We start from the raw sequence: 56150 nt of genomic DNA, 5'->3' as shown, positions 1-56150 counted from the left end.
GCTCGGCGCGCCCGACCTCGACTCGGGCCATGGCCTGCGGACCCTGAGCAGCGACTCCGTGGCGTACAACCCGTACGGCTACCACATCGGTTCCATCTGGCCGCACGACACCGCGATCGCGGTGCACGGCCTGGTCAGGGCCGGATTCCCGGCAACGGCCGCGTCCCTGTCCGCGGGTCTGCTGACCGCTTCCGGCGCCTTCGACGCCCGGTTGCCCGAGTTGTTCGCGGGCCATGGTGCGGCGACGGACGTGCTGCCCTCGCCCTATCCGGCGTCCTGCCGCCCGCAGGCATGGGCGGCGGCCTCGTCCGTGCTGGTCCTCCAGTCGGTGCTGGGACTCGTTGCCGACGTGCCGGGCGGCACGCTCACGGTCGCGCCCGCCTTCGCCGAGGCGTACCGGCCGTTGCGGGTGGAGGGGCTCGAAGTCGCGGGCGGGCGGCTCGGCATCCGCGTCGACGCCGACGGCACGGCGCACGTCGACGCGCCCGAGGGCCTGGAGGTGAGGCGGGGACACCCGAGCCCGCGTTGACGTCAGGTCGCGGCGTCCCGTTGCGGCGCGGCGCCGGGCGTGCCCGGGTCGGCGGGGCGGGGGAGTGCGCGTCGGCGCGGGCGGTTCAGCGCGTCGTGCGCGTGGACCCGCCCGCCCGGCGCAGCGCCTGACGGGCCGACCAGAGGACGGAGATGAGCGGCACCGCCACCACGGCACCCAGCACCCCCGCCGTGATGGCGCCGCCGATCACCGCGACCGCGACCACGACGGGGTGCAGACGGACCGCCCAGCTCATCACGATCGGATGCAGCAGATGGCCCTCGATCTGCCCGATGACCACGATCAGCGCGATGACGACGACCGCCACGACCGGACCCTTCGCCGCCAGGGCCACCACGGCGGCGATCGCGAGCGCGATCGGCGAGCCGATCAGCGGGACGAACGCGGCGAAGAACTCCAGCAGCGCCAGCGGAACCGCCAGCGGCACCCCGAGCGCGAACAGGGCCAGCCCGACGAGCACGGCGTTGGTCGCCGCCACCAGGACGATGCCGTGGGTGTAGCCGGTGAATGTCCGCCAGGCCGCCCGGCCCGCGATCTCCACCCGGTCCCGGGCCGTCTCCGGGAGTTGTGCGCAGAACCAGTCCCAGTGCCGGTCCCCCGAGTGGATGAAGAAGACCGAGCAGAACAAGGCGAGCGCGAACACCGTCACCACCTCGACCAGTCGCCCCACCCCGCTGAGGGCCGTACTGATGACGACGGAGCGATGGCGGGAGAGGTACGCGCCGATCCGGGACTGGAGATCGTCGAGCACATGCGGGTCCAGCCGGAACGGTGCCGCTTCCAGCCAGCGCTTGATCCGCCCGAGTCCGTCGCCGAACTCCCGCTCCAGCCCCGCGCTTTCCCCCGCCACCGCCTCGCCGACGAGACTGAGCACACCGAGGGCCAGGGCGATGCTGCCGAGCACGGCCAGGGCGACGGCCAGCGACCGGGGCAGCGGACGGGCGAGGAGGTCCGCGACGGGCCGCAGCATCGCGGTGCCGACCAGGCCGAGGAAGACGGCCACCGCCACCTCGTGGAACCGTCCCAGGACGGAGAAGACCGCGTACACGACGGCCCCCACGACGAGGATGCGCCAGGCGTACGCGGCGCACGCCCGCAGCGTGGGGTTCACCCGTGGCTCGCGCCGGCCGCCACGGGGCGGCGCGGGACGTGCGCGCGCGATCCGGGACGCGGGGCCGGGCGATCCGCGCCGCGCCCGGCGGGGGGCGGCACGAAGACGCGTCCGGCGTGCTCCGGGCTGGCCGCCGGAGGCCGTGCTGTCGGGCTGCGGATGCGATGACCTGGGCATTCCCCTGCTGGTACCAGCAGGGACGACGTCGTTCGGGGCTCCCGGGGCGACATGCGCGGGAAGTCACCCTACGGGCGGAGCCCTGGGCGCGCCCAGGGGCTCGCGCCGGGAGGGGGCGAGGGCGTCCGGGCCGGTGGCCGGGGGAGGGCGTCGGGCCACCGACGTTCCACGTCACCCCGACGTGGTGTCCGGCGCATACTGGAGTGAGATGCGTGATTGGAGGACTCCATGATCGTCCTTGGTGTCATTCTGCTGATCCTCGGCCTGGTGACGGGCATCTCGATTCTGTGGACCATCGGCATCGTGCTGGCCGTGATCGGACTCGTCCTCTGGGTCCTGGGCGCCGTGGGGCATGCCGTGGGCGGGCGGCGGCACTACTGGTAGGACCCGGTCCGCTCCCAGTAGCATCGCGCCCTGACCCCGCTGTCGTCGCCCGCCGTGGAGCGGACGACGGCGGCACGCTGCCAGGGAGACCGTGATGCTGAGGGTGTTTGACGACCTGTCCACGCCGCTGGTGGCCGACGCGTGCCTCCGTACCGGAGTCCCGCTGCGTGCCGCACCGGCGGGCATCGGTGCGGTGACGCCGGGGCACCGCATCGCGGGCCGGGCCCTGCCGGCGCGGCACCACGGCAGTGTGGACGTCTTCCTGGAGGCGTTCGGTGCGGCGGAACGGGGCGATGTGCTGGTCGTCGACAACGGCGGCCGGACGGACGAGGCGTGCGTCGGCGACCTGACGGTCCTTGAGGCCGAGGCGGCCGAGGTGGCGGCCCTGGTGGTGTGGGGACTGCACCGGGACACCCCGGAACTGGCGCGGATCGGCGTCCCCGTGTTCAGCTACGGCAGCCATCCCTGCGGCCCGGTCCGGCTGGACGAGCGGGAGCCGGGGGCCCTCACCACGGCCCGGTTCGGCCCGCACACGGTGAGCCGTGAGGACATCGTCCTGGGCGACGAGGACGGGGTGCTGTTCGTCCCGGCCGCGAGCGCCGATGAAGTGCTGTCGGCCGCCCGCGCGATCCGGCGCACCGAACGAGACCAGGCGGTCAGGATCAGGGCGGGCGAGACGCTGCGCCGGCAGACCTCCTTCGAGGACTACCTGGCCCGGCGGTCGGCCGACCCTTCGTACACCTTCCGTCAGCACCTTCGCCGGATCGGCGGCGCCGTCGAGGAGTGACCCCCGGACCGGTCGGGGGCCGGTCCGTCCGGGGTGCGGGGGACCGGCCCGCCCCGAGCCGGCGACCGCCCCGGCACGGCCCGGGACCCGGTTCCGGGCGCGGGCGCGGAGAGCCGCAGCGGGCCTCCCGCCGGGCGTCCGCAGCGGATTCACACGGCGCGTTCGACGAGGAACGGGAGCAGCGTGAGGATCTCGTCGAGCGCGCCCGGTGCCAGGGGAACGCTCTTCAGGCTGCGGCGCGCGCCCTCCAGGTGCCGGTGGGCCTCGGCCAGCGTCGCCTCCCGACCGCCGGCCTCCTCGACGAGACCGGCGGCCCGCCGTGCGGCCCGGGCGTCGAGCGGGTCCCCGGTGCCCAGGAGAACCGCCAGACGCCCGGCGGCCGGACGGTCCGACGCGAGGGCGGCGAGGACGGGGTACGTCTTCTTCAGCCGGCGCAGGTCGCTGTGGACGGGCTTGCCCGTGACCTCCGGATCACCCCAGATGCCGAGAAGGTCGTCCACGGCCTGGAACGCGACCCCGAGGTGCCGTCCGGCGTCGGCGAGGGCGTCGACGGTCGCGGACGGCGCACCCGCGAGGACACCGCCCACCCCCGCCGCGCAACCGAGCAGCGCACCGGTCTTGTGCTCGGCCATCCACCGGTACTCCCGCGGTCGCACCGCCCCCGGCCCGTTCCAGGGCCGGGACTCGAAGAGCAGGTCCTCGGCCTGGCCGCGTACCAGGTCGGCCAGCGTCGCGGCGAGATGCCGCACCGCTGCCGCGCCGTGCGGGCCGGGAGCCTCGGCCAGCGTCCGTACGGCCAGCGCGAACAGCGCGTCCCCCGCGAGGATCGCCGGTCCCGTCCCGTATGCCTTCCAGACAGTGGCGCGCCGTCTGCGGGTCTCGTCGCCGTCCATGATGTCGTCGTGGAGGAGCGAGAAGACATGGATCAGTTCGACGGCGACCGCACCGACCACGGCCTCCTCCGCGGGCGCGCCCGCGGCCTCGGCGGCGAGCAGGGCGAGGGCCTGACGGACCCCCTTGCCCTGCGAACCCGGCGGTGGGCCGCCGTCCACCGTGTCCCAGCCGAAGGAGTAGGCGGCCATCTCCGCGTGCCACGGGTGCAGTTGGCGCACGGCACGTGCGAGCGCCGGGCGGACCAGGTCGCGGCAGCGGCCGAGGATCTGCGGCGCGGTGGGCCCGCGCGTCACGGACGGAGAGGTCATCGTCGCCCGCTCTCCTCGTCCGCGTCACCGGCCGGTGCCACACCGAGTTCGGCGAACGCCTTGTCCACCATCTCGCGGGCGTTGAGCAGGCCGATCCGGTCCAGGGTGCGGCGCAGTTCGGTCAGGTCGGCGACGGTCTCGGCCGGGGCGCGGCCGAGCCGGGCGAGCGACTTGACCAGTCCCAGCCGGGCCAGGGCCTCGCCCCGGGGTTCGGTCATGGCACGGAACTCGTCGAGCGCCTGCGCATAGCCCCGGCGCGCCTCCTCGTAACGGCGGGCACGGAAGAGGACGTTGGCGCGCATCTTGTGGTTGTACGCCAGGGCGCTGGACAACTTCATCTCGCGGCACGTGAGTTCGGCTTCCGAGAGCAGGGCCAGGGCACGCTCCGGATCGTCCCGCAGGGAAATGATGTCGGCCATGCCGCGTAGGGCCCAGGCCCGGCCCCGCCGGTCGTCCGCGGCCCCGGCCAGTTCGGCCGCCTCCTCGAACATGGCCAGCGCGCTGTCCAGCGAACCGGTGTTGCGGTGGATCTGGGCGATGCCCTCCAGGGCCCAGACCGTGTGGCGTGCCTCGCCCCGGGCGCGCGCCTCGGCCAGCAACTGTTCGTGCAGGGCCGCGACGGTCCGGTAGTCGCCCTGTATCCGCCCCGTCTCCGCGAGACCGGCGAGGGAGTACCCGCGCGCGACGATGTCCCCACCGCGTTCGCCCATGTCGGCCGCGAGCTCCAACAGGCGGAAGGCGAGCCGGAGTTCACCACGCTGCCGGGCGAGCGTCCCGCCGCTCCACAGCGCCCATGCCATCGCCCCCTGGTCGCCCGCCGAACGGGCCGCCCGGTAACTGGCCTTCCACGCCCGGTCCGCCTCCTCGACGTCTCCGAGCCGGCGGTGCGCCTCGGCCACCGCGAGCCCGCAGCGCGCCACCTCCTGCTGCGACCCGGTGAGCTCGGCCTCCCTCAAGTGCCGTAGTCCTTCCGCGAGTACGTCCGTGAGTGAGGAGTTCACCGACATCTTGGTGAGGGCGCCCTGGTACTCGGGTGCCAGTGCCTTGCTGTGCATGGAAGCCTTTCGCGCTCGTCCGGGACGTGGGCAGTGACTCTATGCACATCATGTATACACTCGGTGCATAGTTGACTGGTGGTCGCACCCGGGCACTCGTGGGGGTTTCGGACAGGGTGTCTCTTGCGGCGAACCGCCTTGCTGTTGATCAAGACGGTGGGACGGTGCCCGAGGTTGCTCCGGGACCAACGGAAGTCGAACACCGGCCGATTCGCGCCGAGGGCCGGGAGTTGGGACATCGCTTCGGGCGGGCGGTTCGGTCCGGAGATCCGGGTTTCCGGGCCCCGATGGCCGGTTCGGGACGGATCCCGCTGTCCGGGCCCGGGACACGCGGCCGTGCCGCGACGGGGCCCGGCCCCGGCATCCGAGGTGGCGGCGCCGGCGGCGAACCGGCGGGCGCGGGCCCGGCCCGGCCGTACGTCAGCGGTCGAGCGGCCTGCCCCAGGAGGCGGGGGCGGCGGAGGCGAGGTCGGCCCCGCGCACCGGGCGACGCTCGTCGTGCCAGACGGCGGTCAGTGGCACGTCGAACGGGAACTCGATGTCCGTACCGTCCTCGAACGAGACGACCACGTGGGTGTCCGGACCCGACGGGTGGTTGTCCACCCACTGCACGTGTTCCACCGTGGGCGTCAGGACCCCGTCCGGATCGACCAGCCGGTAGCCCTCGTCCACCTCCTGGGACTGCACGGGCATCAGCGCCGGCTGCTCCCTCGCCGCTTGCTCGTTGCGGAAATACGTCGCCATCCGGCCAAAAGTACCGGACCCCGGGCACCGCGACGGGCCGCGGATGCGAGTGATTCGCACGACCGGGTGGTCCTCGGCGAACGGCTCGCGCGAAGGGCCCCGGCCTCGTGCGCACGGGGCAAGGGGTGGGGGCCGAACGGCCGCCGGACAGCACCGTCGACGCGCCGCCGCCCGCGGGCGGAACCGTCCTTCGGCCCTCGCGCGGGGGCCGAGGCCGTCGCCCTGGCACGAGGGCCGTCGTCCCGGCCGCCACCCGCGTACGGGGCCGTACGGACCCCGCGACCCCCTACGGCCCCCGGCCCCCCGTACGGCTCCGTCCGGTGGCGCTCGCGAGGCGCCACCGGCACGTTCTGGCTAAGCTCGTCGGGGGGCCGGACCACTGACCGACGGAGGCTCCCATGACGACGGCGATCGAACTGCGCGATGTGGCCCCCCGCCTCGCCACCGGCGCGTTCCTCCTGAACTCCGGCCTGGGCAAGTTGAAGGCGGACGAGGAGACCGTCCGTACCGTGCACGACATGGCCTGCGCCGCCTACCCGTTCCTGCGGAGGATCGACCCCGGGCGATTCACCCGGATGCTCGCCTGGTCGGAGGTCGCGATCGGCGGCGCACTGGTCTCCCCGGTCGTGCCGACGCGACTGGCCGGACTGGCGCTGACCGGGTTCTCCGGAGGGCTGCTCGGCCTCTACCTCCGGCTGCCCGGAATGCGGGAACCCGGCAGCCTGCGGCCCACGCAGAACGGCATTCCGCTGGCCAAGGACACCTGGATGCTGGGCATCGGGCTCGGACTCCTCGGCGCGGGCGCCCGCCGGACGGCCCCCCGCCGGACGGCCCCCCGCCGCTCCAGGTGCCGCCGGCGCCGGTGCCGGGGCTGACGGTCAGCGGGATCCGGGGCGGGCACCCGCGGAACGTGCCCGGGGCGGGGCGATGTCGGGAGCGGGGGTCGGGAGGGGGGCCGGGCCGAGCCGCCACACCCTCGCGGGCGGGACATTGGCCCACACCGTGCGGCCCGCGACCGTCCCGCGCAGCCGGTATCCGGCCAGCACGGTCTCGACCGCCCGGTGCCGGGCGGCTTCCGCGGCGCTCGCGACGAGTCTGCGGGCCGGGGCGGTGCCGAGGTAGGCGAAGTACGTCAACGCCCCCTGAGGGCGCAGCATTTCCAGGTAGCGGTCCATCACGGAGGCGACCGTGTCCGGGGCGAAGTTGGTGAACGGCAGGCCGGAGACGATCACATCGTAGGACCTGCCGGTGTCCAGCTGCTCGACGCGTGTCTCGTGCACGACGGACCGGACGCCGTGCTGGTCCCGGTCCGGGCCCTCGTCGCCGCGGCGGTCGGGGCGGTTCGCGTCCGGCCGCGCCACCCGGCGCGTGTCGCCGGACCGCCCCGCCCCGTGGACGACTTCGCGCAGCAGGGCCGCGAAACGCGGGTTCGTCTCCACCACGTCCAGTGAACTTCCGGGCGCGAGCAGCGGCAGCAGGAAGCGGGTGACGGGCCCGGTGCCGGCCCCCACCTCCAGCACGTCCAGGGGCTGTCCGGCCCGCTCGGCCACCGGTGCGCAGAGGGCGGCGGCGAGGCGGCGGCTGCTGGGCGCCAGCGCGCCGGTGGTGCGGAAGGCGCGTACGGCCTCGGCGGCGAACAGCCGGGTGTCGGTGAAGCGGGGCCATGAAGTCATGACCGCGACGCTAGAAGTGCCGGGGCGGCCCGCAATCGGCCGTTGCGCCGGGGCGCACCCGTACGAAAGTCCTCCATGAGGCGTACCGGACCCCCACCCGAGCAGGGGGTGGGATGCGACCCGAGGCCGATGGGGCCGGGGCCCCGGACTGCCTACGATCGGCCGGTGGAGCGCGAATACCCTCATCGAGGCCCGGCGTGGACGGAGTGGGCGCTGTGCGGCGTGGTGCTGCTGCTGGTGGCGCAGGGGCTGGCCATGGCCCGCCTCCACGCCCCGCCGTCGTACACGGCGCAGGCGGCGGCCGTTCTCGCCGCGCTGGTCCTGCCGCTGCGCTGGCGCCGTCCGCTGCCGGTGCTCGGTGTCGCGGGGGTGGCACTGGTCGCGCAGGGCGCGTACGAACCCATGACGGTGATGGTCTTTCACCTGGCGGCCCAGGGCCGGATGCGTGCCGCGGTGGCGGCCGGGGCGGTGGCGGGAGCGCTGCCGTGGCTCTGCGGTACACCGCTGAGCGGCGGGGTCACCCCGACCTACGGGGCCGGGCTGCTGTTCACGCTGGCGCTGACGGCGGGGCTGTGGTGGCACAGCCGCCGGAGGCTGATCGACTCGCTGAGCGAACAGGTCGAACTCCGCGTCCAGCAGGCCCGGGCGGCGGAGCGGGCCCGGATCGCGGCCGAGATGCACGACGTCCTGGCCCATCGGCTGAGCCTGCTCGCCCTGCACACGGGGGTGCTGGCCCTGCGGACGGATACCCTGCCGCCGCAGGTCGGCGAGCGGATCGCCCTCCTGCGTGCCACCTCGACCCAGGCACTCGCCGACCTGCGGGACGTGCTGGGCGTGCTGCGCGCGCAGGAGGGCGCGGGCGACGGCCCCGGCGGCGGGGCGGTCTGCGCGCCGGCGATCCGTGATCTGTCGGACCTGCTCGACGAGGTGCGCGCCGGCGGCCAGGAGGTGACGGCGGACGTGACCGGGGACCCGGACACCGCCCCCGCCACCCACCTGCTGGCGGTGCACCGTCTCGTCCAGGAGGGGCTCACCAACGCCCGTAAACACGCCCCGGGCGCGGCCGTCCGGCTGACGGTGCACTACGGCGCCCCCGCCACCGAGGTGGAGCTGGTCAACGCGGCCGGGGACGCCTTTGCGCCCCGCCCCGACGGGGCGGCGGGCCGGGGCTTCGGCCTGGTCGGACTGGCCGAACGGGTGGCCGGGCTGCACGGCCGGCTCGACCACGGTCCGGGGCCGGACGGCGGGTGGCGGCTCATCGCCCGGCTGCCGGTCCGGGGCACGGGCACGGAGCGGGACGGGGCGGGGAACACCGGGGGCCCGGCGCCGCGACGGGCCGCCCCGTTCCGGAGCGAGGCCGGGCGGTGACCGCGATGCCCATCAGGACGATGGTGGTGGACGACGACGCGCTGGTCCGGCTGGCACTCACCGATCTGCTGGCGACCGACCCCGGCATCGAGGTCGTCGCCCAGGCTGCCGACGGCCTCCAGGCGGTGGCGCAGGCCACCGCACACCGCGTGGACGTCGCCCTCATGGACGTACGCATGCCGAGGCTGGACGGCATCGAGACGATCGCGCGGCTGCGCCGACTGCCCCACGCGCCGCGCGTCATCACCCTGACCACCTTCGACCTGGACGCGTACGTGTACGAGTCGCTGGCGGCGGGGGCCGACGGCTTTCTGCTCAAGGACGTCGATCCGGCGGAGATCCTGCGGGCCGTGCACGTCGTGGCGGCGGGATCGGCCCTGCTGCACCCGGCGGCGGCCCGGCGGCTGATCGATCGCTTCCAGCACACCGCCCGCCCGGGGACCGGAGCGGAACGGGAACGAGTGGACCGGCTGACGCCGCGTGAGCGAGAGGTGCTGGTGCTGCTGGCCGAGGGGGCCACGAACGCGGAGATCGCAGGACGGTTGGGCATGAGCGAGAGCACCGTGAAAGCCCATGTCAGCCGCATCCTGACTACGCTGGGAGTGGGAAACCGCGTCCGTGCGGCGCTGGCCGCCCGGGACGCCGGGCTGACACAGGACGCTCCGTGTCGAACTTGGTGACGGTGAGTGATGGCCTGGGGTGCGGTGTCCCGGGAAACCTGGTTCCGTGGCGGAGGCGGCTCCCCCCACAGGTCCAAGGAGTGATCATGAGCGAGTCGGACGAATACCGTGGCCGGTTGAAGGAGTTGCGCGCCAAGGCGAAGGACCTCGAAGAGGCCGCCGAGCGCACCACCGATCCCGAGGAACGCCGACGCCTGAAGGACGAGGCCCGCCGGATCGAGGCGGAGAGCGAGCAAGTCAGCGGCATGGCGAGCGGGGACATCTACCCCATGGAGTGACGGCCTCTCCCCAGGGGCCGACGGCCCCGTCGAACCCCGTGGCACGACCGCTCCCACGCTCATGGCGTGACGGCCCGCGCCGCTGTCCGACGGCGGGGCGGGCGTACCACCGCGCGGCTCCCGAGCACCACCGCTCGGGGCCGCGCGGTTCCGTGCGACGGGCCGGGGAACCGGTGCGGGAGCCGGGCGCCGCCGGGAATCCGCGCGGGAGCCCGGCGTTGTACAAGGACGTGAACCCCGTGATCGCGGCCACCCGCTTCTCCGTGCTCGACCGCTCCCGCATGCGTGAGGGCCACGACGGCCCGGAGGCGCTCCGCGACTCCGTGGGCCTGGCCCAGGAGGCCGAGGCGCTCGGCTACCACCGGTTCTGGGTGTCCGAACACCACGGCGTGCCGGGTGTCGCCGGTTCGGCGCCGACGGTGCTGGCGGCGGCCGTCGCGTCGGCGACGTCCACCATCCGGGTCGGAACGGGCGGAGTGATGCTCCCCAACCACCGGCCGCTCGTGGTGGCCGAGCAGTTCGGGGTGCTGGAGTCGCTCTTCCCCGGCCGGATCGACATGGGTCTCGGGCGCTCGGTGGGCTTCACGGACGGCATCCGCAGGGCGCTGGGCCGGGACAGGAGGGCGGCGGAGGGCTTCGCCGGGCAGCTCGACGAACTCCTCGGCTGGCTGGACGGCACGCAGACCGTCCACCCGGGGGTGCACGCCCGTCCCGCCGAGGGCCTGCGCATCCCCGCGTTCGTACTGGCCACCGGCGAGGGGGCCGGTGTGGCCGCGGCGGCCGGACTGCCGCTGGTCGTCGGGGACCTCCGTGACCGGGAGAAGCTGCTCCGGGCCGTCGAGCGCTACCGCCGGGAGTTCCGTCCCTCGGCCCGGGCCGTCGAACCCTACGTCGTGGTGTCGGGCACGATCGCGCTCGCGGGCAGCGCGGAGGAGGCCCGGCGCCTGCTGATGCCGGAGGCGTGGTCCCTGGCGTACTCCCGCACCCACGGCGTGTTCCCGCCGCTCGCCCCTGCCGGGCGGGTCGAGGCCCTGGCCATGACGGAGAAGGAACGCGACCTCTACGAGAAGGGGCTGCGCGGTCATGTCCAGGGGACGGAGGACCAGGTGGCCGCCGCCCTCGAAGCGGTCATCGGGGAGACCGGAGCGGACGAGGTGCTGGTCACCACCAGTACCTACGACCGCGGGGCGTTGGTGGACTCGTTGCGCCGACTGTCCCGGGTCGCGGGGCTGACGGCCGGCCGGGCCGCGCGAGCCGGCGCATCACGGCCCTGATCGCCGGGCGGGAACGCCCGCGCCCCGCGCGAACACCGAGCACGTCACCGCGCGCCGGGCGGGGCGTCGGCGCCCCGCCCGGCCGCGTGTCGATCGCGGGGCCTGCGCGGAGCAGCGGCCATGGTGAGGGCATGAACAGCGCTGACCTTTTGACGGACGCGTTCGGCCGCGTCCAGGAGACCGTGCACGCGGCGGTCGAGGGCGCGTCGCGCGCCGATCTCCATGCCCGGCTCGACGACGGGGCGAACACGATCGCCTGGCTCGTCTGGCACCTCACCCGTGTCCAGGACGACCACATCTCCGACGCCTCCGGTACCGAGCAGATCTGGTTCACCCAGGACTGGGCCTCCCGCTTCGACCTGCCCTTCGAGCAGTCCGCCACCGGATACGGGCACAGTGCCTCGGAGGTGGCCGCCGTACGCGTGGCCTCGCCCGACCTGCTGCTCGGCTACCACGACGCCGTGCACGAACGAACCCTGGAGTTCGTGCGCGGACTCGACGGCAGGGCGCTGAACCGCGTCGTCGACGAGGCGTGGTCGCCACCGGTCACCCTCGGGGTCCGATTGATCAGCGTCATCTCGGACGACCTGCAGCACGCGGGACAGGCGGATTTCATCCGGGGCTCGCTGGCCCGGCGCTGACGCCGTCGCCGAAACGGCCCGCCGGGACGCCCGCGGCGTGTCCGGCCTCCTTGCGACTCCCCGGTACCGAGGCGGTGGAAACACCGTGCGTCACGGCGCCGGGGAGCGGGGGTTTCACACCTTGAGGCCGACGCCGCTCACCGCGTGGCCCTGCAGTTCGTCCATCCCGCCCCGGGCGGGATCCGGGCGCCAGGCCGACGTCCTCACCACGCCCGGCTCCACCAATCGCAGGCCGTGGAAGAAGTCGGCGATCCGCTCGGGGCTGCGCAGGTGGTACGAACTCGCCGAGTTCGCGTTGTACGAGGAGACGGCCTGGTTCAGCGAGTCGCTCGTGTTCGTGCCGTCGCTGAGGGCCAGATAGCTTCCCGAGGGGAGCGCCGACAGCAGCCGCTCGACCAGCGTCCACGGGTCGTCCTCGTCGGGCAGTTGCCCCATGATCCCCAGCATGGTCAGCCCGACCGGCTTGGTGAAGTCCAGTGTCCCGCCGGCCTCGGCGAGGATCGTGTCGACATCCCTGACATCTGCGTCGATGTACGCGCACGCGCCCTCGGGGGTGCTGGTGAGCAGGGCGCGCGCATGGGCCAGGACGAGCGGGTCGTTGTCGACGTACACGATCCTGGACTCGGGGGCCACCCGCTGGGCCACCTCGTGCGTGTTGTCGGCCGTCGGCAGGCCCGTGCCGATGTCGAGGAACTGGCGTATGCCGGCCTCCGCGGTCAGGAAGTGCACCGCGCGGGCGAGGAAGGCTCGTTGGAGGCGGGCGATGGCGGCGAAGTCCGGGAACGCCTGCAGGATCATGTCGCCCATCCGATGGTCGACGGCGTAGTTGTCCTTGCCGCCCAGAAGGTAGTTCCACACGCGGGCGGAATGGGGCCGGTCCGTCTGGATCCGGTCGGCCGGAGGCTGCGGTGAGGTACTCATGGCCAGATCTTCACATATGCCATACGGACGTTCCCCAGCTGGTGCGGGATCTTCGCGGAGACCGGTGAATCGCCCCGGGGCACGGGTGTTTTCACCGGAGGCAGCCCCTGACGGCCCATCAAATCCGTTTGTGGGGCCGCCACGCCCGATCACGCGGTTTTGCGCGAGGAGGGGCCGAGCGGCCCGTGTTCGGGGCTCAGCCGTCCATGCCCAGCCGCTTCGCGAGGGCGGGCGGAACCGGATAGATCCGTTCCGGCGGCAGCAGCCGCTGGGCCTGCGACGCCCGCCCGCTCTGCTTCGCCGCCGCGGCTTTGCGCGCCTGGGCGGTGATGTCGGTGAGGCCGACGACCCAGTCATCGGCGAGGGTACGGATCAGCCCGCGTCCGACGCCGACCTGGATGCTGTAGTGATTGAGCGCGGCACCCCGCAACGAGCGTTCCGGATCCCACTGCACGTGGACGGGGGCTTGTGCCACGGCTGCCGGATCGGCCGTCGTCAGTACCGCCGAGGACAGCGCCTCCTCCCATCCGGAACGGGTGATCCGTACCGCGAGGATCCGTTCCTGCCCCGATTTCCGGGCCCAGTTGCTGCGGTGCATGAGCCACAGGAACGAGGGCTTGATCCACGTCATCCGGTGGAACGAGAACGGCGGCACGAAGCGCCCGGCCCGCAGGCAGGGATCGGCGATCGCGGGTGAATACGCCTGGTAGACCACGATCGTGCGGGCGTCGTACTGGGCGCGTATCTCGTACCGGGGGGTCACCGGCGCATCCTGCCCGGACGTCGCGACCACTCGCAACGGGTTACGACCTCGTCCACGATTGTCAGCGGCGTCGCGGCGTCTGGGACCTCCGCCTCCGGCGTTGTCGTCAGTTGCCGACGCTCCTTCCCCGAGCTCTCAGCTGCTTTCGAGCAGGGGAGACCCCATCCGACTCCCTCCTCCGCCTTGGTTTCGAAGGCTCCAGACGCCGCTCCTTCCTCCACTGCCAATCGTGGACGAGGTCGTTATTCCCGGCCCGCGCGGGCCGGTTCGAGCCCCGGGGCCCGAGCCGCCCCCCTGGCCCCGCGTTCGTCTTCGTCGCGGCGCACCATCGATGAGGCGGTTTTTCGTGCGGTGCGACCACTCGCGGCCGACGCACCGCTGCCTACTGTTCCCTCACTCGGCGGCGGGGTGCCGCTTCTTCGGAGGTGACCATGGTCAGCGCCACAGGCACAGACACGAGAAGCAGAAGGACGCGCGAGACCCGGCCCGCGGCCGCGACGGTCACGGTGCTCGGCCTGCTCGCCACCGCGGCCGCGTGCGGTGGTCCGGCCTCCGGGGGCGGCGGTTCCTCGGTGGTGTTCGCGGTCGCCGCCGACCCCGGCACCCTCAGCCCCACCACGGCGCTGGCCACCACCGCACTGTCGATGAACACCTTCGCGTACGACAGGCTCGTGCACGTCGCCGCCGACGGCACGGTGGTCCCCGGCGTCGCCGAGAAGTGGTCCGCCACGGCCACCTCCGCACGGTTCACCATCCGTCCCGGCGTGAGCTGCGAGGACGGATCGCCGCTCACCGCGGACGACGTGGCCGCCGAGTACAACCACATCGCCGACCCGAAGAACCAGTCGCCGATGCTGGGCCTGTCCGTTCCCGTCACCGCCGCGGCGAAGGCCGACAGGGCGAAGCGGACCGTCACCGTCACCACGACGAAACCCGCCCCGTTCATCGTCGAGATGGCCCGGATGCTGCCGCTGCTGTGCCGCAAGAGCCTGGCCGCACCAGCCGCACTGGCCAGGGCGACCAACGCCAGCGGACCGTACCGGCTGACCGAGGCAGTCCCCGGCGATCACTACACGTACGTCAGACGGGACGGGTACACGTGGGGGCCCCGCGGGTCCACCGGGAAGGACCTCCCCGGCCAGGTCGTGTTCAAGGTGGTCCCCAACGAGTCCACCGCCGCCAACCTCCTGATGTCCGGTCAGATCCACGGGGCCGTGATCAACGGCGCCGACCAGGACCGGCTGGACGCCACGAAGGTGAGGAACCGGAGCTTCGAGGCGCTGTTCGGACAGTTGCTGTTCAACCAGGCCGCCGGCCGTCCGGGCGCCGACCCGGCCGTGCGCAGGGCCCTGGTCTCGGTACTGGACCTGAAGGAGCTCAGGAACGTCGCCACCGGAGGCAAGGGCGCGCCCGCCACCGCCATCGGCGAAACCGTGCCCACGCCCTGCACCGGCGACACCGTCACCGGGAACCTGCCCGCCCACGACCCCGAGCGGGCCGCCGCCAGGCTCACCGCGGCGGGCTGGACGAAGGACGGCGGCACCTGGACCAAGGCCGGAAAGCCGCTCACCGTCGGGCTCAGCTACCCGACCAACCAGGGGCCGCAGGTCGCCTCGGCCGTCGAACTCGCCGTCCAGCGGTGGACGTCCTTCGGGGTGAGGGCGACGGCGAAGCCCATCGGCTCCTCCAGCATCATCGGTACCCTGGCCGGCGGAGACTGGGACCTGGCCTGGGCCCCCATCGGAGTCACTCTCCCGGACCAGCTCACCCAGTTCTACGACGGGCCCCCGCCCCCGAAGGGCAACAACTTCGGCTCCCTCACCAACCCCGACTACCACCGGCTCGCCGCCCTGGCGGCGGCCAGGCCCGGCGCCGACGGCTGCGCCCTGTGGGAAGCGGCCGAAGCCGCCCTCGTCAAGAACGCCGACATCGTCCCGTTCGTCGCCCGGCCGGTCCGCTACTACGCCAAGGGCATCACCTTCGAGGTCGACGGCAGCGGGGTCGTTCCCAGCACCCTGCGACAGGGCGACGGCCGATGACCGCGCTCACCTCGAACCCGCTCGGCGCGACGGCCCGCGGCCCCTGGGCCGGATTCGTCCTGCGCCGCACCCGGCGACTCGTGGTGTCACTGGCCGCGCTGGTCACCGCGGCGTTCGCGGTGATCCACCTGATCCCCGGCGATCCGGTCCGGGCGGCCCTCGGCCCCACCGCCGACCCGGCGCTCATCGAGGCCCGCAGGCACTCGCTCGGCCTGGACGAGTCCCTGCCGAAACAGTTCGGCCACTTCGTCGGACATCTCTTCCAGGGCCGGCTCGGCGACTCGATCGGCGCCCAGATGCCCGTCTCCGAGATCGTCGCGGGCCGGCTCCCGGCGACGCTGCAGATCGCCGTGCCCGCCTTCGCGCTGATCCTGCTGATCGCCGTCCCGGTCGGGATGACGGCCGCGGTGCTGACCAAGGACGGCCGCCGACGACGGGGCGAGCTCGCTTTCACCGGCATCACCGGTCTTCTGGGCGCCGTACCCGAATTCCTGCTGGCCGTCGGCCTGATCGCCGCGTTCGCCGTGATGTGGCCGCTCTTCCGGTGGCCTCCCGCGCCGGCCTGGACTCCTACGTGCTGCCGATACTGGCGCTCGCCGTCGTCCCGGCGGCGACCCTGTCGCGCATCGTCCGGGTGGAGACCCTGCGGGTGCTCGGGGAGGACTACATGCGGACCGCCCGCCGACGCCCCCGCCCGCACCACCGGCCGAGAATCGGAGACGGCGCCATGAGCTCGCTCGAACTGCGCGGCATCACCGTGCGCTACGGCCGCTCCACCGCGGTGGAGGCCGTCGACCTGCTGGTGCCGGACGGATCGGTGACCGGACTCGTCGGCGGGTCCGGATCGGGCAAATCGACCCTCGGAAAGGCCGTCGTGGGCCTGGCACCGGTCCGGTCGGGCAGGGTCCTGGTCGACGGGAACGACGTCGTGCACCGCCGCGGGCGCGCCCCGGTGCAACTGGTGTTCCAGAACCCGTACGCCTCGCTCGACCCGCGCATGACCATCGGCGCCTCCGTCGCCGAGGCACTGCCCCGCACCGAACGGCCGCGCGGCACTCCGGCCCGCACCCGCCGTGCCGCACGCGACGCGGAGGTGGCCCGCTGCCTGGAACTCGTCGGCATCGACCCGGCGCGGGCCGCACTGACCCCGGACGCGCTCTCCGGCGGCCAGCGCCAGCGGGTGGCCCTGGCCAGGGCGCTCGCCGCCCGGCCCGGCGTGCTGATCGCGGACGAGATCACCTCGGCCCTCGACGTGTCCGTCCAGGGCGCGGTGCTCAACCTGCTGCGCGGCCTCCAGCGCGAACTGGGCTTCGCGATGTTCTTCATCTCCCACGACCTCGCGGTCGTGCGCCACCTGTCCGACCAGGTCGCCGTGATGGACGGCGGGCGCCTCGTCGAACGCGGCCCCGCCGAGCGGGTGCTGGAAGACCCCGAACACCCCACGACCCGCGACCTCATCTCCTGCGTACCGACCCTTGCCCTCGCCGAGGAGGCGCCATGACCCGGCCACTGACCATCGACGACCTGTACCGCTTCGAGATCCCCGGCGATCCCGCGCTGTCCCCCGACGGCAGCCGCGTCGTCTACACCCTGACCACCCAGGACGCCGCGAACGACCGCGTCGTCCGGTCCCTGTGGGAGGTGCGCACGGACGGCGGCCCGGCCCGGCGGCTCACCCACGGCCCCGCGGACACCGCGCCGCGCTGGTCCCCGGACGGGACGACACTGGCGTTCCTGCGCGAGGGACGGCTCCACCTGCTGCCCATTGACGGAGGAGAGGCCACGCCGCTCACCGCACCCGACCGGTGCCCGGCCGGAGCGGGCACCCCGGTATGGAGCCCCGACGGATCACGGATCGCTTTCTCGGCCCCCGCCACCCGGCGCGAGGACACCGCGCCCGTCGTCGTCGACGCCCTCGGCTGGAAGGCGGACGGTGCCGGCCTGATCGGATCGGTCCGGACCCGGCTGTTCGTGGTGGACGTGGTGTCGGGCGAGGTCGAACCGGTGACGGACGCCGACCGCAACGCCGGCACCCCCGCCTGGTCGCCCGACGGCACCCGACTCGCCTATCCGGCGCAGAGCGGGCCGGACTCCGCCGCGCTCGGCCCCTCGGCCGCCCATGTCGTGGAGATCGGCGCGGGCGGTGGCGAACCCCGCCGCATCGGCCCGGCCGGTGGCCTCGCCGGACCGGTGGAGTGGTACCCCGACGGGTCCGCGCTGCTCGTCGTCGGCCGTGACACGTTCGCCGTCGGCCACGCACGGCTGCTGCGGCAGCCCCTGGACGGGTCGGCCCCGGTGCCGGTCGACGGCGACCTCGACCGCAACGTCATGGGCGGCGGCCCCGGATACCCCGGAGCCCGGCCGCAGTTCCACCAGGACGCGATCCTGTTCTGCGCCCGCGACCGGGGCGCCACCCGCCTGTACCGGGCGGGCGCGGACGGGATCAGCGCCTCCCCGCTCCCGGCCGGAACCGGGATCGGCGGCTGCTCCCTCGCGCCGAAGGCCGGGCGGGCCGCCGTGGTGGCCACCGACGCGTCGAGCTTCGCCGAGATCGTCCTGCTCGACCTGGACGCCTGGGAGCACGGAGAACCCGGCGCCCGGCCCGTACGACTCACCGACCACATGGCGCGCGCACTGCCCGACATCGCCCTCCACCCGGTCACCGAACGCGAGTTCACCATCGCGGACGGCGCCGTGGTGCACGGCATGATCACCCGTGCCGTGACGACGCCCGCCGGCGGCCCGCTGCTGGTGGACGTGCACGGCGGCCCGCACAACGCCTGGGCGCCGCACTCCGACCCGGTCCACCTCTACCACCAGGAACTGGCCTCGCGGGGCTGGACGATCCTGACGCTGAACGTGCGCGGCAGCGACGGCTACGGCGAGGACTTCTACACCGCCGCGGTCGGCGCCTGGGGCGAGACGGACGAACAGGACGTCCTGCAACCTGTCGCCGCCCTCGTCGACGAGGGCCTCGTCGACCCGGATCGGATCGCGCTCACCGGCTACAGCTACGGCGGATACCTCACCTGCTGGCTCTCCGCCCGCAGCGACCTGTTCGCCGCCGTCGTGCCGGGCGGCGTCCTGGTCGACCTGAGGAGCATGGCCGGCACCTCGGAGGAAGGACACCTGATCGCCGGCCACGAGATCGGCGACCCGCAACGGATGACGGAGCTCTCGCCGCTCAGCCACGCCGACGCGGTGCGCGCCCCCACCCTGATCCTGCACGGCGCGGCCGACGACACCTGCCCGGCAGGCCAGGCCGAGCAATGGTTCCACGCGCTGCGCACCCGGGACGTCCCGGTCCGGATGGTCCTGTACCCCGGCGGGTCGCATCTGTTCCTCCTGGACGGCCGGCCCTCTCACCGGGAGGACTACTCCCGTCGGCTGGTCGAATGGGTCACCACGCACGCCGACCGCTGACCGCGCACGACAACGCCGCCACCCCCGACCGCCCCACCCGACCGGAATCGGAGCCGAACATGACCGACACCACGGACACCGCCGACACCACCACCGACCTGTCCGCCCACTGGACCGTCCGCCTCGCCGAACTGGCCGCGCGGCACTCCGTCCCCGGCGCGAGCCTGGGCATCCTGCACCGCGGCGAACTGGTCGCCGAGGCCGCCGTCGGCCTGGCCAACACCGAGGCCGGGATCGGGGCGACCACCGACACGCTGTTCCAGATCGGCTCGATCTCCAAGGTGTGGACCACCACCGTGGCCATGTCCCTGGTCGACGAGGGACTGCTCGAACTGGACGCCCCGCTCGTCTCCGTCCTCCCCGAGCTGCGGCTCGCCGACGAGGAGCTGACCCAGGGGGTGACGGTGCGTCATCTCATGACCCACACCAGTGGAATCGACGGCGACCTCTTCACCGACACCGGCCGGGGCGACGACTGCCTGGAGAAGTTCGCCGCCCTGCTGGCCGAGACCGCTCCCAATCACCCCCTCGGCGCCACCATGTCGTATTGCAACGCCGGTTTCACCCTGCTCGGCCGGGTGCTGGAAGTCGTCACCGGTGTGCAGTGGGACCGGCTCATGCGTGAACGCCTGTACAGTCCGCTCGGCCTGACGCACACCGTGACCCTGCCGGAGGACGTGCTGCGCTTCCGCGCCGCCATCGGACACCTGGGCGACCCTCCCGCCCAGGCCCCGCGGTGGGGACTGATGCGCTCGGCGGGACCGGCCGGGCTGATCTGCTCGACGCCGCGCGAGGTGCTGAAGTTCGCCCGGCTGCACAGGGACAACGGCGTCACCGAGGACGGCACCAGGATCCTCTCGGCCGAGAGCGTCGCCGCCATGCAGACCCCGCAGGTCGAGCTCCCCGACCCGTACGTCCTGGCCCACTCCTGGGGTCTCGGCTGGTTCCTCGACACCTGGGACGGCCACCGGGTCCACGGACACGACGGCGGGACCATCGGGCAGAGCGCCTTCCTCCGGGTGCTCCCCGAGGCCGACCTGGCGATCTGCCTGCTCACCAACGGCGGTGACACCGGAAGCCTCTACCGCGACGTGTTCGCCGAGATCGCGCGCGACCTCGCCGGTGTCACGATGCGCCCCGGGATCGAGCCGGCCGCGGGACCGGTGGCGGTGGACCCCGCCGACTACGTGGGCGTGTACGAGCGGCTCTCCAGCAGGCTGGAGATCGTGGAACGGGACGGCGGCCTGGTCATGTGCGACCGGATCACCGGACCGCTGGCCGAACTCGTCGACGAGACGGAGCGCGAGTACGAGCTGCGCCCGGTCGAGCCGGGCCTCTTCGTGGTGCGGCGGCCCGGGCTCAAGACGTGGTTCCCGGTCGTGTTCTACGCCCTCGCCGACGGCACCCGCTACATCCACCACGGCGCCCGCGCCACGCCCAAGGTGGGCTGACATGACCGCGATCGCCACCGCACTGGAGGCGCTGGAGTCCGGGCTGCCGGACCTGCTGGCCGACATCGGCGCACTGGTCCGCACCGAGTCGCCCAGCGCGGACGTGTCCGCCGTCACCGACTGCGCCCGGGCCGTCGCCGCTCTCGGCACCCGGCTCACCGCGACCCCGCCCGAGTGGCTGGACGGCTCGGGGCGGCCCGCCCTGCGCTGGCGCTTCGGCTCCGGCGACCGGGTGCTGCTGCTCGGCCACTTCGACACGGTCTGGCCGGTGGGCTCCCTGGCCCGGCACCCCTTCGAGGTGGCGGGCGGGCGGCTGACCGGCCCCGGCTGCTTCGACATGAAGGCGGGCGTGGCGCAGCTGTTCCACGCCCTGTCCGTCCTCGACGACCTGGACGGAGTGTCGGTGCTGCTCACCGGCGACGAGGAGATCGGCGCCCCCACCTCCCGCGCCCTGATCGAGGCCGAGGCGCGCCGTACCCGGGCCGTGCTCGTCCTGGAGGCGAGCGAGCAGGGCGCGCTGAAGACGGCGCGCAAGGGCGTGTCCAGCTACGAACTGGGCATCGCCGGACGCGCCGCGCACGCCGGTCTGGAACCCCACCGGGGCGTCAACACCACCATCGAACTCGCCCACCAGGTCCTCGCGTTGTCCGCGCTCGCCGACCCGGCGACCGGCACCACCGTGACACCGACCGTCGCCACCTCGGGCACCACCCGCAACACCGTGCCCGACGCGGCCCGGCTGCTGGTCGACGTACGCGTCGCGACGGCCGCCGAGCAGGACCGGGTCGACCGAGCCGTCCACGCCCTCGCACCGGCGCTCGCGGGCGCCGCGCTCACCTTGTCCGGCGGTCCCGACCGGCCCCCGCTGCAACCGAGCTCGTCGGCGGAGCTGTTCGAACGCGCCGGGGCGCACTACGCGGAGCTGGGGCTCGGCCCGCTGCGCGGGGTCGCTGTCGGAGGCGCCTCGGACGGCAACATCACCGCCGGTGCGGGCGCGCCCACGCTGGACGGCCTGGGCGCCGTGGGCGGCGGGGCGCATGCCGACGACGAACACGTCCTCGTCGCCGAACTCCCCCGCCGCGCCGCCCTGGTGTCCTCACTGGTGGCCTCGCTCCTGCGCGAGCCGCCGGGCGCCCCGGACCGGGTGGGACCGTGAGCGGGACCCGGGCGGCCGAGGCGGCCGCCGCAGCCGGCCTGGCCGCACGGCGGGCCGGCGTGACCCTCTCCGAACTGCACGGGCTCGACGAGATGCGGGAGGCCTGCCGGGTACTCGACCGGGTCTGGCGGCCGGTGCCCGGAAAACCGCTGATCACCCCGGAACTGCTCCGGGTCTTCGCCCACTCCGGCAGCTATGTCGTCGGCGTCCACCGCGACGGCCGCATGATCGGGTTCTGCCTCGGCTTCCTGGCCACCGCCGGACTGCACTCGCACATCGCCGGGGTGGACGGCGCCGCCCGGGGCCGCAACATCGGCTTCGCCGTCAAACTCCACCAACGGGCCTGGGCCCTGGCCCGCGGCATCACCACGATCACCTGGACCTTCGATCCGTTGATCAGCCGCAACGCCTATTTCAACCTGTCCAAACTGGGTGCCGCGCCCAGCGAGTACCTCGCCGACTTCTACGGGGCGATGCAGGACGAGGTGAACGCCGGGACCGAGACGGACCGACTGATGGTCCACTGGGAACTGGCCGGCGACCGCGCCGTGGCCGCCGCCGCCGGCGCCTCCCACCGCGTCACCGCCGACGACACGGGCGAGCACGTGGTCGTCGGCCTGGACGCCGAACCCGACGGCCGTCCCGCCGTCGGGCGCCTGGACGGCGGCACCGTCCTGGCCCGGATCCCCACCGAGGCCGAGGAGCTGCGCCGCACCGCCCCGTCGCTGGCCCGCGAGTGGCGGTACGCGCTGCGCGAGGTGCTCGGCGGCCTGATGGCCCAGGGACACTCCGTCACCGGATTCACCCGGGACGGCTGGTACGTGATCGACAGACGTCAGGAGAAGCAGGGATGAAGCTCGTCGGTGTGGAACTGCGCCGGATCGCGATGCCGCTGGTTGCACCGTTCCGGACCTCGTTCGCCACCATGGACACCCGGGAGATCCTGCTGGTCAGGATCGAGACCGAGCACCACGAGGGTTACGGCGAATGCGTCACGATGGCAGATCCGCTCTACTCCTCGGAATACACGGCGGGCGCGGCGGACGTGCTGCGCGGTCATCTCGTGCCGGCGCTCGCCGCCCTGCCGGACCTCGACCCCTGGGCCGTCGCCCCGGCACTGGCCCCGTTCAAGGGCCACCGGATGGCCAAGTCCGCGCTGGAGACCGCGGTGCTGGACGCCTGGCTGCGGGCCCACGGCCTGTCCATGGGCCAGTGGCTGGGCGCGACCGCGGACCGGGTGCCCGCCGGGGTGTCGGTCGGGATCATGGACTCGATCCCCGCCCTGCTCGACGCCGTCGACGGCTACCTGGCCGAGGGCTATCTCCGGATCAAGCTGAAGATCGAACCCGGCTGGGACGTGGAGCCCGTGCGCGCGGTCCGGGAACGCTTCGGCGACGACGTGCTCCTCCAGGTGGATGCCAACACCGCGTACACGCTCGCCGACGCCGGGCAACTGGCCCGGCTCGACCCGTACGGACTGCTGCTCATCGAACAGCCCCTGGACGAGGAGGACGTACGCGGCCACGCCACCCTCGCCGCCCGGGTGCGCACCCCCATCTGTCTGGACGAGTCCATCGTGTCCGCCCGCTCGGCGGCCGACGCCATCGCCATGGGCGCCTGTTCGGTCGTCAACATCAAGCCGGGTCGGGTCGGCGGCTACCTGGAGGCCCGGCGGATCCACGACGTGTGCGCCGCGCACGGTGTCCCGGTGTGGTGCGGCGGCATGCTGGAGACCGGCCTGGGGCGGGCCGCCAACGTCGCCCTCGCCGCTCTGCCCGGCTTCACCCTGCCCGGCGACACCTCCGCCTCCGACCGGTACTACCGCACCGACATCACCGAACCGTTCGTACTGAGGGACGGCCGTCTCGACGTGCCCCGCGCACCCGGGCTCGGCCTCTCCCCGATCCCCGAGCGGCTGGCCGAGGTGACCGAATCGACGGAATGGATCAGCCGATGACCGCCCCGCGACCCGGCCCCCGCCGGGCGCCCCGCTGCCCCGGACTCCGCCGGGGCGCCGTGACCGGCGGCGACCGCGCGCCCGAGGCGGCGTCCCGCCCGCGCGGCCCGCGGGCGGGCCCGGTGACCGGGCGGGCGGGGGAGCCGCCCTCGGCCGTGTCCCGCTCGTCTACCGTGTGACGATGACGGAGCAGCCGCGGGCCGTGCTCGGCCGGATCCTCGACGATCTGGGATCGACGCTGATCGATGTGGTGGCGGGGGAGGCCGACCCCTCCACCGCCGTCACCGGCGTGCTCATCCAGGACCCGCTGGACGAACCGGCCGGGCTGCCCGGAGCGGTGGTGCTCGGTGTCGGGGTGTACGGCGCCGGGGCCGTCGCGGCCCTCGTCGAACGGGCCGCCGGGCTCGGTGCGGTGGCCGTGGTGGTGCGTTCCCCGGTCCCGGTCGCCGGACCCGTGGCGGAGGCCGCCGACCGCACCGGCGTGACCGTGCTCGGCCTGACCCCCGGCGCGTCCTGGGCCCAGGTCGCCGCCCTGCTGCGGTCGTTGCTCGCCACCGACGAACTGGGCACCGTGGACGGCCCCGACGCCGCCGGCGGCGCCGAACCGCTCGCGGGCGACCTGTTCGCCCTGGCCAACGCGACCGCCGCCCTGCTGGACGGGCCCGTCACCGTGGAGGACCGGGGCGGACGGGTGCTGGCCTTCTCCAGCCGCCAGGACGAGGGCGACGACGCCAGGATCACGACCGTCCTCGACCGCCAGGTGCCCGCCGAGAACCTGCGCGCCCTGGAACGACACGGCGCCTTCCGGGCCCTCTACCGCAAGGAGGAACCCGTCTACGTGACCGGTGTCTCCGCCAAGCCCCGGGTCGCGACCGCCGTCCGGGCGGGCGGCGAGATCCTCGGTTCGATCTGGGTCGTGGTCGACGGCCCCTTGGGCGAGGACCGCACCCGGGCCCTCCAGGAGGCGGCGAAGGTGGCCGCGCTGCACCTGCTGCGCCGCCGTGCGGGTGAGGACGCCGAACGGCGGCTGCGCGCGGACCTGCTGGCCACCGTTCTGGAGGGCGGGCTGCACGCCCCGCAGGCCGCCGCGCGGCTGGGGCTGTCCGCCCAGCCCGCCTGCGTGCTGGCGCTCTGGGTGACCGGCGAGCCGTCCGCCCCCGACCGGGTGGCCGCGGGCCACCGCGTCGCCGAGGCCCTCGCCCTGCACCTGGCCGCGATCCACCCCCGCACGGCCACGGCGTCGTTGGGAGGCGTCAGCTACGCCGTCCTGCCCACGCGTTCGGACGAAGACGCACTGCGGGCGGCCGAGGCGTTCCTCGGCCGCGTGGGCGACCGGGTGCCCGCGGTCATCGGCGTCGGGCGGCTCGCCGTCCGCCCGGTGGACCTGCGCCGCTCCCGCGCCGACGCGGACCGGGCGCTGCGTGTCCTCGGCTCCGGTCGCTCGCGGCGCCGGTCCGCCCGCCTCACGGACGTCCATGCCGCCTCGCTCCTGGAGGAGTTGAAGGAACGGCTCGCCGCCGAGGACGACATCCCCGACGGCCCGGTCGTCCGGCTGCGTGCCTACGACACCCGGCACCACACCGCCCTCACGGACACCCTGGACGCGTGGCTGAACACCTTCGGCGACGTGCCCGCCGCCGCGGCGGCCGTCCACGTGCACCCCAACACCTTCCGCTACCGGCTCAAGCGGCTGGCCGAGGTGGCGGGCATCGATCTCGACGATCCGGAGGCCAGGTTCGAGGCGATGCTGCACCTGAGGCTGGATCCGCCGCACCCCTGACGCGGATCGCGCGGCCGGTGCCGCCGGAACCGCGCCCCGCCGCGGTGACACGCGGATCCGTCAGGACGGTGCGGGCGAGGCCGGAATGACAGAGTGCTCGCAGCAGCCGGACACGCCGGACACGGTGCCCGACGTCGGTGCGTCCCCGCGCCCGTGCGTCCGGCGGCCTCGGTATCCGCATGTCGACGATGGGACAGATGTCATGCCTCTCCAGGGCGAGTACGAGCCGAGCCCCGAGAAGTGGGTCCGCGATCAGGTCGAGCTGTTCGAGAGCTCCGGCGGGACGGACGGCACCACCATGCGCGGCCTGCCGGTGGTCATCCTGACCACCCGCGGAGCCAGGAGCGGGAAGATCCGCAAGACCCCGCTCATGCGGGTCGAGCACGAGGGGATGTACGCCGTGGTCGCCTCGCAGGGCGGCGCCCCCCGGCATCCCGTCTGGTACCACAACGTCGTGGCCGATCCCCGGGTGGAGCTCCAGGACGGCCCGGTCCGGCAGGACATGAACGCCCGTGAGGCCACCGGTGAGGAGAAGTCGTTGTGGTGGCGGCGCGCGGTGGACGCGTTCCCCGACTACGCCGACTACCAGCGAAGGACCGAACGGCAGATCCCGGTCATCGTCCTGGAACCGGCGACCGAGCAGCACTGACGACCGTCACGGGGAGGCGCGGCGAACGCTCCCGCGCCTCCCCGCGCGCGCCGCCCGCGCGGTCATCCCGCGGGCGCGCCGACGGCCCGGGCGGGAGCCGTGCCCCTGCGGGTCGCCGCCCGCACGAGCAGGGCCAGCGCGCTGATCGCGGCGCCGAGCGCGCACACCGCACCCCATCCGGCCATCCCGTAGACGGCCGTCGAGGCGACGGCGCCGGTGGCGCTGCCCACGGAGTAGAAGACCATGTAACCGCCGATCAGACGGCTGCCCGCGTCGGGGCGGGCCGCGTAGATCACGCTCTGGTTGGTGACGTGGACGGCCTGGACGGCGAGATCGAGGAGCACCGCCCCGATCACCAGGGCCCACAGCGAGTGCCGGACGAGGGCGAGGGGCAGCCACGACGCGGTGAGCAGCGCCAGCGCGACGCCGGTCGTCCACCCGGCGAGACCGCGGTCGTGCAGCCGCCCGGCCGGCGCCGCCGCGAGCGCGCCCGCCGCCCCGGCGAGCCCGAACGCGCCGATCGCGGTGTGCGACAACGACAGCGGCGGCTCGCTCAACGGGAGCGCGACGCAGCTCCACAGCGTGCTGAAGGCGGCGAAGACCAGCAGGGCGAGCAGGGCCCGGACCCGGAGCAGGCGTTCCTCCACGAACAGCAGCAGCGTGGAACGCAGCAGCCGCGCGTACCGCATCGGGGCGGGAGGGGTCGGCCGGCGCGGGCGCGGTGTACGCGTACGGCGGTGCGGTGCGCCCGGAGCGCGGCCGGTGCGTGCCCGCCGGGGAGCGCGGGCGGCGCGCGGGCGCGTCCCGCGTCCGGTCAGGCGGTCAGCTTTCCGGGCAGCCAGCCGAGCTGCACGGCCTTCTGGAACGGCCCGCCGCCCTCGTGGTCGTTGAACTCGTACACCTCGATGGCCTTGTCCGGGTGGGCGTAGGCGTTGTAGGCGGCGAAGACGGTCGACGGCGGGCAGGTCATGTCCTCCAGGGCCGTCGAGAACAGCGCGGGCGCTCGTCCGCGCGCGGCGAAGTGCACCCCGTCGAAGTAGGAGAGGGTGGTCCTCGCACGCTCGGTCCGGCCCCGGTGCGTCTTGAGGTAGTTGCCCACCTCGCGGTACGGATTGCGGTCGGTGACGGTCAGCGCGCGGGGGAAGTCGCACAGGAACGGGACGTCCGGCGCGACCGCTGCCAGATCGGGTATCAGCCCGGCGACGGCGAGTGCGATGCCGCCGCCCTGGCTCTCGCCGACGGCCGCGGTGCGCGCCGCGTCGGAGAGCGGATGCGATCGGGCCGCCTCCACCGCCCGCACCGCGTCGGTGAACACGCGCCGGTAGTAGTAGGAGTGCGGGTCCTCGATGCCCCGGGTCATGAAGCCGGGAAACGCGGGCGCGCTGCCCACCGGGTCGGGGGTGTCGCCGGCCATCCAGCCACTGCCCTGGCCCCGGGTGTCCATCACGAAGTGGGCGAACCCGGCCGACGCCCAGAGCAGATGGGTGTGCGGCAGGCCCCGCCCGCCGCCGTAGCCGATGAACTCCACGACCACGGGGAGCGGCCGCGTGGTACCGGCGGGGAGGACGAACCAGCCCTTCACCGGGTGACCGCCGAAGCCCGCGAACGTCACGTCGTACACGTCGACCGTGCTCAGCCCCGTGTCCGCGCACCGCTCGAACCGGGCGCCGAGCTCGTACGAGCGCGCTTCGTCGAGCGTCTTCGACCAGAACGCGTCGAAGTCCGCCGGTTCCACCGACCGGCTGCGGTGGTCGCGCAGTTCCTCGACGGGCAGATCGAACAGGGACATGAGGAACCGCCTTCGTCACGGGGGTGAGTGATCACCCATGGGTTGTCGGTCACACCGTACGGGCACGGCGGAGCGCCGGCGACGGGCGCCCTCCCGCGTGCGGGAAGCCGCTGCGGACCCCTGACGGTTGCCACTCCGGCGAGGTCGCCGGGGCTCTCGCCGCGCACCGCGTCGCCGAGGGCGTCGAACCCCGGCAGGTCCAGGCCGAGGACGAGCGGTACGAGACCTTCGCCCGGATCCTGGACCGCGACGGCGTGCAGCGGCACTGGCCCGACGTCCGGGGCTACTGACGTGCCGCGGCCGACGACGGACCGCGCGGCGAAAACGCTTTGCCCGCAGGACGGGCGCCTGCGACGCTCCGTGCCATGTCCGACAACCACGCAAGCGCTTCCCGCCAGGTCGAGTCCCTCTTCTCGCACGGCCGTCTGACCACGATCCCGCGCAGGACGGCCCGCCGCGAACAACTGCTGACGCACCTGGCGGAGAGGTTCTTCGAACGCGACCGGAGCTACACCGAACGGGAGGTCGACGCCGCGCTGTCGACGGTGCACGAGGACTGTGCGGCGCTGCGCCGGTATCTGGTGGTGGCCGGACTGCTGGTGCGGCCCAGGGACGGCAGCAGCTACCGGCGCGGCAGGTAGGACGCGCGCCGAGTCCGCCTCCGCCCGACCGCCCTCCGGGACCGGGGACGGGGCCCGCGTCCACGGGGTGCGGCCGGCCGTGCCGCGGCGGTGTGCTGAACTGTCCGCGGCACATCGGACTCAGGAGCACCTTGTGAGCAGTTACCGGCACCCCGGCGTGGTCTTCACCGACCGTCGTTTCACGGTCCCGCTCGACCACGCGGACCCGGACGGCGAACAGATCGAGATCTTCGGCCGGGAGGCCGTGGCGAGCGGCCGCGTCGGGGAGGAACTGCCCTGGCTGCTCTATCTGGAGGGCGGTCCCGGCTTCGGCGCCCGGCGCTTCGTCGGCACGGAGGCGTGGCTGGGCAGGGCCCTGCGGGAGTTCCGCGTACTGCTCCTCGACCAGCGCGGCACCGGCCTGTCCACCCCGGCCAACCGGCAGACCCTGCCGTTGCGCGGCGGCCCGCGCGAGCAGGCCGACCATCTCGCGCACTTCCGGGCCGACGCCATCGTGCACGACTGCGAGCTGATCCGGGCCCGGCTGACCGGCGGTGAGCCGTGGACGGTCCTCGGCCAGTCCTTCGGCGGCTTCTGCGCCGTCCGCTATCTGTCGGCGGCCCCCGAGGGCCTGAAGGCCGTCCTCATCACCGGCGGACTGCCCTCCCTCGACGCCCATGCCGACGACGTCTACCGGGCCGCCTATCCGCGGGTCGAGCGCAAGGTCGCCGCCCACTACGCCCGCTACCCGCAGGACGTCGAGCGTGCCCGGCGGATCACCGCCCACCTCGCGGAACACCGCCCCGAGAGCGCCGGGCACCGGCTGACGCCCGAAGGATTCCAGTCGCTCGGCATTATGCTGGGAAGCGGCAACGGCAGCCACCAGCTGCACTACCTCCTGGAGAACGCCTTCGTCCGCACCCCGCACGGACCCGAACTCTCCGACACCTTCCAGGAGGCCGTGCGCGCGGCCACCTCGTTCGCCGGGCATCCGCTGTACGCGCTGATGCACGAGGCGATCTACGGGCAGGACGAACGCCCCACCGCCTGGTCCGCCGAGCGGGTGCGCGCCGAATTCCCGCAGTTCGACGCGGTCGCCGCGCTGGAGGGCGACGGTCCGGTCCTGTTCACCGGGGAGACCATCCACCCCTGGCACTTCGAGGTCGACCCGGCGCTGCGCCCGCTGCGCGAGACCGCCCATCTGCTGGCCGACCGCACCGACTGGGCACCGCTCTACGACCCCGAGCGCCTGGCCGTCAACGAGGTGCCGGTCGCCGCCGCCGTCTACCACGACGACATGTACGTCGACACCGGGCACGCGCTGCGGACCGCGGAGGCGATCCGCGGGCTGCGCACCTGGGTCACGAACGAGTACGAGCACGACGGCCTGCGCGCCGGGGGCCCGCGGGTCCTCGACCGGCTGCTGGCCCTCGTCCGGGACGGGGTCTGACCCGTCGGCACGAGCGCCGGGGGCGGTCACGCACTCGCGCGGCCGGCCCCCGTGCGCCGGGTGCGGCGCGGGTCAGCCCTGGAGGGCCCGGAGCGTCGCGTCCAGGTCCGTGGCCGGGCGCGGGGCGCGGTTGTGCGGCAGCTTCGACAGGGCCGCCGCCATGCCGCAGGTGTTGGTCACGGCCGAGAAGACCAGCCCGGCGCCGACACCGGCGGAGATCCAGCGCGCGGCCGGGAAGCGCAGGCCCGTCAGCAGCCCCGCCACCACGAGCGAACCCGCGGCGAGCCGGACCTGACGTTCCATCGGCCAGGTCGTCCGGGCACCGGCGGGGCGGTCGAGCGCACGGCCCTCGTTCTCCCAGCCCGACGTCCCGCCCGACAGGGTCGTGGCGTCGACATCGGCCGCCGCGAGGATGTCGCAGGCCCGGGTCGAGCGGACGCCGGAGGCGCACACCATGAGCAGCGGACCGCGGGCGGCGGCGGACTTGAGCGCGGGCACCGCCTCGGGGAGGCGGTCCAGCGGGATGTTCAGCGCGCCGGGGACGTGCCCGGAGGCGTACTCGCCGGGGGCCCGCACGTCGACGACGGTGAACTCCGCGAGCCGGGCCGCGGCCTGGGCGGGGGAGAGGGAGGCGGTGCTGGTCACGAACAGTTTTCCTTTCGTCCACCGGGGACAAGGAGGGACTCGGCCCATCCGTCCCCATTCCGGTTAGAATACCCCTTGGGGTATCAGAGGAGGGTGTGTGCAACTCGACATCGCGGCCGATGAACTGAAGTCGGTCCTCAATCGCCTTCGTCGCGCTCAGGGGCAGCTGGCGGCGATCATCCGGATGATCGAGGAGGGCCGGGACTGCGAGGACGTCATCACGCAGATGGCGGCCGTGTCCCGGGCGCTCGACCGCGCCGGTTTCGCGATCATCGCCACCGGGCTCCAGCAGTGCCTGGCCGACGGCGGGAACGAGCCGGCGGACCGGGACCAGATGCGGGCGCGGCTGGAGAAGCTCTTCCTCTCGCTGGCCTGAACCGGCCGCCGGGAGAGCGTCCCGGCGGCAGGGCCGTTCCCAGGAGCCAAGCGACTGCTTAGTATGCGCTGCGGCGGTGGTATCGCCGACCGTGTTCGACAGCGTTGTGGAGGCCCCTCATGCAGGCATGGCGAGTGCACCGGAACGGCGAGCCGGGCGAGGTGATGCGGTTCGAAGAGACCGGACGCCCCGTGCCCGGGGAAGGCCAGGTGCTGCTCAGGGTGCGCGCGGCGAACGTCAACTTCCCCGACGCGCTGCTCTGCCGGGGGCAGTACCAGGTACGACCCCCGCTGCCGTTCACACCCGGCGTGGAGATCTGCGGCGAGACGCCGGACGGGCGCCGGGTGCTCGCCACGGCCGCCCTGCCGGACGGAGGGTTCGCGGAGTATGCCGTCGCCGACGCGTCGGCGCTCCTGCCGGCCCCGGCGTCCCTCGACGACGCCGAGGCCGCCGCGCTGCACATCGGCTACCAGACCGGCTGGTTCGGACTGCACCGCCGCGCCCGCCTCCAGGAGGGCGAGACCCTCCTGGTCCACGCGGCGGCCGGTGGCGTCGGCAGCGCGGCCGTCCAACTCGGCAAGGCCGCCGGAGCCACTGTCATCGGTGTCGTCTCGGGGCCCGGGAAGGCGCGGACCGCCGCCGCGCTCGGCTGCGACCTGGTCGTCGACCGCCGCACCGAGGACATCGTCACGGCGGTCAAGGAGCTCACCGGCGGACGCGGCGCCGATGTCGTCTACGACCCGGTCGGCGGCGACGCGTACGCCAAGTCCGTCAAGTGCGTCGCCTTCGAGGGCCGGATCGTGATCGTCGGCTTCGCGAGCGACGTCGTCCCCGCCCCGGCCCTGAACCACGCGCTCGTCAAGAACTACTCCGTCCTCGGACTCCACTGGGGCCTCTACGCTGCCAAGGATCCGGCAGCGGTCCTCGCCTGCCACGACGAACTCTCCCGGCTCGTCGCGAAGGGCGTCGTCGAGCCGCTCGTCAGCGAACGCGTGGCGCTGTCCGGCGCGGCGGACGCCGTCCAGCGCGTCGCCGACGGCGCCACCGCCGGCCGGATCGCGGTCCTCACGGCGGGAGCGGCCCGCTGACGGCCCCGGCATCCGCCGGACGCATCCGTGCGGCCGTCGCGGAACCGGTGGAGCTTTCCGTGCCGTGACCGGGCGGAGGAGCGGACCGCCGGGCGACGGGAGTTGGCGGCGCGGGCACGGATCCGCGCCGCCGTGTCCCGTCACCCGGGTACCGGGCACCCCTTTACCTGCTGTTTAATTGCGATTGATTCGCAATAACAGTCGATCATCAACAAGGGGTGCGGAGTATGACGGGCCGATCGATACGGGGAGCGGTCGTTGTGACACTGGCGACCGCGCTGTCGCTGTCCGCGGCGGCCTGCTCGAAACCGAGCGGCCCGGACGGCGGCGGCTCCGGCTCGGGGGCGGGCGACTCGGCGGTGGTCGGCATCGCGTACGAGCCCGACAGCCTCAGCCCGCTCCTGGGCTACGGCAAGGACGGCAACTCCAAGATATTCGACGGGCTGCTCACGCTCGACGCGGAGATGAAGCTGCACCCCGCGCTGGCCACCGCCCTGCCCGAGGTGAGCGCCGACGGGCTCACGTACACCTACCGGCTCCGCAAGGGCGTGAAGTTCAGCGACGGCAAGCCGTTCGGCGCCAAGGACGTGGTCTTCACCTACCGCACCATCCTGGACCCGAGGACGAACAACGCCTCCCGCACCGAGCTCGACGCACTGAAGAGCGTCGAGGCGAGCGGCGAGGACACCGTCGTCTTCCACCTCAAGTACCCCTACGCGCCCTTCGCCCAGCGCACCGTCCTGCCCATCGCCCCCGAACACGTCGCGGCCGGGCAGGACGTCAACACCGGCGCCTTCACCACCCACCCCGTCGGCACCGGCCCCTACCTCCTCACCAAGTGGTCCAAGGGCGAGAAGCTGAGTTTCCGGGCCAACCCCGACTACTGGGGCGGCGCGCCGAAGGTGAAGAAGTTCACCATGGTGATCATCAAGGACGACGACGTGCGCGCCACCCGGCTGCGCTCCGGCGAGCTCGACGGCGCCATCCTGCCGCCCAACCTGGCCAAGGGCTTCGCCAAGGACAGCGGCACGAAGACGTACGCCGCCACCACCTACGACTACCGCAACGTGACCCTGCCCACGCACAACAAGGTCACGGGCGACACCGCGATCCGGCGCGCACTGGACGTCGCCGTGGACCGGCAGGCCATGGTCCACTCCATCCTCAACGGCGAGGGCAGGCCCGCCTACGGTCCCGTCCCCACCGACAGCGAGTGGTTCACCAAGGGCACCGAACGCGCCCACGACCCGGCCGCCGCGAAGAAGATCCTCGACGACGCCGGCTGGAAGCCCGGCAAGGACGGCATCCGCGTCAAGGACGGCGTGCGCGCCGCGTTCCCGCTCTGGTACCTCACCGGCGACAAGCTCCGCCAGGACCACGCCCTGGCCTACGCCTCCGACGCCAAGAAGGTCGGCATCGACATCACCACCGAGTCCGGCACCTGGGAGGTCATCGAGCCCCGGATGAAGCAGGACGCGGTCCTCGCCGGCGGCGGATCGCCCGCCGACCCCGACTTCGACCAGTACTCCCTGCTGAAGTCCTCCCTGGCGGGCGACGGCTTCAACAACATGGCCCGGTACGAGAACAGGACCATCGACCAGGCCCTCGAAGAAGGCCGCAGGAAGGGCGACAAGGCCGCCCGCAAGGCCGCCTACGACACCGTCCAGCGCGAACTGGTGAAGGACCCCGGCTACACCTTCCTCACCCACATCGACCACCTCTACGTCGTGAAGGACCGGTTCGGCGCGCTCACCACCCAGGTCGAGCCGCACGACCACGGCCTGGCCACCGGCCCGTGGTGGAACGTCGAGGACTGGACGCCCAAGAAGTGAGCCACCGCCTCCCCTGGGGGCCGATGGGCAGGATGGCGGGACGGCGGGCACTGCTCGCCGTGCCCGTCCTCCTCGCCGTGACGTTCGGCGTCTTCGCCGTCGCCGCCGCCTCGCCCTTCGACCCGGTCAAGGCGTACGCGGGCACCGCCGGACTCACCGCCTCGCAGGAGAACCTCGACCAGCTGCGCGCCAATCTCGGCGTCGACCAGCCACTGGTGACCCGCTGGTGGAACTGGCTGACCGCCGCGCTCCACGGCGACCTCGGCGAATCCAGTGTGATGCGCCAGCCCGTCGCCGACGTCATCGGCGAGCGCCTCGGCTGGTCCGTGCTGCTCGCCGGGACCGCCTTCCTCGTCGCCATCGTGCTCGGCACGGGCCTGGGCGTCCTGGCCGCCCGCAGGCCCGGCGGCCTGCTCGACCGGTGCGTGTCCGCCGCCGCGTACACCCTCGAAGCCGCCCCGGCGTTCTGGCTGGGACTGCTCGCCATCTGGTTCTTCGCCCTGAAACTCGGCGTGCTCCCGGCCGGCGGCCTCACCGACGCGGCCAGCGACACGGTCACCTTCGGCCAGGTCGCCGGTCATCTGGTGCTTCCCGCGTCCGTGCTCGGGATCTCGCAGCTGCCGTGGTTCTTCCTCTACGTGCGCCAGGGCGTCGCCGACGCGCTCGACGAGGACCCGGTGCGCGGCGCCCGCGCCCGCGGACTGCGCGAACGCACCGTGCTCCTCGGCCACGCGCTGCGCTCAGGGATGCTGCCGATGCTCACCCTCATCGGCTCCCGCGTCCCCGAACTGATCACCGGCGCGCTGCTCGTCGAGACGGTCTTCAGCTGGCCGGGCATCGCCGCGGCCACCGTGCAGGCCGCCACCTCCGTCGACTTCCCGCTGCTGGCCGCGCTCACGGTGCTCGCCACCGCGGCGGTCGTGCTGGGCAACCTGCTGTCCGATGTGCTGTACGCGCTCGCCGACCCGAGAGTGGGCTTCGATGGCTGAGACCGTTCTCGGATCCACCCGCCGCACCAGCCGCCGCGTCCGGCTGCTGTGCTCCGCCGGGATCATCGCCGCCGTCCTCCTCGCGGTCCTCCTCGTCCCCCCGCTGGTCCAGCTCGACCAGCAGGCCGTCGACCTCTCGGCCCGGCTCCGGCCGCCGTCCTGGGGGCACCCGTTCGGCACCGACGACGTCGGCCGCGACCTGCTGCTGCGCTGCGTCTACGGGCTGCGCGTCTCGCTGCTCGTCGGCGTCGTCGCCGGCCTCACCGCCACCGTCGTCGGCACCGCCGTCGGCGCGCTCGCCGCCGCGTCCGGAGGCTGGGTCGACCGGGTCGTCATGCGGCTCGTGGACACCTTCTCGTCCGTACCGCACCTGCTGCTGGGCATCTTCATCGTGGCCATGTTCCGGCCCGGCGTCGGGCCGGTCATCGTCTCCATAGCCCTCACCCACTGGCTGTCCACCGCGCGCATCGTCCGCTCCGAGGTGCTGTCGCTGCGCTCCCGGCCGTTCATCGACGCGGCGATCTCCGGGGGCGCCTCCCGGAGCCGGGTCGTCGTGCGGCACCTGCTGCCCGCGGTGCTGCCGCAGGCGGGCCTCGCCGCGGTGCTGATGGTGCCGCACGCCATGTGGCACGAGTCCGCCCTCTCGTTCCTGGGGCTGGGGCTGCCCGCCCACCAGGCGAGCCTGGGCAACCTCGTGCAGACGGCGCGCGGTTCGCTGCTCGCCGGGGACTGGTGGCCGACGCTCTTCCCCGGCCTCTTCCTGATCGTCCCGACCCTCGCCCTGGCGGGCCTCGCCGGTGCCTGGCGGGAACGGATCAACCCGCGCCGCCGATCGGAGCTGATGCTGTGACGACCACCCCGCGACCGCCGTCCCCGGACACCGGAACCCCGGCCCCCGCGGCCCCGGTCCTCTCCGTCCGCGGGCTCTCCGTCCGCTTCCGGATGCGCGGCGGACGGCACATCGCGGCCGTCACCGACGCGCACTTCGACCTCGCGGCGGGGGAGTGCCTGGCCCTCGTCGGCGAGAGCGGCTGCGGCAAGTCCGTCCTCGCCTCCGCGCTGCTGGGACTGCTCCCCGGCAACGCGGAGACCGGGGGCTCGGCGGTCCTCCAGGACGGCACCGACCTCCTCGCCGCCGACGAGAAGACCCTCGCCCGTACGGTGCGGGGCCGCCGCGTCGGACTCGTCCCGCAGAGCCCCGCGGCCCACCTCACCCCCGTGCGCACCGTCCGGACCCAGCTGGAGGAGACCCTCCGCGAGCTGACCGGCACCCGCAGGCCGGAGCTGCGCGCCGCCGCCGAACGGGCCGCCGAACGCGCCGCGTTCCCGCCCGGCCACCTGGACCGCTACCCGCACGAGCTCTCCGGCGGCCTCGCCCAGCGCGCCGCCACCGCGCTCGCCCTGGTCGGCGACGCGCCCCTGCTCCTGGCCGACGAACCCACCACCGGGCTCGACCGCGACCTGGTCGAGCGGACCGTGGACGAACTGCGCCGCCACACCGACGGCGGCCGGGCGCTGCTGATCATCACCCACGACCTGGCGGCGGCCGAACGGATCGCCGACCGCGTCGCCGTCATGTACGCGGGCCGCATCGTCGAGATCGCCGGCGCCGGAGGGTTCTTCGGGAAGCCCGGGCCACGCCACCCGTACGCCCGCGGGCTCCTCGACGCACTGCCGGAGCGCGCCTTCCTCCCCATCCCCGGAATGCCGCCGGAGCTCGGGGCGCTCCCCGACGGCTGCGCGTTCGCGGCCCGCTGCCCGCGCGTCGACGACCGATGCTCCGTACCACCCCCGTTCGACGGCCGTCTCGCCTGCCACCACGGCGCGCCGGCGCACGCGCAGGAGTCCGCCCGTGCTTGAACTCACCCGTATCACCGCCGGGTACGACCGTCGTGCCCCCGTGGTCCGAGACGCCTCGCTGGCCATCGAGCCGGGCGAGTCCGTCGGGCTCCTCGGTCCCAGCGGCTGCGGCAAGTCCACCCTGGCCAAGGTGGCCGCCCTGCTGCACCGACCGGACGCGGGCACGCTCACCCTCGACGGCCGGCCGGTACGCGGCTGGCGGCACCGGGCCCCGAGTGAACAGCGCACCGCCGTCGGCGTCGTCTTCCAGCAGCCCCGGCTCTCCGCCGATCCCCGGCTCAGCCTGCGCGAACTCATCGCCCAGCCGCTGCGGGCCACCGGCCGGCGCGCCGAGGTGGCGGACCGGGTGGCGGAACTCGCACCGGCCGTCGGACTCACCGCCGAACTGCTGGGCCGCCGCCCCCACGAGGTGAGCGACGGACAGCTGCAGCGCGCCTGCCTCGCCCGGGCACTGGTGCTGCGCCCGCGCTGGCTCATCTGCGACGAGATGACGGCGATGCTCGACGCGTCGACGACCGCCGCACTGGTCGCGGTCGTCGAGGCGTACCGGCGCGAGTCGGGCGCCGGACTGCTGGCCGTGGGCCATGACCGGGTCCTGCTGGAACGCTGGTGCGACCGCACGGTCGGCTGGCCGGAGATCTGCGGGCCCGGCCCGGCGACCCCCGCGCCCCGGGAGGGCGCACGCCGGGCGGGATGAGCGAGGACCGCGTCCGCGGGACCGCCGCCGTGACGAGGCCGCCGGCTCCCCGCCGGCCTCGCGCGCAGCGCGGCCGGGCCGGGGAGGAACCCGAGGCCGGCCGCCTCGACACCGATGACCTGCGGGCCTGGAGCACTCCCCGCGCACGCCCGACGCGGGCACCCGCGGCGACGGGACCGGCCCCGGCGGCCGTTCCGGCGCGCCGGGGCGGTACGTGACAGCCGGACAACACCCGGATGGCGGACACGCCAGTCCACCGGACGGCCTCCCCGCTACGCCACACTGGCGGCCGAATGCCGCATTCCGGCGCGGCGGAGGAGGTTGGCCATGGCCATTTCGATCTCACTGGTGCTGCTTCTGCTGATCCTCGCGGTGATCTTCCTCCGCAACGGGGGGCTGAAGGTCTCGCACGCGGTGGTCTGCGCCCTGCTCGGGTTCTTCCTCGCGGGCACGAGCATGGCGCCGACCATCCAGGACGGCCTGACGGCCACGGCCGACGTCGTCAGCAGCCTGGGCCCCTGAGCCGATGCTCCTTCGGCGACCCCGTCGCGTCGGCCGTGCCGGCCGGTCGTGCGGCGCGCCGGGCGCTCACCCGGCGGCGCGCACCCGCGGGGAGCGCAGCCATCCGACGAGCAGACGGTTGACCTCCGCGGCACGCTCCTGCTGGAGCCAGTGGCCGCAGCCCGGCAGGATGCGGGAGGAGACCAGGCCGGGGAGCGTGGTGGGGAAGTCGGCGATCGCCTCGGCCGACCAGCCGGTCGACGGATCGAGTTCACCGCCGATGAAGAGGGAAGGCTGGGTGAGCGGCGCCCCGTCCAGGCCGGCGAGGTCCTCCCAGTCCCGGTCGACGTTGCGGTACCGGTTCAGCGCACCCGTCAGCCCGGTCCGCTCGAACTCCGCCGCGTAGAAGTCCAGATCGGCCTCGCTCAGCCAGGAGGGGAGCACCCCGGCAGGGAACCGGTCACGCATCCGTGCCCCCGGCGGCACGAGGAAGGGACTGTCCGCCCCCTCCGGCGGCATCGTGTCGGCGGAGAGCGCGGCGTAGAACCCGGCCAGCCATCCGCGCACATCGGGCTCGATCTCCGCCTCGGCCCGTCCCGGTGCTTGGAAGTAGCCGACGTAGAACTCGTCGGCGCCGCCGAAGCGGGCGAACACCTCGGTCGGCCGGGGGCCGCTCCTCGGGGCGTACGGGACGCCGAGCAGCCCCACGGAGGTGAACACGTCGGGCCTCAGCAGCGCGCTGCCGGACGCGATGACCGCCCCCCAGTCGTGCCCCACGATCGTCGCGGTCCGCTCACCGAGCGCCCGTACCACCCCGACGTTGTCGGAGACGTGGGCGGGCATCCGGTACGCCTCCACCTCCCCGGGGCCGGACGAACGGCCGTACCCGCGCACATCGATCGCGACCGCGCGGAAACCCGCCGCGGCGAGTGCCGGAAGCTGATGGCGCCACGAGTACCAGGACTCGGGAAAGCCGTGCACCAGCAGAACCAGGGGGCCGCTGCCCTGTTCCACCAGATGGATGCGGCCTCCGGGCACCTCCACCAAGCGGTGGACGGCGGCCGACGGAGCGGGGAAGGACGGATGGGTGGACGGCACGGTTCTCTCCTCGCAGGCGTGGGCGGCGGCGGTCCGGCCGTGGGCGCCGGGCACCCGGCCGGGCGCCCGGCGGTGCCGGTACCGCCGATGCCACGATCATTCGGCCGTGCCCGCCGCAGCCACAAGGATCCTTGCCGTTGCGGCAAACGCCGGTACCAGGCGCCCTGCCTCGGCGCGCCGCGCGCTCACGGACCGACGAGCCGGGAACGGATCAGGAACCGCACCCCCTCCGGAGCCTCCAGCGAGAATCCGCTGCCCCGTCCCTCCACCACGTCGACGATCAGCCGGGTGTGCGCCCACACCTCGAACTGACTCCGCGAGATCCAGAAGGGGATGCTCTCCGGCACCCCGTCGACGCGGAGGGAGGCCAGCAGTACGTCGGAGCCACCCGTACGGAACTCGCCGTCCCGGTAGCACATGGGCGCGCTGCCGTCGCAGCAGCCGCCCGACTGATGGAACATCAACGGGCCGTGGGCCGCGCGCAGCCGTCGCAGCAGCTCGGCCGCCGCGGGGGTCAGCTCCACGGCCGCCACCCCGGCGGCGCTCACCGCGGCGTCCCGGCGCCGGGAGACGCCGGTGCGCGCCGGGACGGCGGCAGGTTCCTCGCCGTGTCCCACCGGTTCGTACCGATCCAGTTCATGGCATGTCGGTCCATGTGCGTGTCCCTCCACCTCTGTGCGGGAAACGGGGCGCGGGCGTGACGGCCGTGCGTCTCCCGGCCCGTCCCCGCCCGCGCGGCACGGTCCCGGGCCGACCCCGGTGTCACCGTACTGCAGGACCGGGCCGGGGCCGAGGCCGATGCGACGGTCCCGGCCCCGGCCCGGGAAGACCGTCCGCGCGACCGTACGGGCCACCCGCGCGGACCGGTGCCGCACACGGCGTGGCGCGCGGCGTCGGCAGAATCGAACCGGCCATTTCGAGTTGCCCGCCGCGCCCCGCCCGCACCGGACCGCCCGGGGGACGGCCGTCGGCGCGGGGGACCGGACCGGCCGGAAACAGGGCGCCGACGGCGCGTCAAGCACGGTTCTCGCCAACAGCGGTGGGCCCCCTGCGGAACGGCATGGTGACAGCGGGGCGGGCCCGCTTAGTGTCTGAGGTCGCACAGCGAAGGCATCCCGGCCGGACCACCGGAAGGGCCGACGACCCATCGCACGGGGGGAAGCAGTGACGCCTGTCCGACCCGTCCTCGCGCGGGCCATCCATCGCACTCCCTTACTCCTCCTGGACGTCGCCCACCGGGGCCGGGTTCGGCGTCTGGGACTGAAGCTGGAGGAACACGGCCCCACCGGATCGGTGAAGGACCGCAGCGCCGTCGCCCTCCTGCGGGCGCTGCACGACGAACGGCCGCTCGCCCCCGGCACGGTGGTGGTGGAATCCACCTCCGGCAACCTCGGCCTCGCCCTGGCCCGGCTGCTGCCGGCCATCGACTGCGTGTTCCTGGCCGTGGTCGACCTGAAGACCCCGCACACCACCCTCCGCACGCTCACCGAGCGCGGCGCCCGCACGATCGTCGTCGACGAACCGGACGGCCAGGGCGGATACCTGCTGACCCGGCTGCGCACGGTCCGCGAACTGTGCGCGCGCAACCCCGCCTACCGCTGGCCCAACCAGTACGAGAACCCCGCCGCGCCCGACATCCACCGCCGCACCACCGGCCCCGAGATCACCGAGCAGGCCGGCCCCCGCCTCGGCGCGGTCTACATACCGGTCTCCACCGGCGGCACCCTCGCCGGGATCGGCGCCCACCTGCGGCAACGCCGCCCGGACATCGCCGTCGTCGCCGTGGACGTCACCGGCTCCACGGCCGTCTCGGGCGGCACCGGGCGCCGCCTGATCCCCGGCATAGGAGCCAGCCGGCCCTCCGTGCTGCTGAAGGGTCCGGGCAGCTACGACCGCGCCGTTCGCGTGGACGACATCGAGGCGATCGCCGTCTGCCGCATCCTCGCCGAGGACACGGGCCTCGTGCTCGGCGGATCCAGCGGTTGCGCCGTGCGCGCGCTGCTCAGCGACCAGGACGACGGCCACGCGGACGGCCGGATCGCGGTCTGCCTCGCCGCCGACGGCGGCGAGAAGTACCACGACACCCTCTACTCCGACGACTGGGCGGGCGAGCGGGGCATCGTGAAGGAGATCGCCGCGGCCATGGAACGGCTGCGCCGCGAGGGCCTCTTCTTCGACAGGAAGCACCAGGAGCACTGACCATGGGCACGAGCACCACCACCACTCCCGCCCCGCAGGCGCAGGACTCCGGCTACCGGCAGTTCCTGCCGCTGGTCCAGGGCGCCACGCTGATCGAGTGGACCGGTACGGGACTGTTCCTCGCGGTCTCCACCATCTACTTCGTCAAGGTCGCCCATCTCAGCACCTCCTCCGTCGGCGCCGGGCTGACGATCGGCGGCGCCGTCGCCGTCGCCGCCGCCGTCCCCATCGCGCGGCTGGCCGGGCGATGGGGACCGAAGCCGGTGCTGATCGGGGTGATGCTGCTGCGTGCCCTGGCCACGATCGGCTACCTGTGGGTGGACGGCTGGTGGAGCTTCCTCGTCGTGGTCGCCCTCGTCGCCGTCACAGAGCAGTCCTCGCCCCCGCTCGTGCAGTCGTACGTCGGCGCCCGGGCCCCCGAGAGCCTGCGCGCCAAGGTGATGGCCGTGCAGCGCACCGTCGTCAACCTCGGCATCAGCCTGGGCGGACTGATCGCCGGGGCCGCGCTCGGCTCCGGCGCGCCGGGCGCGTTCCGGCCGTTGCTGATCGGCGGCGCGGTCGCCTACGTCGTGGTCGCCGGGGTGTACGCCACCGCACGGGCGGAGGAGACCGCGGCCACCGCCGACAGCGCCCGGGTCGCCCCGCTCCTCAAGGACCGCGCGCTGCTCGGGTTCACCGCCTACAACGCGCTGGTGTCGCTGTGGATGCCGGTCCTCAACGTGGCGTTCCCGCTGTGGCTCGTCACCGAGACCGATGTACCGGAGCGCTATGTCGGCATCCTGTACGCCGTCAACACCGTGCTGTGCATCGCCCTCCAGTACCCGCTCAACCGCTGCTACGGCACGACCCGCCGGGCGTGGTACTCGTACGCGGCCGCGGCCCTGCTGCTCGCCCTCGGCGCCCTGGCCTTCGCCGCCGCGCCCGGCTTCGGCCGCAACCCGGCCCTGCTGGTGCTCGGCGGCGCGGTCGTCCTGCTGACCTTCGCCGAACTGCTCCAGGTCGGTGCCTCGTGGACGCTGTCCTTCGAGCTGGCACCGCAGGGGGCGCGCAGCGCCTACCTGGTGCTGTTCAACACCAGCCGGACCGTCGCCAACCGGGTCGCCGGTCCGGTGCTCATGACCGGCGTCGTCCTCGCCCTCGGCACGGCCGGGTGGATCGCGCTCGCCTGCGTGCTGCTGCTCGGCGCACTCGTCCCCTTCGCGGTGTTGCGCGGGCCGCGCGCCACCGCCGGCTGAACCACCCCCGCACGCCCTTCCCCGTCAGTATCGGACCTCACGCCAAGGAGCCCCGCCCGCCATGGACTTCGAGCACTATCCCGACAGCCGTTTCCGCTATCTGACCCGTGCGGACGTCATCGAGGCCGCCCGCGGCGTCGACATCGTGACGGCGGTGGCCGAGGCGCTCACCCTGCACTCCGCCGGGCAGTCGGTCCTGCCCGAGGAGGCGTACCTCGGCTGGACCACCCCGGAGGGCGACCAGGCCCGGCTGCTGGCCATGCCCGGCGCGCTCGTCCAGGACGGCCGGCCACCGGTCATCGGCATGAAGACCATCAACGCCTCGATCGGCAACCCCGGCCGCGGCATACCGCGCTCCCAGGGCTTCACACTGCTCCTGGACCCGGAGACCGCCCGCCCCCGCGCACTCATGGAGGCCGCGTACATCAGCGCGATGCGCACAGCGGCGGTCACCGCCCTGGCCGTCCGCCATCTGGCGGTGCCGGAGCCGCGCTCACTGGCGCTGATCGGCTGCGGCGCGCTCGCCCAGGCACACGCGGCGCTGCTGCTGGAGACCGTGCCCACCCTGCACCGGATCGCCCTGTACGACCTGGCGCCCGAGCGTGCGAAGGCCGTCGCCGCGTACATCGCCTCGCTCCCCGGGGCCGCGGGCATCGAGACCGTGCTCGCCGAGGACCCGCGCGAGGCCGTGCGGGACGCCGAACTCGTCGTGCCCGTCACCACGGTGACCGAGGGCTACATCGAGCCCGACTGGCTGAGGCCGGGCGCCCTGGTGTGCCACGTGTCGCTCGACGACCTCACCGAGGCGGCCGTGCTCGCCGCCGGCACCGTGATCGTCGACGACTGGAGCCTGGTCCGCGACGACCCGCGCCGGCTGCTGGGACGCATGCACCGGGCCGGCACCCTGCTCGGCCCCGACGGCACCCCGCGCGAGGGCGTCACCGCGCGCCCCGGCGCCCGCCGTGTCGACGGCACCCTCGGCGACGTGCTGACCGGCCGCCACCCGGGCCGCCGCGACCCGGAGGAGACCGTGATCAGCAACCCGTTCGGCATGTCGATCCTCGACGTGGCCGTCGCCGACAGCGTCCTCGCCCGTGCCGAAGCCGTCGGCGTGGGCGCCCGGCTCACACTCTGAAGGGGATCCGCATGACGATCGACCGGAACGTCCAGGAGATCAACCGCACCATGTGGTCGTACGGCGAGTACCGGCACGTCGCCGACCTGCTGCGGCCCGGGGCCGGCGAACTCGTGGACCGGCTCGCCCCCGCACCGGGCACCCGCCACCTCGACGTCGCCACCGGCAACGGGAACGTCGCCCTGCTGACCGCCCTGCGCGGCTGCGCCGTCACCGGCCTCGACCTCACCGACGAGTTCTTCCCCGATGCCCGCGAAAGGTTCGCGCAGGCCGGTGTCGAGGTGCAGCTGCACCGTGGCGACGCCCAGGAACTCCCCTTTCCCGACGCCTCGTTCGACCTGGTCACCTCCACCTACGGGATCCAGTTCGCGCCCGACCACGCCGCCTCGTCGGGCGAGATGGCCCGGGTGCTGCGGCCCGGCGGCCGGATCGGCATGTGCAACTGGACGGCCCGCAGCTGGACCGCCCACTTCCAGGAGATTCTCTCCGCCTACTTCCCCTCGCCCAACGGGCACCAAGGACAGCCCATGCTGTGGGGCTCCCCGGACTACCTCGCCGAACTGCTCGGCCCCGAGTTCACCGTCACCGCCGAACGCCGGGAACTCTTCTACCCGTTCGCCACCGCCGAGGACCTGGTCGCCTTCTTCGAGAACTGCTTCGGCCCCTGCATCGCGGCCAGGAACACCATCTCGCCGCCCTCGCGCTGGAAGGAACTGCGGGCGGAGATGGCCGAGATGACCGAGGGCTTCCACACCACCGACGCACGCGGCACGGGCGTGCCCGTCGAATACCTGCTCGTCGTCGCCGAGAAGAAGGGGGCCAGGTGACCGGCATACCCGGGCACTACCCGGCGCTCCCGCTGGCCGAAGGGGCCCGGGACGCCGCGGCCGCCGCCGCGCTCACCCGGAGCGAACCCTACGAACTCGGCGAAGGAGTCCACGCGTACGTCGAGCGGCACGCGCGGGCGCACCCGGACCGCACGGCCGTCGAGGACGGCGACACCACGATCGGCTACGCCGCACTCGCGGACCGCGCCCGCCGCATGGCCGGGCACCTGGCCGCCACCGGGGTCTCGGCGGGCCGGATCGTCGCGGTCGGCGGCCGACGCGGCGGCGACGTCGTCACCGCCCTCCTGGCGCTGGAACTGCTGGGAGCCGTCTACCTGCCCCTCGACGCGAGCTGGCCCGCCGGCCGCGTCGAGTCCCTCCTCACCGACAGCGGCGCCGTCCTCCTGCTCACCACCGGCGGACCCGAGGACCACGGCGAACTGGTCAAGGGGGCACGCGCCGCGGGCGTCCCCACCACGACCCCCCGACTGGCGGACACCCCCTGCACCCGGACCGCCCCGCCCGCCCCCGACGAGGTGCGCTACGTCCTCTACACCTCCGGCTCGACCGGCCGCCCCAAGGCCGCCGTCGTCGAGCACCGGGGCATGCTCAACCACCTCTGGGCCAAGGCCGACGACCTCGCCCTCACCGCCGACGACCGGCTCGCCCAGACCGCGCCGCTGGCCTTCGACATCTCCGTCTGGCAGATGCTCGCCCCGTTCCTCGTCGGCGGCCGGGTACAGGTCCTCGACGACGAGCGGGCCCAGGACGGCGCCTTGCTGCTGGCGGAGGTGCGGCGGCGCGGAACCACCGTCCTGGAGACCGTGCCCACCCTGATCCGCTTCCTGCTCGACGCCCACGACGCCGAGGGAGTCCGGCCCGGGGCACTGCGCTGGATGATCGCCACCGGCGAGGAACTGCCGCCCGCCCTCGCCGCGCGCTGGCACGACACCATGCCCGGCATCCGGCTCCTCAACGCCTACGGCCCCACCGAGTGCTCCGACGACGTCACCCACGCCGTACTCGGCAGGCCCGCCGCCGACACCCGCCACCTGCCGATCGGTTCGCCCGTCGGGAACGCCGCCCTGTACGTGCTGCGCCCCGAGGACGGGCTGTGGCACGCCTGCGCGCACGGCGAGACGGGAGAACTCTTCGTCGGCGGCCCCGTCGTAGGCCGGGGCTACCTCGGCGACCCGGAGCGCACCGCCCGCGCCTTCTTCACCGACCCCTTCGGCGACGGCGACGGGCGCCTCTATCGCACCGGGGACGCGGTGCGCGTGCTGCCCGACGGCCAACTGGAGTACCTGGGCCGGGTCGACCGCCAGGTCAAGCTCGGCGGCGTGCGCATGGAACTCGCGGAGATCGAGGCCGTGCTCGGCGGCCACCCCTCGGTCGCCGCCTGCGCCGTCACCGTCCACACCCCGGACGACGACGGCGCCCTGGTGGCCCGCGAGAGCGCCCACACCCCGGCGGCCGGCCGAACGCCCCGCCTCGTCGCCTACCTCACCACCGCCGGGGACGAGGCACCCGAAGCGGCACTCCGCGCCCACCTGGCCGAACGGCTCCCCGCACCGATGGTGCCGCACACCTTCGTCGCCCTGCCCCGCATCCCGCTCACCCGCAACGGGAAGACCGATTACAAGGCGCTCCCGGCACCCCCGCGCCGCAGCCGCCCCGACGACCGCCCCTACACCCCGCCGCGCGACGCGACGGAGACCGCGATCGCGGCCCTCGTCGCGGAAGTCCTCGGCACCGGGCGGGTCGGCCGCGACGACTCGTTCCTGGCGCTGGGCGGCGACTCGCTCCAGGCCATGCGTCTGGTCGCGGCACTGCGCCGGACAGGATCCTCGGCGGCCCTGCGCGACGTGCTGCGCGACGGCAGCCCCGCCGCGCTCGCCGCACTCGCCGGGCCCGGCGAGCGCCACGAGCCGACGGAGGACCCCCGCGCACGGCCGACGGACCCGCACGCCCCCCGCACCCGCGCGCTCACCCCGCAGCAGGCCGGGGTCTACTTCCACTGGCGGCTCGACCCCCTCAGCCCCTACTACAGCTACCAGGGCTCACTGGAACTGGACGGCCCCCTGGAAGTGCCCCGGCTGGCCGGGGCCTGGCGGCAACTGCTCGCCGAGAACCCCCAGCTCCTCGCCCGGTTCGCGGAGACCGACGAGCCCGGCACACAGGAAGTGGTGCAGCACTACCCGCACTGGGACGTGCCCCTGTCCGGCCGGGTGCGCGAGACCACCGAGGAGGGGTTCCGGGCGACGGCGTCGCGGGAGGCGGCCAGACCCTTCGACCTCCTGACCGAACCGGCCCTGCGCGCCGAGCTGTTCCGGCTGCCCGGCGGACAGCACCGGCTGCTCGTCACCATGCACGAACTGCTCCTCGACGGCTGGGGTGCCACCGTACTGTTCCAACGCCTCGCCGAACTCTACGAACGACGCCCCGCCGCGCCCGACCCGGAACGCGCCGCCCGCTACGACCGTTACCTCGACCACCTGGAGGCCCGGCTGGCCACCGAGGAGGTCGCCGAGGCGGGGGAGTACTGGCAGCGCCGGCTCGAGGGCGAACTCCCCGCACTCCAGATAGCGCAGAAGCCGCGCCCCGTCGCGCCCACCTACCGGGGCGGCATCACCGAGGCGGTGCTCGACGAGGACCTGACGCGGCGGCTGCGCGACACCGCGCTGTCCGCCTCCGCCACCGTCTTCGTGCCGCTGCTCGCCGCGTACGCGCTGGCCCTCGGCTACTACTCCGACGCCGACGAGGTGATCGTCGGCGCGCCGATGGCGGGCCGGGAACGGCCGGAGGCCGCCGAGGTCCCGGCGTTCACCCTCGCCATGCTGCCGCTGCGGCTGCCCGTCGACCCGTCCGTCACCCTCGCCGACTTCACCGCCCGGGTCGCTAAGACGGTCTACGACGCGTACGCCGCCGCCGAGTACCCGTTCTCCTGGACCTTGCGACGGCTGCCCGCGGCCTCCCGCAGCTCCGCGGCGACACCGGTCTTCCAGACGATGCTGAACATGCTGCCGTACCCGGCCCGCGCCACCACCGCCGCGGGCGTCGGCTTCCGCTTCGTCGAACTGGACACCGGATTCACCAAATACGACTGCGCGCTCTACGTCCAGCCGCACGGCCCCGAGCGGCTGCTGCTCCAGTACGCCCACCAGCAGGACCTGCTCGATGCGACGGCTGCCCGCAACGTACTGGAGTCCACCCTGATCGCGCTGCGCGCCCTGACCGATCCCGGGCGCGCGCGGCACACCACCATCCGCTCCCTCGACCTGCTGCCCGGAGGCGACCACCGATGACCTCGCCGACCTTGCTGGAACGCTTCGCCGAGCAGGTGGCGGCCCGCCCCCGGGCCGTAGCCCTGCGCCACAGCGGCACCACCCTCACCTACCGCGAACTCGACGACTGGAGCGGCAGGCTCGCCGCCCGGCTCGCCGCCCGGGGCACCGGCCCCGGCAGCCTGGTGGCCCTCGCCGCGCAGCGCGGCCCCGCCGCCGTCGCCGGAGTCCTCGCCGTGCTCAAGACCGGGGCCGCCTACCTCGGACTGGACCCCGCGATCCCCGTGCGACGCCAGCGCCGCATGGTGGAGGAGACCGGACCGCACTGCGTGCTGGCCGAACCCGGACTCGACCAGTTCCCCACCCTGGACGCCCCGCGCGTCACGCTCGCCCCCCTCACCGACGGCCCGCTGCACCAGCAACCCGAGGAGGAGCCCGACGACGACGCCCTCTTCCACATCGTCTACACCTCCGGCACCACCGGGAACCCCAAGGGCGTGCGCGTCAGCAGGCGTTCGGTGCGCGGCCGACTGGAGTGGATGTGGCAGGACCACCCGTTCCCCGGGAACGCGGTGCTGGCCGTCCAGAAGTCCCTCGCCCTCGTCGCCTCGCCCTGGGAAATCCTGGGCGGACTGCTCCGGGGCGTCCCGTCCGTCGTGCTCGGCACCGACGAACTCCTCGACCCGGTCCTGTTCGCCGCCGCCGTCCACCGGGAGCGGATCACCCACCTCTTCCTGACCCCGCACCTGATCGCGGGTCTGCTGGAGGAGAGCGCGAAACAGTCCGACCGCCACCAGCCCGTCCTGGTCACCAGCGGCGCCGACACCCTGCCCGTCGACACCGTCCTGCGGCTGCGCGAGGTCTGGCCGGACGCCACCCTGCTCAACCTGTACGGCATGACGGAGACCGCCTCCAACGTCGCCGCGTACGACACCGCGGCGCTTCCCGCGGACGCCGAACGCGTGCCCGTCGGCACCCCCGTGGCGGGGGCCTCGCTCTCCGTCCGCGACCGGCTCGGCCGACGGCTGCCGCCCGGCACGACCGGCGAGGTATGGGTCTGCGGACCGCCGCTCGCCCTCGGCTATCTCGGCGGCGACGGCGAGGACCGCTTCGTCACGGACGACGACGGCGTGCGGCACTACCGGACCGGCGACCGGGGCCGGCTGCTCCCGGACGGCGCGCTGGAGATCACCGGCCGCACCGACAACCAGATCAAGATCCGCGGCTACCGCGTCGAACTGGAGGAGATCGAGGCCACCCTCCGCAAGGCACCGGGCGTCACCGACGCCGGGGCCTACGCCGAGACCGAGGACGGCGAGGCACGCGTAGTCGCCTGCTGCACGGCCGACGAGGAGATCGCCCCCGCCGCCCTGCGGGGATACCTGCGCGACCGGCTGCCCGACTACATGCTCCCCGCCCGCGTCCAGCAGGTCCCGACGCTCCCCGTGAGCACCAACGGCAAGCTCGACCGTACCGCCCTGCGCGCCCTCGTGAACGGCATCGGACGGGAACGGACGACCGGCTTCACCCCGTCCGACGCCACCGAGGCCGCCGTCGCCGCCCTGTGGGAGGAACTGCTCGGCGCACCGCCCGCCTCGGCCGACCAGAACTTCTTCGACGCGGGCGGCCACTCCCTGCTCGCCGTACGGCTCGCCAACCGGCTGGTGGCGACGGCCGGCCGGCGCGTACCCCTGCGCCGCATCCTCGGCGCGCCCACCGTCACCGCCATCGCCGCGCTGTGCCGCGAGACCCCGCAGGAGGACCAGGCATGAGCACCCCCTGGCTCGGCATACCGGAGAACGAACCGGAGGGCGGGGGGACGACCGGCACGCTCGTGGTCTGCTTCGCCCCCACCGGCGCCCACGGCTCGACCTTCGCGGGCTGGCGCGGTCGGCTCCCCGCGGACACCGCGCTCGCCCTGGTCACACCGCCGGGACGGGGCACCCGCATCGACGAGGAACCGGTCGTCGACATGGCCGTCTACGCGGACGCCGTGGCGGCCGAGGTGCGCGCGGCGCGCAACGGGCGGCGCCTGGTGCTGATCGGAGTCAGCCTCGGTGCGCTGCTGGCGTACGAGACGTGCGGCCGGCTGCTCGACGCCGGGGTGCCGGTCGCACGGCTGTGCGCGGTGGCCGGACAGTGCCCCGGCGACTTCCACGGCGACGGCGACGAGGTCACCGTCGAGGACGCGCGCGCCTTCGTCGCCGGGACCGGGCTGACCGATCCCGAACTCCTGGCCGACCCCGAGTTCGAGGAGGTGCTGCTGCCTCCCGTCATCGCCGACCTGCGGCTGTCCGGACGCTACGACGGCGGCCGGACCCCCGTGCCCGACGTCGAACTGCGCGCCGTGTGGGCCGCCGACGACCCGCACGTGCCCGAGGTGACGGTGCGCCGCTGGGCCGACTGGACCCGGGGCACGTGCACCTTCCGGTCCGTCGAGGGCGGGCACTACGCCCACCAGGAGAACCCGGACGCGGTCATCTCCGCCTGCCTGGACGGCCTCGTCGGCACCCGCCCGTCCCGTCGGTCCGTCCTCGGAGCCGGTGCGACGGCCGTCGCGGGGACGCTGCTGGGCCTGGGCGCGGCCACCGCCGCCGCGCCCCGCGCCTCGGCCGCCGTGCGCACCACGGGCGCGGCGGTCTTCGACGGCGACCCCACCGACCCCGTGGAGCTCGCCGTCGCCATGATCCGTCAGGACACCAGCAACCCCGGCGACGGAGCGCTCACCGAGCCGTACGCCCGGATGCTCCAGGACATCTTCCGGGCCGCCGGGATCGCCACCGAGATCGTGCCCACCCCCAAGGACGGCAACGTTCACTTCTTCGCACGCGTGCCCGGCAGCGGGACGGCCCGGGAGAAGCCACTGGTCCTGCTCGGCCACTCCGACGTCGTGCCCGCCATCGGCGACGCCTGGACCACGGACCCGTTCGCCGGCGAGATCAAGGACGGCAAGCTGTACGGCCGCGGCGCGCTCGACATGAAGGGCGTCAACGCTGCCTTCGTCGCCGCCCTGCTGCGGCACGTCCGCGAGGGCGCGGCCTTCGACCGCGACATCGTGTTCTGGTCCGACTGCGACGAGGAACAAGGACCCTACGGGGTGCGCTGGTTCCTCACCGAGCATCCCGGCAGGGTCGAGGCGGGCGCGGTCATCACCGAGGGCGGCTGGGTCCTCGACCAGCGCGACGGCAGCACCCCCATGATCGCCTCCCTCACCTGCAACGACAAACGGTCCCTGTTGCTGCGGCTGGAGACCTCCTCGTACGCCACCCACACGTCCAAGCCGTTCACCGGGCAGGCCGTGATCCGGCTGGGGGAGGTGCTGGAGCAACTGGGGGACTGGCGGGCCCACATCCGCCCCAACGCGCTGTCCGTGCGCTACTTCGCCGAACTCGCCGAGGCCACCACGGACCGACAACTCGCCGAGGCCGTCCGGCAGATGCTCGCCGCCCGCGGCGAACAGGAGCGGGACCGGGCCGGTGAAGCGGTGATCCGGCTCAGCGCGACACCGGAACTGCACAACGCGATGCTGCGGACCACCCTCGCCTTCACCGCGGCCCGGTCCGGCTACTACCCGAGCATCGTGCCCGGCACGGCGACCGCTGAGTTCCGCGCCGCCTTCCTCCCCGGCGCCGACGACCCCGGCCGGATCGTCGCCGAACTGCGCTCCCTGATCGGCAACCGGGCGACACTGACCGTCGTGGGGAACCCCGGCGAGAGCGAGCAGCAGGCACTGGACCGGCTGCGCGGCTACCTCGCCACGCCCGACTCCACGCACGACACGGACGTCTTCCGCGCCTGGCAGGCGGCCGTGCGCCGCACGCACCCCGGAACGAGGGCCACCGCCTGCCAGTTCGAGGCGGTCACCAGCGCCGTCCCGTTCCGGGAGCAGAACATCCCCGTCTACGGCATGTATCCGTTCACGGTGGACCGGGACATGCTCAAACGCATGCACGGAACCGACGAGCACATCGGCGTCGAGGCCCTGCGGCGGGGCACCGACACCGTCTACCACCTGCTCGCCGGACTGCGCACCGGTACCTGACTCCAGCACACCGTACGGGCGTGTCCCCGGCCACGCCCGTACGTCCGGTACGCCGCACCGGCTGTCGGCGGGAGGGCCGGGGCAGGGCACCCGGACCCGGTCGAGGGAGCGTTCGACCGCCCGTTTCCAGTCCTCGTACCGCTCGGAGCGCCGTTCGTCGTCCCACCGCGGTTCCCAACGCCTCGACTCCCGCCAGTGCTCCCGCAACCCGCCCTCGTCCTGCCAGAATCCGACGCCGTCATCTCTCCGTCGGCGTCGGGATGCTGCCCTCCGGCTCCGGTTCCGCGGCGGGGATGAATCGGCCGACGAGGTACTTGTAGAGAAAGGCGCCGACCGGGCCGCCCACGAGCGGGCCCACGATCGGCACCCAGAAGTAGAGGTTCCCGTACTGGTCCCGCCACGCCTCCCCATAACCCGTCAGGAAACTCGCCAGTCTGGGCCCGAGGTCGCGGGCTGGATTGATCGCGTATCCGGCATTGGTGCCGAATGCCATGCCGATGGCCACCACGACGAGCCCCACGATGAACGGACTGAGATTGGCGCCCGGTGGCGTGTTGAGCAGATCCGTGACCGCGAAGATCAGCAGGACCAGAATGGCGGTTCCGATGATCTGGTCCCGCAGCGCTCCCCATTCGGTGACGGGGAGTGCGGTATTGCCGTTGGCGGGCAGGGTCGAGAAGACGCCTTGTGTTTTGATGGTGTGTCCGGGATCCGCTCTCGCCAGTGCCTCGGTGTAATTCCAGCGCACCACCAGTGCGGCGACGAAGGCGCCCGCCAGTTGTGCGAGGGAATAGGGTGCGACCTTCCTCCAGGGGAAATCCTTGAACGCCGCGAGCGAGAGCGTCACGGCCGGATTGAGGTGAGCACCGCTCAGTCGGCCCGCCACATAGATGCCCAGGGTGACTCCGAGCCCCCAGGCCCAGGCGATGCTGTCGTGGTTTCCGAGTCCGCCCGGCGGGTCGGTGAGCGCGCCGCCGGCCGCGACCTGGGCCACCACCCCACAGCCGAAGAGAATGAGAATCAGCGTTCCGGCGAATTCCGCCGCGAGTTCCCCGCCGAGTCCCGACAACCCGCGCCGTTCCATGGAGATCTCGCTTCCTGTCGGGTCACGGCGGTTGGCGGCATTGATCCAGATCTGAGCGTAGGTGTGCGGGTCTGCTTCCGCACGCGGTGCTGCGGCGGTGGTGTGAGGACGGTCCTCTGCCCGTCCCGCCGGGCCGGACGGCTCCCGGTGCCGGGGTGCCACGCAGCCCGGGACGCGGGTGTTCCACGGTGGCGAGGGCCTGCAAGGCGGTCGCCATGTGCGCGGTCCCGTACCTGCCCGGCGCGGGGTCCGCTCCATGCGCTGACGTACGCCGCGGGCGGCTGGGAGTCCGGGCGGGAAGGGAGAGGGCCCTGGGGACCGGACGTTGGACGTGGACCTCTCGACGGTGGTCGCCGCTCTCGGGACGGCGGTGATCGGGCAGGTGCTGGACGGCGCCTCGCTGATCGTCGTCTTCGTGACGCCCGGCGCCCCGGAGGCACTGGCCACCGCGCGGACTGCCGAGTCGGTGCGCGGTCTGTTCGATCTCGGGCCCGCGGCGGCGACGCGGCCGGGTGAGGGCGACACCGAGGAGGTGGTGCCCGCCGGGCGGCTGAGGGCCGGGGACATGACCCTGGCCTCGCCGCGGCGGCCGAGCGCCCCGGCGAGCATCCCCGACGTGGGCCGTCGTCGTCGCGGGCCGCTCCCGTGACCTCGTGCGGCCCGCCCGTGAAGGACTTCCCTCCGAGCCCGGCACCGGCGCGTCGCCGCCACCGTGGACGGCCGTGCCCTCGCCGTCGACAGCCCCGGCTGGACCCGCCCGCACGGCCGGAGGAGGACGGCCGCACCGCCGCCGTGCTGGTCGCCCGCGACGGCGCCCCGGTCGGCCTCCTCGGTGTGGCCGACCGGCCACGCGACGACGCCCGGGTCCGCATGCCCGGCTTGTGGGGGCGTTCAGGTGTTCCGTGCCGAAGACGCACGTGACTGGTTCCGACGTTCACCCGACAGAACGAAGAGATGTCCCTTTTGCTCACATTTGAAGTGAGTTGCAAATTTAGCCGGTAAGGCCGCTTTCGGTAATTGTTGCGCCGTTTGAGGGGTGGGCGGAATGTCCCTTTTGTCGCTTCGTGGTGTGAGTCACGTAAAGACCCGCCGGAGGGTCGGTCCGCGATTCGGCTCCCCTTGTCGCGCAAGGCGAGTCGAGTTCGATCTGTGAGGTGGATTACTGCGAATTCCATGAATTGATCATGTGAATCAATTGTGATCAAAAAATTCGGGCTTGTTCCGCTCCGCTTTTCTCGCCTACGGTCACCGTCAATCCGGACGGAACGCCGAATCCTGCCGCCGTCCGAGAAACCCGACCCACTTGTCCACGGCAGGAGCGGGGGAACCAGGTAGGCCGCCGGTCCGGTATCCGGAACGGCTCGGGGTGAAGTCGCATTCTGTGCGGCCAGACATCTCCAGTCTGAACCCGACAGCTCACCTCGCAGGCGACGGAGAGGAATTCACCATGACCGCAACGGGTACGTACCGTCGCCGCTCGTCCACCCTCCGGACCCGTGGCCTCATCGCCGCGGCCACGGGCGGAGTCGCCCTGGTGCTTCCGCTGATCGGAGCGGGTTTCGCCTCGGCCGCCCCGGCCCAGGCCGCCACCACCGAAAAGGCCGCGGTGCCGGCCGCCGTCACCGGAAGTGTTTCCCCGCAGAAGGCAGCGATCGTCACGCATTCCGTGATCTCCGGGGACACCCTTTCCAAGATCGCGCAGAGCTACGCCGTCGCAGGCGGCTGGCAGAAGCTGTACGAGGGCAACCGGGAGATCATCGGGAGCAATCCCTCCCTCATTCGCCCGGGGATGAAGCTGGCCGTCGGTGCCGAGTCCGAGGCCGCCACCGGTGCCTCCGGCGCTTCGTCCGCGACCGTCACCGCCGCGCCGGTCTCCTACGCGGACAACCTGGACGGCTGGATCAGGGAGTCGCTGGCCATCATGGCCCGGCACGGCATTCCCGGCAGCTACGACGGCATCCACCGCAACGTCATGCGTGAGTCCTCCGGCAACCCCAGGGCCATCAACAACTGGGACTCGAACGCCGTCGCCGGAACGCCGTCCAAGGGCCTGCTCCAGGTCATCGACCCGACGTTCCGCGCCTACCACGTGCCGGGCACGCCGTTCGACAGCTACGACCCGGTCGCCAACATCACGGCCGCGTGCAACTACGCCGCCGACAAGTACGGCTCCATCGACAACGTCTTCGGCGCCTACTGACCCATGCCGGCCCGGCCCCGTGCCGGTACGACGCGACGGGATGCGCCCCTCTGGAAGCCGCACGGCTCCCCGAGGGGCGCATCCCGTCGCGTCGTACCGGGGCCCCGTCGCTACCCGCCCCGCCCGCCGGCGGGGCGCATTTCGCCCGTGGTCACTCCAGGGCGCTGTCCGCCGACCGTTGCGGCCGCCGCAGCGGCGGTCTGGGAACCGTCGCCGCCGCGCCCTCCCGGACGGAGTGCACCGCCGCGTCGTGAAGACGCCTGCTGTCCTCCTCGGAGCAGCAGGGCACGGGGCTGCCCGACATGGTGAACCAGTCGATCGCACCCGTGTACTGCACGGTCACCTGAGCCATGTCGTCGGCCCAGGTCGTGTGAACGGTCAGGTCCCCGGTCAGGACGCCGACCTCGTCCGTGAGCACGCCTCCACGCCCCGAGAACACACCACGAGTGGTCCATGACGCCCAAGCCATGTACCCAGGCTGACACCAGGTACGCGGATCCGCGACCCGCGGGAGCGCGCCGCTCAGCACTGTCCCGTAATCCCCGGCGGGTGCGACGACAGCTACGGCCCCTTGCTGCGTTGTCGGAACATCCGCATACATCCGGTATGCGAACGTCCCTCCGCCTTACGATGCACCGCATCCGACGCCGCGCGCTGATCCACCAGGGATTACGGGACAGCCCTTAGGCGCCCCGGGGTGCCGGAGTCCGTTCCGGAATGCGGAACGGGCGAAACTTTCCCTCCGGGCCGGCTGCGGTTCCCGTACCCGCCAATCGCCCGAGAATTGACGCACTTCTTACGCCGAACCGTCGGATCCTCGCTCCAAAACAACGAATTCCGTAGGTAAACAGCTCTTGACCTGCGGAACTCGTCGGGATTGCATGTCGCGCTGGGAGCGACGAAACCACTCATCACGTCCTCGTCTGGAGGCGATACCGCTCCCGTTCTCAAACACCGCACCTGTTGATCGGAAACGCACGATGACCGAAACGCTCAGCGCTCCCCAGGCGCTCGCGCCGGCTACCGGCCCCATCCCGCAGAAGCTCAAGCGTTCCATCGGCGTCGTCGGCGGGACACTGCTGACGCTGTCCTGCGTGACGCCCGCCTCGACCCTCTTCGTGGTCGTACCGGACCTG

At 73.4% G+C, this 56150-nt stretch carries 53 protein-coding genes, 1 pseudogene and 1 riboswitch (2 of these 55 cut by a window edge); of the genes and pseudogenes, 40 read left to right on the top strand and 14 right to left on the bottom strand.

Annotation, left to right across the window (positions count from 1 at the left end; all coding sequences use genetic code 11):
* Positions 1–529, top strand: the final stretch of a protein-coding gene (locus ACFYY6_RS06700; RefSeq protein ID WP_351521567.1) for a glycogen debranching N-terminal domain-containing protein. 1607 nt of this gene lie to the left of the window's left edge; only the last 529 of its 2136 coding nucleotides appear in the window; its start codon lies beyond the left edge, outside the window; its stop codon occupies positions 527–529.
* Positions 530–614: 85 nt separating this feature from the next.
* Here ACFYY6_RS06700 and ACFYY6_RS06695 read toward each other — a convergent pair whose 3' ends face one another.
* Positions 615–1661, bottom strand: a complete 1047-nt coding sequence (locus ACFYY6_RS06695) for an AI-2E family transporter (protein ID WP_351521566.1) — start codon at positions 1659–1661, stop codon at positions 615–617.
* 405 nt (positions 1662–2066) lie between these two features.
* Here ACFYY6_RS06695 and ACFYY6_RS06690 point away from each other — a divergent pair, with 405 nt between their 5' ends.
* Both ACFYY6_RS06690 and ACFYY6_RS06685 read left to right on the top strand, forming a co-directional pair.
* Positions 2067–2222 (top strand): DUF6131 family protein, encoded by a 156-nt coding sequence (locus ACFYY6_RS06690; protein WP_351521565.1) that lies wholly within the window; start codon positions 2067–2069, stop codon positions 2220–2222.
* Positions 2223–2316: 94 nt separating this feature from the next.
* Positions 2317–3009: an RraA family protein gene (locus tag ACFYY6_RS06685; protein WP_351521563.1), complete on the top strand. Its 693-nt coding sequence runs from the start codon at positions 2317–2319 to the stop codon at positions 3007–3009.
* A 149-nt stretch (positions 3010–3158) separates the two neighbouring features.
* Here ACFYY6_RS06685 and ACFYY6_RS06680 read toward each other — a convergent pair whose 3' ends face one another.
* From ACFYY6_RS06680 to ACFYY6_RS06670, 3 genes are all read right to left on the bottom strand, one after another.
* A complete protein-coding gene (locus ACFYY6_RS06680; RefSeq protein ID WP_389191948.1) occupies positions 3159–4211 on the bottom strand; it encodes a polyprenyl synthetase family protein in 1053 nt (350 codons plus the stop codon).
* The gene (locus tag ACFYY6_RS06675) at positions 4208–5266 is read right to left on the bottom strand and encodes a tetratricopeptide repeat protein (RefSeq protein WP_351521560.1); all 1059 of its coding nucleotides are present in this window, start codon (positions 5264–5266) and stop codon (positions 4208–4210) included. The genes ACFYY6_RS06680 and ACFYY6_RS06675 overlap by 4 nt, the downstream gene beginning before the upstream one ends.
* A 420-nt stretch (positions 5267–5686) precedes the next feature.
* Complete coding sequence (locus ACFYY6_RS06670) at positions 5687–6010, bottom strand: hypothetical protein (RefSeq protein ID WP_351521558.1); 324 nt, start codon at positions 6008–6010, stop codon at positions 5687–5689.
* Positions 6011–6408: 398 nt separating this feature from the next.
* Here ACFYY6_RS06670 and ACFYY6_RS06665 point away from each other — a divergent pair, with 398 nt between their 5' ends.
* Positions 6409–6885: a hypothetical protein gene (locus tag ACFYY6_RS06665; protein ID WP_351521557.1), complete on the top strand. Its 477-nt coding sequence runs from the start codon at positions 6409–6411 to the stop codon at positions 6883–6885.
* A 3-nt stretch (positions 6886–6888) separates the two neighbouring features.
* Here the strand turns inward: ACFYY6_RS06665 and ACFYY6_RS06660 are convergent, their stop codons facing one another.
* On the bottom strand, positions 6889–7683 hold the full coding sequence (locus ACFYY6_RS06660) for a class I SAM-dependent methyltransferase (RefSeq protein WP_389191945.1): 795 nt from the start codon (positions 7681–7683) through the stop codon (positions 6889–6891).
* 165 nt (positions 7684–7848) lie between these two features.
* Here ACFYY6_RS06660 and ACFYY6_RS06655 point away from each other — a divergent pair, with 165 nt between their 5' ends.
* From ACFYY6_RS06655 to ACFYY6_RS06635, 5 genes are all read left to right on the top strand, one after another.
* Positions 7849–9051 carry a sensor histidine kinase gene (locus ACFYY6_RS06655; protein WP_389191942.1) on the top strand — a complete coding sequence of 401 codons (1203 nt, stop codon included), beginning with the start codon at positions 7849–7851 and terminating at the stop codon, positions 9049–9051.
* 5 nt (positions 9052–9056) lie between these two features.
* Entirely contained in the window at positions 9057–9731 is a 675-nt protein-coding gene (locus ACFYY6_RS06650) for a response regulator transcription factor (RefSeq protein WP_351632133.1), read from the top strand.
* Between the two features lie 86 nt (positions 9732–9817).
* Positions 9818–10009, top strand: a complete 192-nt coding sequence (locus ACFYY6_RS06645) for a DUF6381 family protein (RefSeq protein ID WP_351521550.1) — start codon at positions 9818–9820, stop codon at positions 10007–10009.
* A gap of 239 nt (positions 10010–10248) precedes the next feature.
* Entirely contained in the window at positions 10249–11283 is a 1035-nt protein-coding gene (locus ACFYY6_RS06640) for an MsnO8 family LLM class oxidoreductase (protein ID WP_351632136.1), read from the top strand.
* A gap of 131 nt (positions 11284–11414) precedes the next feature.
* On the top strand, positions 11415–11924 hold the full coding sequence (locus tag ACFYY6_RS06635; protein WP_351521548.1) for a DUF664 domain-containing protein: 510 nt from the start codon (positions 11415–11417) through the stop codon (positions 11922–11924).
* Positions 11925–12038: 114 nt separating this feature from the next.
* Here ACFYY6_RS06635 and ACFYY6_RS06630 read toward each other — a convergent pair whose 3' ends face one another.
* On the bottom strand, positions 12039–12845 hold the full coding sequence (locus ACFYY6_RS06630) for an SAM-dependent methyltransferase (protein ID WP_351521546.1): 807 nt from the start codon (positions 12843–12845) through the stop codon (positions 12039–12041).
* A 196-nt stretch (positions 12846–13041) separates the two neighbouring features.
* Complete coding sequence (locus ACFYY6_RS06625) at positions 13042–13608, bottom strand: DUF4291 domain-containing protein (RefSeq protein WP_351521545.1); 567 nt, start codon at positions 13606–13608, stop codon at positions 13042–13044.
* 431 nt (positions 13609–14039) lie between these two features.
* Here ACFYY6_RS06625 and ACFYY6_RS06620 point away from each other — a divergent pair, with 431 nt between their 5' ends.
* The 10 genes from ACFYY6_RS06620 (at position 14040) to ACFYY6_RS06575 (ending at position 26063) form a co-directional block, all read left to right on the top strand.
* On the top strand, positions 14040–15647 hold the full coding sequence (locus ACFYY6_RS06620) for an ABC transporter substrate-binding protein (protein WP_389191939.1): 1608 nt from the start codon (positions 14040–14042) through the stop codon (positions 15645–15647).
* Complete coding sequence (locus ACFYY6_RS06615; protein WP_389191936.1) at positions 15644–16378, top strand: ABC transporter permease; 735 nt, start codon at positions 15644–15646, stop codon at positions 16376–16378. Before ACFYY6_RS06620 ends, ACFYY6_RS06615 begins: the two co-directional genes overlap by 4 nt.
* Positions 16375–17148: an ABC transporter ATP-binding protein gene (locus tag ACFYY6_RS06610; RefSeq protein ID WP_389191933.1), complete on the top strand. Its 774-nt coding sequence runs from the start codon at positions 16375–16377 to the stop codon at positions 17146–17148. The genes ACFYY6_RS06615 and ACFYY6_RS06610 overlap by 4 nt, the downstream gene beginning before the upstream one ends.
* Positions 17145–19070: a S9 family peptidase gene (locus ACFYY6_RS06605; protein WP_351521539.1), complete on the top strand. Its 1926-nt coding sequence runs from the start codon at positions 17145–17147 to the stop codon at positions 19068–19070. Before ACFYY6_RS06610 ends, ACFYY6_RS06605 begins: the two co-directional genes overlap by 4 nt.
* Positions 19043–20521: a serine hydrolase domain-containing protein gene (locus ACFYY6_RS06600; protein WP_389191930.1), complete on the top strand. Its 1479-nt coding sequence runs from the start codon at positions 19043–19045 to the stop codon at positions 20519–20521. Before ACFYY6_RS06605 ends, ACFYY6_RS06600 begins: the two co-directional genes overlap by 28 nt.
* Position 20522: 1 nt before the next feature.
* Positions 20523–21677, top strand: a complete 1155-nt coding sequence (locus ACFYY6_RS06595) for a M20/M25/M40 family metallo-hydrolase (RefSeq protein ID WP_351521536.1) — start codon at positions 20523–20525, stop codon at positions 21675–21677.
* Positions 21674–22531 carry a GNAT family N-acetyltransferase gene (locus tag ACFYY6_RS06590; protein ID WP_351521535.1) on the top strand — a complete coding sequence of 286 codons (858 nt, stop codon included), beginning with the start codon at positions 21674–21676 and terminating at the stop codon, positions 22529–22531. Before ACFYY6_RS06595 ends, ACFYY6_RS06590 begins: the two co-directional genes overlap by 4 nt.
* Positions 22528–23634, top strand: a complete 1107-nt coding sequence (gene menC / locus ACFYY6_RS06585) for an o-succinylbenzoate synthase (protein ID WP_386608488.1) — start codon at positions 22528–22530, stop codon at positions 23632–23634. The genes ACFYY6_RS06590 and menC overlap by 4 nt, the downstream gene beginning before the upstream one ends.
* Positions 23635–23815: 181 nt before the next feature.
* Complete coding sequence (locus tag ACFYY6_RS06580) at positions 23816–25414, top strand: helix-turn-helix domain-containing protein (RefSeq protein WP_351521531.1); 1599 nt, start codon at positions 23816–23818, stop codon at positions 25412–25414.
* 202 nt (positions 25415–25616) lie between these two features.
* The gene (locus ACFYY6_RS06575; protein WP_389191927.1) at positions 25617–26063 is read left to right on the top strand and encodes a nitroreductase family deazaflavin-dependent oxidoreductase; all 447 of its coding nucleotides are present in this window, start codon (positions 25617–25619) and stop codon (positions 26061–26063) included.
* A 62-nt stretch (positions 26064–26125) separates the two neighbouring features.
* Here ACFYY6_RS06575 and ACFYY6_RS06570 read toward each other — a convergent pair.
* A pseudogene (locus ACFYY6_RS06570) lies at positions 26126–26767 on the bottom strand (MFS transporter); the annotation flags it as partial.
* 110 nt (positions 26768–26877) lie between these two features.
* Positions 26878–27852 carry an acetylxylan esterase gene (locus tag ACFYY6_RS06565; RefSeq protein WP_351632156.1) on the bottom strand — a complete coding sequence of 325 codons (975 nt, stop codon included), beginning with the start codon at positions 27850–27852 and terminating at the stop codon, positions 26878–26880.
* 23 nt (positions 27853–27875) lie between these two features.
* Here ACFYY6_RS06565 and ACFYY6_RS06560 point away from each other — a divergent pair, with 23 nt between their 5' ends.
* The 3 genes from ACFYY6_RS06560 (at position 27876) to ACFYY6_RS06550 (ending at position 29922) form a co-directional block, all read left to right on the top strand.
* Positions 27876–28142 carry a hypothetical protein gene (locus ACFYY6_RS06560; protein ID WP_386608525.1) on the top strand — a complete coding sequence of 89 codons (267 nt, stop codon included), beginning with the start codon at positions 27876–27878 and terminating at the stop codon, positions 28140–28142.
* A gap of 75 nt (positions 28143–28217) precedes the next feature.
* On the top strand, positions 28218–28493 hold the full coding sequence (locus ACFYY6_RS06555; protein ID WP_351521525.1) for a DUF2087 domain-containing protein: 276 nt from the start codon (positions 28218–28220) through the stop codon (positions 28491–28493).
* Between the two features lie 133 nt (positions 28494–28626).
* Positions 28627–29922, top strand: coding sequence for an alpha/beta fold hydrolase (locus ACFYY6_RS06550; protein WP_389191924.1), 1296 nt, complete (start codon positions 28627–28629; stop codon positions 29920–29922).
* A gap of 72 nt (positions 29923–29994) precedes the next feature.
* Here the strand turns inward: ACFYY6_RS06550 and ACFYY6_RS06545 are convergent, their stop codons facing one another.
* Positions 29995–30567, bottom strand: a complete 573-nt coding sequence (locus ACFYY6_RS06545; protein WP_073784358.1) for a rhodanese-like domain-containing protein — start codon at positions 30565–30567, stop codon at positions 29995–29997.
* A 97-nt stretch (positions 30568–30664) separates the two neighbouring features.
* Between ACFYY6_RS06545 and ACFYY6_RS06540 the strand changes: the two genes are divergently transcribed.
* The 8 genes from ACFYY6_RS06540 (at position 30665) to ACFYY6_RS06505 (ending at position 37931) form a co-directional block, all read left to right on the top strand.
* Positions 30665–30943, top strand: coding sequence for a metal-sensitive transcriptional regulator (locus ACFYY6_RS06540; protein WP_360116010.1), 279 nt, complete (start codon positions 30665–30667; stop codon positions 30941–30943).
* 119 nt (positions 30944–31062) lie between these two features.
* Complete coding sequence (locus ACFYY6_RS06535; RefSeq protein WP_389191921.1) at positions 31063–32031, top strand: NADPH:quinone oxidoreductase family protein; 969 nt, start codon at positions 31063–31065, stop codon at positions 32029–32031.
* Positions 32032–32258: 227 nt separating this feature from the next.
* A complete protein-coding gene (locus ACFYY6_RS06530; RefSeq protein WP_389191918.1) occupies positions 32259–33863 on the top strand; it encodes an ABC transporter substrate-binding protein in 1605 nt (534 codons plus the stop codon).
* Positions 33864–33886: 23 nt separating this feature from the next.
* Positions 33887–34852 (top strand): ABC transporter permease, encoded by a 966-nt coding sequence (locus ACFYY6_RS06525; RefSeq protein WP_351523581.1) that lies wholly within the window; start codon positions 33887–33889, stop codon positions 34850–34852.
* Positions 34845–35702 (top strand): ABC transporter permease, encoded by an 858-nt coding sequence (locus ACFYY6_RS06520; RefSeq protein ID WP_351523551.1) that lies wholly within the window; start codon positions 34845–34847, stop codon positions 35700–35702. The genes ACFYY6_RS06525 and ACFYY6_RS06520 overlap by 8 nt, the downstream gene beginning before the upstream one ends.
* Positions 35703–35794: 92 nt before the next feature.
* Positions 35795–36712: an ABC transporter ATP-binding protein gene (locus tag ACFYY6_RS06515; protein WP_388651378.1), complete on the top strand. Its 918-nt coding sequence runs from the start codon at positions 35795–35797 to the stop codon at positions 36710–36712.
* Positions 36705–37409, top strand: a complete 705-nt coding sequence (locus tag ACFYY6_RS06510) for an ABC transporter ATP-binding protein (protein WP_389191915.1) — start codon at positions 36705–36707, stop codon at positions 37407–37409. Before ACFYY6_RS06515 ends, ACFYY6_RS06510 begins: the two co-directional genes overlap by 8 nt.
* Positions 37410–37736: 327 nt before the next feature.
* Positions 37737–37931, top strand: coding sequence for a hypothetical protein (locus ACFYY6_RS06505; protein WP_351523554.1), 195 nt, complete (start codon positions 37737–37739; stop codon positions 37929–37931).
* Between the two features lie 66 nt (positions 37932–37997).
* Here ACFYY6_RS06505 and ACFYY6_RS06500 read toward each other — a convergent pair whose 3' ends face one another.
* A complete protein-coding gene (locus ACFYY6_RS06500; protein WP_388651339.1) occupies positions 37998–39008 on the bottom strand; it encodes an alpha/beta fold hydrolase in 1011 nt (336 codons plus the stop codon).
* 185 nt (positions 39009–39193) lie between these two features.
* Entirely contained in the window at positions 39194–39532 is a 339-nt protein-coding gene (locus ACFYY6_RS06495; protein WP_386608521.1) for a DUF779 domain-containing protein, read from the bottom strand.
* A gap of 640 nt (positions 39533–40172) precedes the next feature.
* Here ACFYY6_RS06495 and ACFYY6_RS06490 point away from each other — a divergent pair.
* The 7 genes from ACFYY6_RS06490 to ACFYY6_RS06460 all read left to right on the top strand — a co-directional run bounded on the left by ACFYY6_RS06490 (position 40173) and on the right by ACFYY6_RS06460 (position 51730).
* Positions 40173–41207, top strand: coding sequence for a pyridoxal-phosphate dependent enzyme (locus ACFYY6_RS06490; protein ID WP_388651338.1), 1035 nt, complete (start codon positions 40173–40175; stop codon positions 41205–41207).
* Between the two features lie 2 nt (positions 41208–41209).
* A complete protein-coding gene (locus ACFYY6_RS06485; RefSeq protein ID WP_386608495.1) occupies positions 41210–42442 on the top strand; it encodes an MFS transporter in 1233 nt (410 codons plus the stop codon).
* Positions 42443–42503: 61 nt separating this feature from the next.
* On the top strand, positions 42504–43577 hold the full coding sequence (locus tag ACFYY6_RS06480; protein WP_389191912.1) for an ornithine cyclodeaminase family protein: 1074 nt from the start codon (positions 42504–42506) through the stop codon (positions 43575–43577).
* 11 nt (positions 43578–43588) lie between these two features.
* Complete coding sequence (locus ACFYY6_RS06475) at positions 43589–44404, top strand: class I SAM-dependent methyltransferase (RefSeq protein WP_351523563.1); 816 nt, start codon at positions 43589–43591, stop codon at positions 44402–44404.
* Positions 44401–47709, top strand: a complete 3309-nt coding sequence (locus ACFYY6_RS06470) for an amino acid adenylation domain-containing protein (protein ID WP_389191909.1) — start codon at positions 44401–44403, stop codon at positions 47707–47709. The genes ACFYY6_RS06475 and ACFYY6_RS06470 overlap by 4 nt, the downstream gene beginning before the upstream one ends.
* A complete protein-coding gene (locus ACFYY6_RS06465; RefSeq protein WP_389191906.1) occupies positions 47706–49460 on the top strand; it encodes an amino acid adenylation domain-containing protein in 1755 nt (584 codons plus the stop codon). Before ACFYY6_RS06470 ends, ACFYY6_RS06465 begins: the two co-directional genes overlap by 4 nt.
* Complete coding sequence (locus ACFYY6_RS06460; RefSeq protein WP_386608498.1) at positions 49457–51730, top strand: M20/M25/M40 family metallo-hydrolase; 2274 nt, start codon at positions 49457–49459, stop codon at positions 51728–51730. Before ACFYY6_RS06465 ends, ACFYY6_RS06460 begins: the two co-directional genes overlap by 4 nt.
* A gap of 238 nt (positions 51731–51968) precedes the next feature.
* Here the strand turns inward: ACFYY6_RS06460 and ACFYY6_RS06455 are convergent, their stop codons facing one another.
* The gene (locus tag ACFYY6_RS06455) at positions 51969–52814 is read right to left on the bottom strand and encodes an MIP/aquaporin family protein (protein ID WP_351632193.1); all 846 of its coding nucleotides are present in this window, start codon (positions 52812–52814) and stop codon (positions 51969–51971) included.
* 331 nt (positions 52815–53145) lie between these two features.
* On the opposite strand from ACFYY6_RS06455, the gene ACFYY6_RS06450 reads away from it, so the two are divergent.
* Positions 53146–53463: a hypothetical protein gene (locus tag ACFYY6_RS06450; RefSeq protein WP_386608499.1), complete on the top strand. Its 318-nt coding sequence runs from the start codon at positions 53146–53148 to the stop codon at positions 53461–53463.
* Between the two features lie 607 nt (positions 53464–54070).
* Positions 54071–54257, top strand: a riboswitch (cyclic di-AMP (ydaO/yuaA leader).
* A 4-nt stretch (positions 54258–54261) separates the two neighbouring features.
* Positions 54262–55014, top strand: a complete 753-nt coding sequence (locus ACFYY6_RS06445; RefSeq protein WP_351523573.1) for a LysM peptidoglycan-binding domain-containing protein — start codon at positions 54262–54264, stop codon at positions 55012–55014.
* A 151-nt stretch (positions 55015–55165) separates the two neighbouring features.
* Here ACFYY6_RS06445 and ACFYY6_RS06440 read toward each other — a convergent pair whose 3' ends face one another.
* Positions 55166–55483: a hypothetical protein gene (locus ACFYY6_RS06440; RefSeq protein WP_351632196.1), complete on the bottom strand. Its 318-nt coding sequence runs from the start codon at positions 55481–55483 to the stop codon at positions 55166–55168.
* Between the two features lie 511 nt (positions 55484–55994).
* On the opposite strand from ACFYY6_RS06440, the gene ACFYY6_RS06435 reads away from it, so the two are divergent.
* A protein-coding gene (locus tag ACFYY6_RS06435; protein ID WP_351632199.1) for an APC family permease crosses the window boundary here: on the top strand, positions 55995–56150 show its beginning. 1242 nt of this gene lie beyond the right edge of the window; the window shows 156 of its 1398 coding nt (coding positions 1–156); the start codon lies at positions 55995–55997; its stop codon lies beyond the right edge, outside the window.

Origin of the sequence: Streptomyces sp. NPDC001750 (genome assembly GCF_042892615.1) — a bacterium.
Taxonomy (GTDB): domain Bacteria; phylum Actinomycetota; class Actinomycetes; order Streptomycetales; family Streptomycetaceae; genus Streptomyces.
The sequence above is the reverse complement of the archived record's forward strand: the minus strand, read 5'-3'. Positions and strand labels throughout refer to the sequence as shown.

Excerpts from the sequence above, each read along its gene's own strand:
- ACFYY6_RS06565 (WP_351632156.1), bottom strand. The coding sequence starts at position 27,852 with ATGTCCCTGTTCGATCTGCCCGTCGAGGAACTGCGCGACCACCGCAGC.
- ACFYY6_RS06620 (WP_389191939.1), top strand. The coding sequence starts at position 14,040 with ATGGTCAGCGCCACAGGCACAGACACGAGAAGCAGAAGGACGCGCGAG.
- ACFYY6_RS06595 (WP_351521536.1), top strand. The coding sequence starts at position 20,523 with ATGACCGCGATCGCCACCGCACTGGAGGCGCTGGAGTCCGGGCTGCCG.
- ACFYY6_RS06440 (WP_351632196.1), bottom strand. The coding sequence starts at position 55,483 with ATGGCTTGGGCGTCATGGACCACTCGTGGTGTGTTCTCGGGGCGTGGA.
- ACFYY6_RS06635 (WP_351521548.1), top strand. The coding sequence starts at position 11,415 with ATGAACAGCGCTGACCTTTTGACGGACGCGTTCGGCCGCGTCCAGGAG.
- ACFYY6_RS06535 (WP_389191921.1), top strand. The coding sequence starts at position 31,063 with ATGCAGGCATGGCGAGTGCACCGGAACGGCGAGCCGGGCGAGGTGATG.
- ACFYY6_RS06555 (WP_351521525.1), top strand. The coding sequence starts at position 28,218 with ATGTCCGACAACCACGCAAGCGCTTCCCGCCAGGTCGAGTCCCTCTTC.
- menC (WP_386608488.1), top strand. The coding sequence starts at position 22,528 with ATGAAGCTCGTCGGTGTGGAACTGCGCCGGATCGCGATGCCGCTGGTT.
- ACFYY6_RS06460 (WP_386608498.1), top strand. The coding sequence starts at position 49,457 with ATGAGCACCCCCTGGCTCGGCATACCGGAGAACGAACCGGAGGGCGGG.
- ACFYY6_RS06645 (WP_351521550.1), top strand. The coding sequence starts at position 9,818 with ATGAGCGAGTCGGACGAATACCGTGGCCGGTTGAAGGAGTTGCGCGCC.
- ACFYY6_RS06630 (WP_351521546.1), bottom strand. The coding sequence starts at position 12,845 with ATGAGTACCTCACCGCAGCCTCCGGCCGACCGGATCCAGACGGACCGG.
- ACFYY6_RS06520 (WP_351523551.1), top strand. The coding sequence starts at position 34,845 with ATGGCTGAGACCGTTCTCGGATCCACCCGCCGCACCAGCCGCCGCGTC.
- ACFYY6_RS06615 (WP_389191936.1), top strand. The coding sequence starts at position 15,644 with ATGACCGCGCTCACCTCGAACCCGCTCGGCGCGACGGCCCGCGGCCCC.
- ACFYY6_RS06690 (WP_351521565.1), top strand. The coding sequence starts at position 2,067 with ATGATCGTCCTTGGTGTCATTCTGCTGATCCTCGGCCTGGTGACGGGC.
- ACFYY6_RS06650 (WP_351632133.1), top strand. The coding sequence starts at position 9,057 with ATGCCCATCAGGACGATGGTGGTGGACGACGACGCGCTGGTCCGGCTG.
- ACFYY6_RS06580 (WP_351521531.1), top strand. The coding sequence starts at position 23,816 with ATGACGGAGCAGCCGCGGGCCGTGCTCGGCCGGATCCTCGACGATCTG.
- ACFYY6_RS06525 (WP_351523581.1), top strand. The coding sequence starts at position 33,887 with ATGGGCAGGATGGCGGGACGGCGGGCACTGCTCGCCGTGCCCGTCCTC.
- ACFYY6_RS06505 (WP_351523554.1), top strand. The coding sequence starts at position 37,737 with ATGGCCATTTCGATCTCACTGGTGCTGCTTCTGCTGATCCTCGCGGTG.
- ACFYY6_RS06530 (WP_389191918.1), top strand. The coding sequence starts at position 32,259 with ATGACGGGCCGATCGATACGGGGAGCGGTCGTTGTGACACTGGCGACC.
- ACFYY6_RS06605 (WP_351521539.1), top strand. The coding sequence starts at position 17,145 with ATGACCCGGCCACTGACCATCGACGACCTGTACCGCTTCGAGATCCCC.
- ACFYY6_RS06665 (WP_351521557.1), top strand. The coding sequence starts at position 6,409 with ATGACGACGGCGATCGAACTGCGCGATGTGGCCCCCCGCCTCGCCACC.
- ACFYY6_RS06475 (WP_351523563.1), top strand. The coding sequence starts at position 43,589 with ATGACGATCGACCGGAACGTCCAGGAGATCAACCGCACCATGTGGTCG.
- ACFYY6_RS06455 (WP_351632193.1), bottom strand. The coding sequence starts at position 52,814 with ATGGAACGGCGCGGGTTGTCGGGACTCGGCGGGGAACTCGCGGCGGAA.
- ACFYY6_RS06575 (WP_389191927.1), top strand. The coding sequence starts at position 25,617 with ATGCCTCTCCAGGGCGAGTACGAGCCGAGCCCCGAGAAGTGGGTCCGC.
- ACFYY6_RS06685 (WP_351521563.1), top strand. The coding sequence starts at position 2,317 with ATGCTGAGGGTGTTTGACGACCTGTCCACGCCGCTGGTGGCCGACGCG.
- ACFYY6_RS06600 (WP_389191930.1), top strand. The coding sequence starts at position 19,043 with ATGGGTCACCACGCACGCCGACCGCTGACCGCGCACGACAACGCCGCC.
- ACFYY6_RS06675 (WP_351521560.1), bottom strand. The coding sequence starts at position 5,266 with ATGCACAGCAAGGCACTGGCACCCGAGTACCAGGGCGCCCTCACCAAG.
- ACFYY6_RS06465 (WP_389191906.1), top strand. The coding sequence starts at position 47,706 with ATGACCTCGCCGACCTTGCTGGAACGCTTCGCCGAGCAGGTGGCGGCC.
- ACFYY6_RS06515 (WP_388651378.1), top strand. The coding sequence starts at position 35,795 with ATGCGCGGCGGACGGCACATCGCGGCCGTCACCGACGCGCACTTCGAC.
- ACFYY6_RS06670 (WP_351521558.1), bottom strand. The coding sequence starts at position 6,010 with ATGGCGACGTATTTCCGCAACGAGCAAGCGGCGAGGGAGCAGCCGGCG.
- ACFYY6_RS06445 (WP_351523573.1), top strand. The coding sequence starts at position 54,262 with ATGACCGCAACGGGTACGTACCGTCGCCGCTCGTCCACCCTCCGGACC.
- ACFYY6_RS06680 (WP_389191948.1), bottom strand. The coding sequence starts at position 4,211 with ATGACCTCTCCGTCCGTGACGCGCGGGCCCACCGCGCCGCAGATCCTC.
- ACFYY6_RS06480 (WP_389191912.1), top strand. The coding sequence starts at position 42,504 with ATGGACTTCGAGCACTATCCCGACAGCCGTTTCCGCTATCTGACCCGT.
- ACFYY6_RS06610 (WP_389191933.1), top strand. The coding sequence starts at position 16,375 with ATGAGCTCGCTCGAACTGCGCGGCATCACCGTGCGCTACGGCCGCTCC.
- ACFYY6_RS06485 (WP_386608495.1), top strand. The coding sequence starts at position 41,210 with ATGGGCACGAGCACCACCACCACTCCCGCCCCGCAGGCGCAGGACTCC.
- ACFYY6_RS06660 (WP_389191945.1), bottom strand. The coding sequence starts at position 7,683 with ATGACTTCATGGCCCCGCTTCACCGACACCCGGCTGTTCGCCGCCGAG.